At 72.3% G+C, this 56,532-nt stretch carries 50 protein-coding genes, 1 pseudogene and 2 riboswitches (1 of these 53 only partly in view); of the genes and pseudogenes, 23 read left to right on the top strand and 28 right to left on the bottom strand.

What is annotated here, in order from left to right; translation table 11 throughout:
- Positions 1-232, bottom strand: partial view of a nickel-type superoxide dismutase maturation protease gene (gene sodX / locus ACH4J0_RS22425; protein ID WP_396242277.1) — the 5' portion only. The gene continues 209 nt to the left of window position 1, outside the view; the window shows 232 of its 441 coding nt (coding positions 1-232); the start codon lies at positions 230-232; its stop codon lies beyond the left edge, outside the window.
- A gap of 188 nt (positions 233-420) precedes the next feature.
- Between sodX and sodN the strand changes: the two genes are divergently transcribed.
- From sodN to ACH4J0_RS22395, 6 genes and pseudogenes are all read left to right on the top strand, one after another.
- A complete protein-coding gene (gene sodN, locus ACH4J0_RS22420) occupies positions 421-816 on the top strand; it encodes a superoxide dismutase, Ni (RefSeq protein ID WP_030057980.1) in 396 nt (131 codons plus the stop codon).
- 88 nt (positions 817-904) lie between these two features.
- Positions 905-1,042: riboswitch (cobalamin riboswitch) on the top strand.
- Between the two features lie 326 nt (positions 1,043-1,368).
- Positions 1,369-2,045, top strand: a pseudogene (locus ACH4J0_RS22415) (ABC transporter substrate-binding protein); the annotation flags it as partial.
- Positions 2,046-2,123: 78 nt separating this feature from the next.
- Entirely contained in the window at positions 2,124-2,507 is a 384-nt protein-coding gene (locus ACH4J0_RS22410; RefSeq protein WP_396242276.1) for a nuclear transport factor 2 family protein, read from the top strand.
- A 9-nt stretch (positions 2,508-2,516) separates the two neighbouring features.
- Positions 2,517-2,993, top strand: a complete 477-nt coding sequence (locus tag ACH4J0_RS22405) for a GNAT family N-acetyltransferase (protein WP_396242275.1) — start codon at positions 2,517-2,519, stop codon at positions 2,991-2,993.
- A gap of 231 nt (positions 2,994-3,224) precedes the next feature.
- Positions 3,225-3,635, top strand: coding sequence for an anti-sigma regulatory factor (locus tag ACH4J0_RS22400; protein ID WP_396242274.1), 411 nt, complete (start codon positions 3,225-3,227; stop codon positions 3,633-3,635).
- Between the two features lie 154 nt (positions 3,636-3,789).
- Positions 3,790-4,782 carry an RNA polymerase sigma factor SigF gene (locus ACH4J0_RS22395; protein ID WP_396242273.1) on the top strand — a complete coding sequence of 331 codons (993 nt, stop codon included), beginning with the start codon at positions 3,790-3,792 and terminating at the stop codon, positions 4,780-4,782.
- A 93-nt stretch (positions 4,783-4,875) separates the two neighbouring features.
- Here ACH4J0_RS22395 and ACH4J0_RS22390 read toward each other — a convergent pair whose 3' ends face one another.
- Complete coding sequence (locus ACH4J0_RS22390; protein WP_396242272.1) at positions 4,876-5,292, bottom strand: hypothetical protein; 417 nt, start codon at positions 5,290-5,292, stop codon at positions 4,876-4,878.
- A 50-nt stretch (positions 5,293-5,342) separates the two neighbouring features.
- Here ACH4J0_RS22390 and ACH4J0_RS22385 point away from each other — a divergent pair, with 50 nt between their 5' ends.
- Both ACH4J0_RS22385 and ACH4J0_RS22380 read left to right on the top strand, forming a co-directional pair.
- On the top strand, positions 5,343-6,314 hold the full coding sequence (locus tag ACH4J0_RS22385; RefSeq protein WP_396242271.1) for a diacylglycerol/lipid kinase family protein: 972 nt from the start codon (positions 5,343-5,345) through the stop codon (positions 6,312-6,314).
- Between the two features lie 372 nt (positions 6,315-6,686).
- Positions 6,687-6,938, top strand: a complete 252-nt coding sequence (locus ACH4J0_RS22380; RefSeq protein WP_014138019.1) for a WhiB family transcriptional regulator — start codon at positions 6,687-6,689, stop codon at positions 6,936-6,938.
- A gap of 411 nt (positions 6,939-7,349) precedes the next feature.
- On the opposite strand, the gene ACH4J0_RS22375 is transcribed toward ACH4J0_RS22380, so the two are convergent.
- From ACH4J0_RS22375 to ACH4J0_RS22345, 7 genes are all read right to left on the bottom strand, one after another.
- Positions 7,350-8,870, bottom strand: a complete 1,521-nt coding sequence (locus ACH4J0_RS22375) for a sensor histidine kinase (protein ID WP_396242270.1) — start codon at positions 8,868-8,870, stop codon at positions 7,350-7,352.
- A gap of 428 nt (positions 8,871-9,298) precedes the next feature.
- The gene (locus tag ACH4J0_RS22370; protein ID WP_396242269.1) at positions 9,299-10,357 is read right to left on the bottom strand and encodes an SIS domain-containing protein; all 1,059 of its coding nucleotides are present in this window, start codon (positions 10,355-10,357) and stop codon (positions 9,299-9,301) included.
- Between the two features lie 204 nt (positions 10,358-10,561).
- Positions 10,562-11,869: an extracellular solute-binding protein gene (locus ACH4J0_RS22365; protein ID WP_396242376.1), complete on the bottom strand. Its 1,308-nt coding sequence runs from the start codon at positions 11,867-11,869 to the stop codon at positions 10,562-10,564.
- 343 nt (positions 11,870-12,212) lie between these two features.
- Complete coding sequence (locus ACH4J0_RS22360) at positions 12,213-13,766, bottom strand: glycoside hydrolase family 3 protein (RefSeq protein ID WP_396242268.1); 1,554 nt, start codon at positions 13,764-13,766, stop codon at positions 12,213-12,215.
- A 6-nt stretch (positions 13,767-13,772) separates the two neighbouring features.
- Positions 13,773-14,600 carry a carbohydrate ABC transporter permease gene (locus ACH4J0_RS22355; RefSeq protein WP_396242267.1) on the bottom strand — a complete coding sequence of 276 codons (828 nt, stop codon included), beginning with the start codon at positions 14,598-14,600 and terminating at the stop codon, positions 13,773-13,775.
- Positions 14,597-15,625: a carbohydrate ABC transporter permease gene (locus ACH4J0_RS22350; RefSeq protein WP_396242266.1), complete on the bottom strand. Its 1,029-nt coding sequence runs from the start codon at positions 15,623-15,625 to the stop codon at positions 14,597-14,599. The genes ACH4J0_RS22355 and ACH4J0_RS22350 overlap by 4 nt, the downstream gene beginning before the upstream one ends.
- A 90-nt stretch (positions 15,626-15,715) precedes the next feature.
- Entirely contained in the window at positions 15,716-16,999 is a 1,284-nt protein-coding gene (locus ACH4J0_RS22345) for an extracellular solute-binding protein (RefSeq protein ID WP_396242265.1), read from the bottom strand.
- Between the two features lie 336 nt (positions 17,000-17,335).
- Here ACH4J0_RS22345 and ACH4J0_RS22340 point away from each other — a divergent pair, with 336 nt between their 5' ends.
- The 4 genes from ACH4J0_RS22340 to ACH4J0_RS22325 all read left to right on the top strand — a co-directional run bounded on the left by ACH4J0_RS22340 (position 17,336) and on the right by ACH4J0_RS22325 (position 21,380).
- The gene (locus ACH4J0_RS22340) at positions 17,336-18,127 is read left to right on the top strand and encodes a GntR family transcriptional regulator (RefSeq protein ID WP_396242264.1); all 792 of its coding nucleotides are present in this window, start codon (positions 17,336-17,338) and stop codon (positions 18,125-18,127) included.
- A gap of 364 nt (positions 18,128-18,491) precedes the next feature.
- Positions 18,492-18,788 (top strand): DUF3311 domain-containing protein, encoded by a 297-nt coding sequence (locus ACH4J0_RS22335; protein WP_396242263.1) that lies wholly within the window; start codon positions 18,492-18,494, stop codon positions 18,786-18,788.
- Entirely contained in the window at positions 18,785-20,395 is a 1,611-nt protein-coding gene (gene mctP / locus ACH4J0_RS22330; protein WP_396242262.1) for a monocarboxylate uptake permease MctP, read from the top strand. Before ACH4J0_RS22335 ends, mctP begins: the two co-directional genes overlap by 4 nt.
- Positions 20,396-20,549: 154 nt before the next feature.
- Complete coding sequence (locus tag ACH4J0_RS22325) at positions 20,550-21,380, top strand: histidine phosphatase family protein (protein WP_396242261.1); 831 nt, start codon at positions 20,550-20,552, stop codon at positions 21,378-21,380.
- Between the two features lie 7 nt (positions 21,381-21,387).
- Here the strand turns inward: ACH4J0_RS22325 and ACH4J0_RS22320 are convergent, their stop codons facing one another.
- Entirely contained in the window at positions 21,388-22,335 is a 948-nt protein-coding gene (locus ACH4J0_RS22320) for a helix-turn-helix domain-containing protein (RefSeq protein WP_396242260.1), read from the bottom strand.
- Positions 22,336-22,735: 400 nt separating this feature from the next.
- Between ACH4J0_RS22320 and ACH4J0_RS22315 the strand changes: the two genes are divergently transcribed.
- Both ACH4J0_RS22315 and ACH4J0_RS22310 read left to right on the top strand, forming a co-directional pair.
- Positions 22,736-23,230, top strand: coding sequence for a GNAT family N-acetyltransferase (locus tag ACH4J0_RS22315; protein ID WP_396242259.1), 495 nt, complete (start codon positions 22,736-22,738; stop codon positions 23,228-23,230).
- 195 nt (positions 23,231-23,425) lie between these two features.
- Positions 23,426-25,576: an acyltransferase family protein gene (locus ACH4J0_RS22310; protein WP_396242258.1), complete on the top strand. Its 2,151-nt coding sequence runs from the start codon at positions 23,426-23,428 to the stop codon at positions 25,574-25,576.
- A 47-nt stretch (positions 25,577-25,623) separates the two neighbouring features.
- On the opposite strand, the gene ACH4J0_RS22305 is transcribed toward ACH4J0_RS22310, so the two are convergent.
- The 5 genes from ACH4J0_RS22305 to ACH4J0_RS22285 form a co-directional block, all read right to left on the bottom strand.
- A complete protein-coding gene (locus ACH4J0_RS22305) occupies positions 25,624-26,823 on the bottom strand; it encodes a glycoside hydrolase family 113 (protein WP_396242257.1) in 1,200 nt (399 codons plus the stop codon).
- 15 nt (positions 26,824-26,838) lie between these two features.
- On the bottom strand, positions 26,839-28,290 hold the full coding sequence (locus ACH4J0_RS22300; protein WP_396242256.1) for a glycosyltransferase family 2 protein: 1,452 nt from the start codon (positions 28,288-28,290) through the stop codon (positions 26,839-26,841).
- A 67-nt stretch (positions 28,291-28,357) separates the two neighbouring features.
- Positions 28,358-29,200, bottom strand: a complete 843-nt coding sequence (locus ACH4J0_RS22295) for a hypothetical protein (RefSeq protein ID WP_396242255.1) — start codon at positions 29,198-29,200, stop codon at positions 28,358-28,360.
- A 182-nt stretch (positions 29,201-29,382) separates the two neighbouring features.
- Positions 29,383-30,837, bottom strand: coding sequence for a glycoside hydrolase family 26 protein (locus tag ACH4J0_RS22290; RefSeq protein WP_396242254.1), 1,455 nt, complete (start codon positions 30,835-30,837; stop codon positions 29,383-29,385).
- 138 nt (positions 30,838-30,975) lie between these two features.
- Positions 30,976-31,875: a hypothetical protein gene (locus ACH4J0_RS22285; RefSeq protein WP_396242253.1), complete on the bottom strand. Its 900-nt coding sequence runs from the start codon at positions 31,873-31,875 to the stop codon at positions 30,976-30,978.
- Between the two features lie 478 nt (positions 31,876-32,353).
- Positions 32,354-32,497: riboswitch (cobalamin riboswitch) on the top strand.
- A gap of 191 nt (positions 32,498-32,688) precedes the next feature.
- Between ACH4J0_RS22285 and ACH4J0_RS22280 the strand changes: the two genes are divergently transcribed.
- The 3 genes from ACH4J0_RS22280 to ACH4J0_RS22270 all read left to right on the top strand — a co-directional run bounded on the left by ACH4J0_RS22280 (position 32,689) and on the right by ACH4J0_RS22270 (position 36,666).
- Positions 32,689-35,094: a ribonucleoside-diphosphate reductase subunit alpha gene (locus ACH4J0_RS22280; protein ID WP_396242375.1), complete on the top strand. Its 2,406-nt coding sequence runs from the start codon at positions 32,689-32,691 to the stop codon at positions 35,092-35,094.
- Positions 35,094-36,110, top strand: a complete 1,017-nt coding sequence (locus ACH4J0_RS22275; RefSeq protein WP_360421077.1) for a ribonucleotide-diphosphate reductase subunit beta — start codon at positions 35,094-35,096, stop codon at positions 36,108-36,110. Before ACH4J0_RS22280 ends, ACH4J0_RS22275 begins: the two co-directional genes overlap by 1 nt.
- An 82-nt stretch (positions 36,111-36,192) precedes the next feature.
- A complete protein-coding gene (locus ACH4J0_RS22270) occupies positions 36,193-36,666 on the top strand; it encodes a hypothetical protein (RefSeq protein WP_396242252.1) in 474 nt (157 codons plus the stop codon).
- 55 nt (positions 36,667-36,721) lie between these two features.
- Here ACH4J0_RS22270 and ACH4J0_RS22265 read toward each other — a convergent pair whose 3' ends face one another.
- Entirely contained in the window at positions 36,722-37,054 is a 333-nt protein-coding gene (locus ACH4J0_RS22265; RefSeq protein ID WP_396242251.1) for a helix-turn-helix domain-containing protein, read from the bottom strand.
- Between the two features lie 142 nt (positions 37,055-37,196).
- On the opposite strand from ACH4J0_RS22265, the gene ACH4J0_RS22260 reads away from it, so the two are divergent.
- A complete protein-coding gene (locus ACH4J0_RS22260) occupies positions 37,197-37,568 on the top strand; it encodes a hypothetical protein (protein WP_396242250.1) in 372 nt (123 codons plus the stop codon).
- A 450-nt stretch (positions 37,569-38,018) separates the two neighbouring features.
- On the opposite strand, the gene ACH4J0_RS22255 is transcribed toward ACH4J0_RS22260, so the two are convergent.
- From ACH4J0_RS22255 to ACH4J0_RS22200, 12 genes are all read right to left on the bottom strand, one after another.
- A complete protein-coding gene (locus ACH4J0_RS22255) occupies positions 38,019-40,517 on the bottom strand; it encodes an ABC transporter permease (protein WP_396242249.1) in 2,499 nt (832 codons plus the stop codon).
- A 33-nt stretch (positions 40,518-40,550) separates the two neighbouring features.
- A complete protein-coding gene (locus ACH4J0_RS22250; protein WP_396242248.1) occupies positions 40,551-41,339 on the bottom strand; it encodes an ABC transporter ATP-binding protein in 789 nt (262 codons plus the stop codon).
- A 120-nt stretch (positions 41,340-41,459) separates the two neighbouring features.
- Positions 41,460-42,701 carry a sensor histidine kinase gene (locus ACH4J0_RS22245; protein ID WP_396242247.1) on the bottom strand — a complete coding sequence of 414 codons (1,242 nt, stop codon included), beginning with the start codon at positions 42,699-42,701 and terminating at the stop codon, positions 41,460-41,462.
- Positions 42,702-42,703: 2 nt separating this feature from the next.
- Positions 42,704-43,420 (bottom strand): two-component system response regulator CseB, encoded by a 717-nt coding sequence (gene cseB, locus ACH4J0_RS22240; protein ID WP_396242246.1) that lies wholly within the window; start codon positions 43,418-43,420, stop codon positions 42,704-42,706.
- A 178-nt stretch (positions 43,421-43,598) separates the two neighbouring features.
- Positions 43,599-44,237, bottom strand: coding sequence for a peptide deformylase (def, locus tag ACH4J0_RS22235; protein ID WP_396242245.1), 639 nt, complete (start codon positions 44,235-44,237; stop codon positions 43,599-43,601).
- A gap of 42 nt (positions 44,238-44,279) precedes the next feature.
- A complete protein-coding gene (locus ACH4J0_RS22230; RefSeq protein ID WP_396242244.1) occupies positions 44,280-45,266 on the bottom strand; it encodes a tetratricopeptide repeat protein in 987 nt (328 codons plus the stop codon).
- Between the two features lie 345 nt (positions 45,267-45,611).
- A complete protein-coding gene (locus ACH4J0_RS22225) occupies positions 45,612-46,946 on the bottom strand; it encodes an HD-GYP domain-containing protein (protein ID WP_396242243.1) in 1,335 nt (444 codons plus the stop codon).
- Between the two features lie 20 nt (positions 46,947-46,966).
- Positions 46,967-48,388, bottom strand: coding sequence for an HD-GYP domain-containing protein (locus tag ACH4J0_RS22220; RefSeq protein ID WP_396242242.1), 1,422 nt, complete (start codon positions 48,386-48,388; stop codon positions 46,967-46,969).
- A 340-nt stretch (positions 48,389-48,728) separates the two neighbouring features.
- Positions 48,729-49,190 (bottom strand): mycothiol system anti-sigma-R factor, encoded by a 462-nt coding sequence (gene rsrA, locus ACH4J0_RS22215; RefSeq protein ID WP_396242241.1) that lies wholly within the window; start codon positions 49,188-49,190, stop codon positions 48,729-48,731.
- The gene (locus ACH4J0_RS22210) at positions 49,187-50,092 is read right to left on the bottom strand and encodes a sigma-70 family RNA polymerase sigma factor (RefSeq protein WP_396242240.1); all 906 of its coding nucleotides are present in this window, start codon (positions 50,090-50,092) and stop codon (positions 49,187-49,189) included. Before ACH4J0_RS22210 ends, rsrA begins: the two co-directional genes overlap by 4 nt.
- 119 nt (positions 50,093-50,211) lie before the next feature.
- Positions 50,212-50,865 carry an alpha/beta family hydrolase gene (locus ACH4J0_RS22205; protein WP_396242239.1) on the bottom strand — a complete coding sequence of 218 codons (654 nt, stop codon included), beginning with the start codon at positions 50,863-50,865 and terminating at the stop codon, positions 50,212-50,214.
- Positions 50,866-50,886: 21 nt separating this feature from the next.
- Positions 50,887-51,639 carry an SOS response-associated peptidase gene (locus ACH4J0_RS22200; protein ID WP_396242238.1) on the bottom strand — a complete coding sequence of 251 codons (753 nt, stop codon included), beginning with the start codon at positions 51,637-51,639 and terminating at the stop codon, positions 50,887-50,889.
- 138 nt (positions 51,640-51,777) lie between these two features.
- Here ACH4J0_RS22200 and ACH4J0_RS22195 point away from each other — a divergent pair, with 138 nt between their 5' ends.
- The 5 genes from ACH4J0_RS22195 to hisN all read left to right on the top strand — a co-directional run bounded on the left by ACH4J0_RS22195 (position 51,778) and on the right by hisN (position 56,372).
- Positions 51,778-52,500, top strand: a complete 723-nt coding sequence (locus tag ACH4J0_RS22195; RefSeq protein ID WP_396242237.1) for a M50 family metallopeptidase — start codon at positions 51,778-51,780, stop codon at positions 52,498-52,500.
- 57 nt (positions 52,501-52,557) lie between these two features.
- On the top strand, positions 52,558-53,913 hold the full coding sequence (gene aroA, locus ACH4J0_RS22190; protein ID WP_396242236.1) for a 3-phosphoshikimate 1-carboxyvinyltransferase: 1,356 nt from the start codon (positions 52,558-52,560) through the stop codon (positions 53,911-53,913).
- 15 nt (positions 53,914-53,928) lie between these two features.
- The gene (rsgA, locus tag ACH4J0_RS22185) at positions 53,929-54,984 is read left to right on the top strand and encodes a ribosome small subunit-dependent GTPase A (RefSeq protein WP_396242235.1); all 1,056 of its coding nucleotides are present in this window, start codon (positions 53,929-53,931) and stop codon (positions 54,982-54,984) included.
- Positions 54,985-55,103: 119 nt separating this feature from the next.
- Positions 55,104-55,427: a DMT family transporter gene (locus ACH4J0_RS22180; RefSeq protein WP_396242234.1), complete on the top strand. Its 324-nt coding sequence runs from the start codon at positions 55,104-55,106 to the stop codon at positions 55,425-55,427.
- 147 nt (positions 55,428-55,574) lie between these two features.
- Positions 55,575-56,372, top strand: a complete 798-nt coding sequence (hisN, locus tag ACH4J0_RS22175) for a histidinol-phosphatase (protein ID WP_396242233.1) — start codon at positions 55,575-55,577, stop codon at positions 56,370-56,372.
- The last annotated feature ends 160 nt before the right edge of the window (positions 56,373-56,532 follow it).

Raw genomic sequence — 56,532 nt, 5'->3', positions numbered from 1 at the left:
GCAGCCACCAGCCCTCGGGGCGGCGCTCGGCGGCCCGCTTCACCACCAGCAGGTCCTGCTGGAAGGGGTGCCGGAACAGCACCACCGCGCCGGGCCGGATCGGCGCGCCGTAGCGGACCAGCAGCTGGTCGCCCTCGCGCAGGGTCGGGACCATCGACGGGCCCGCCACGTCGACCAGTCCGAACGGCAGCACGCCGCCGCCCGCGCCCCGCGGTTCCGTGCTCCGCGCCACGACTCCTCCTCCCGGACCGGCCCGGCCCGGCCCGGCCCCAGTCTGCCGTACGGACCGCCATCCGTTCGATGTCCGGATTACCCCGGTTCCGGGTCCGCCTTTTGCCCTAGGCCCACCGCCCGGCCGCGAAACCCGGAGGCCGGAAGGGTAGTCTCGGGCGCGGGAAGACGATCTAAGGAAGGACTCCCATGTTCTCTCGTCTGTTTGCACCGCGTGCCACCGCTCACGCCCACTGCGACCTGCCGTGCGGTGTGTACGACCCGGCGCAGGCCAAGCTGGAGGCCGAGTCGGTCAAGGCCACCCAGGAGAAGTACCAGGCCAACGAGGACCCGCACTTCCGCGCCCGCGCCATCATCATCAAGGAGCAGCGCGCCGAGGCCGTCAAGCACCACATCTCGGTGCTGTGGAGCGACTACTTCAAGGCCCCGCACTTCGAGAAGTACCCCCAGCTGCACAAGCTGATCAACGACACCCTGAAGGCCGCCTCGGCCGCCAAGGCGTCCACGGACCCGGCCACCGGCCAGGCCCTGCTGGACCTGATCGCCGAGGTCGACAAGATCTTCTGGGAGACCAAGCAGGCCTGAGCCTGACGCGTCGCCACCCGACCGCCCCCGTCCGCTCCGTCGGACGGGGGCGGTCGTGCGTTCACGTGCGATCCGCTCTCAGTAAGGACTGCTCGGCTTGAGTGACTGCTATGCTGCCGGGCGTCCGAGGGGGAAGTCCGGTGTGAATCCGGCGCTGACCCGCAACGGTGAGCACGGCCCGAAACGTCGTGCCAGCCCGATCGCCCCGGTCGCTGAACTCCCGACAACTCGCCGCGGACTGCGAGGGGAAGGCGCCCGAACACGCCCCCGGACGGCGCCCGCCCCGGCACGCCCTGCGGCCCGAGGCAAGGCGCGACCGCAGTGAAGGACCCCGTTCGCCGAACACCGACCGTCCCGCTCGCCGTCGGCCTCGCCGCGGCCCTGCTGGTCTCGCTGGTCTGCGGGGTCGCGTTCGGCGCCTCCGGGATCCGACTCCCCGACGTCCTGCGCCTGTTGGCAGCCGGCCTGACGGGCGGTCGGCTGGACGCGGACGAGGCCGCCGCGTACGCGATCGTCTGGGAGATCCGACTGCCGCGCACCGTGCGGGCCGGCCGGATCGTCAAGGAGATCGCCCTGGACGCCAGGGCCGACCTGGTGTTCGCCGGCTGGCACTACGGCTTCGACGAGGGCAGCGGCGTCACCCCGCAGGCGTTCGAGGCCCTCGGCATCGACTCGTACGTGCTCAGCGAGTCCTGCCGCAGCGGCACGGGCAGCGAGCGCGGGGTGATGGAGCCGCTGGACGCGCTCTACACCGACCTGGCCAACCTCGGTGAGATCTTCGACGTCAGGGACCGGGCCGACGAGCTGATCGCCGAGTCCAGGGCGAGGATCGCCGCCGTCCCGCAGCCCGGGCGCCGCCCGTCCGTCTTCCTCTACGACAGCGGGCAGGACAAGCCGTACACCGCCGGGAAGTTCGCCGCCGCGAACGAGATCATCGCCAGGGCCGGCGGGACCGACATCATGGGGGACCTCGCGGACACCTGGGTCACCGCCGGCTGGGAGAGCGTGGTGCGGCGCGACCCCGAGTGATCGTGATCAACGACTACGCGACCCCGGGCGCCGAGCAGAAGCGCGGCTTCCTCAAGTCGTTCCCGCCGCTGGCGAACGTCTCCGCGATCAGGAACGACCGGATCGTGGTCATGGACTACGCCGACCTGGTCGAGAGCCCGCGCAACCCGGCCGCGATCAGCACCCTGGCCGACTTCCTGCGCACCGTTGTGGCCGGCTGACCGGTCCCGGCCGAAGCCCACGGTCGGGCGTACGCTCGAAGGTGCGGAGCCGACGGACCCCACCGGAGGAGCGAGAGCATGAGCACCATGGAGGCCCCCGCCGCCTTCGACACCCGAGCGCTGCGCGAGGGCATCGAGCGCTGCGACGCCGAGGCCCTGCTGGCGCTGTACGCCGAGGACGCCGAGCTGCGCGTGGTCGACCGCAAGACCCAGCCCAGTCACCCCCTGGTGATGCACGGGCGGGACGAGATCGGCGCCATGCTGGACGACGTCTACGGCCGCGAGATGACCCACAAGCTGGAGCAGGTGGTGGTCCAGGGCGACCACGTCGCCTTCCTGGAGTCCTGCCGCTACCCCGACGGGGTGCGGGTGCTCATGGCCTCGATGGCCGACCTGCGGGACGGCCGCATCGTCGACCAGACCTCCGTCCAGGCCTGGGACGAGACCGGTCCCGAGCAGTAGGCTCGCGGCATGATCCGCACCGCCGTCGTCACCGACGTCCCCGTCGTCCTGGCCATGATCCGCGAGCTGGCGGAGTACGAGAAGGCCCCGCAGGAGGCGGTGGCCACCGAGGAGCAGTTGCGCGAGGCGCTGTTCGGCGCCAACCCGGCGCTGTTCGGCCTGATCGCCGAGGACGACGCCACCGGCGAGCCGGTCGGCTTCGCGGTCTGGTTCCTCAACTTCTCGACCTGGCGCGGCACCCACGGGATCTACCTGGAGGACCTGTACGTCCGCCCGGAGGCCCGCGGCGGCGGCCACGGCAAGGCGCTGCTGCTGGAGTTGGCGCGGATCGCCGTCGAGCGCGGCTACGCGCGGGTGGAGTGGTCGGTGCTCGACTGGAACCAGCCCTCGATCGACTTCTACAAGTCGATCGGTGCGGTGCCGATGGACGAGTGGACCGTCTTCCGGCTCACCGACGAGGCACTCCGGGCCGCCGGCAGCCGTTGAACGGACGCACGGAGTACGGGCAAAGGCCCTGCCACCCTGCGTCGCAATGCCTTACCATGAGTAACTCCCGCACCTGGTGCGGAGAACGGACCGGACGCCGGCGGAACCGCGGCTTCGGTACCCCCGATCAGGGGTACCGAGGGCACAACCGGTGGCGGTAGAACAGCGGTTGGCAGAGGCCCCCCGACCGGGGGTGCCAAGCAAGCACAGCGCGTCACCCAGGAGGCAAGGGTGTCCCAGATCGACAGCGATCTCGGAGTTCAGGACTTCGTGGAGGTCCGGCTGCCCGCGGCGGGGGCCTATCTCTCCGTGCTGCGAACAGCAACGGCCGGGCTCGCGGCCCGGCTGGACTTCACCCTCGACGAGATCGAGGACCTGCGGATCGCGGTCGACGAGGCCTGCGCCATCCTGCTCCAGCAGGCGGTGCCGGGCTCCGTGTTGTCCTGCGAGTTCCGGCTGGTCGGCGACTCGTTGAAGGTGACGGTCGCCGCTCCGACCACGGACGGCAAGGCGCCCGAGCGCGACACCTTCGCTTGGACGGTGCTCTCCGCGCTGGCCGGCGAGGTGGACTCGTCGGTCGCCGAGGACAACACGGTGTCGATCAGCCTGCACAAGAAGCGCGGCGGGTCCACCGCCCACTGACGGGCACCGAGCAGCACCCTGCAAGGGCCGTCCGCCGTTCCCCCTCCGGGGCCCGGCGGGCGGCTCCCGGTACCGCCCCCGGGGCGGTACGACCAACGAGACGATACCGGGGCCGACGGCCTCGGTGCTCCCGGAACGGAACGGGGGAATGGCCGTGAGTGATCTGGACCGTACCGGCCTCGCGACGGCGGGACCTGCCGTACCGACCCAGGCGAGCGTTTCCGGCCTCGCCGCCAACGACGAAGCGCACCCGAAGGACGCCCACCGGATGAGCCACCCGACCGAGCCGACGTCTGAGCCGACGCCCGCCTCCGCTCCTCCGCCGGAGCCGGCGGAGGAGGCCGCGGACCTGCACGGCGCCGTGCCCGCGCAGGGCTCGCACCGCACCGGCGCGCCGGACCGGGAGGCCGCCCGCGCGCTGTTCGTCCGGCTGTCCGCGCTGCCCGAGGGCTCCCCGGAGCGCGTCGAGCTGCGCAACCAGCTGGTGCGGATGCACATCCCGCTGGTCGAGCACCTCGCCCGGCGGTTCCGCAACCGGGGCGAGCCGCTGGACGACCTGACCCAGGTCGCCACCATCGGACTGATCAAGTCGGTGGACCGCTTCGACCACGAGCGCGGGGTCGAGTTCTCCACCTACGCCACGCCGACCATCGTCGGCGAGATCAAGCGGCACTTCCGCGACAAGGGCTGGGCGGTTCGCGTCCCGCGCCGCCTCCAGGAGCTGCGGCTGTCGCTCACCACGGCGACCAGCGAGCTCTCCCAGCGGCACGGCCGCTCCCCCACGGTGCACGAGCTGGCCGAGCACCTGGGCATCTCCGAGGAGGACGTCCTGGAGGGCCTGGAGTCCGCCAACGCGTACTCCACTCTCTCCCTGGACGTGCCGGACAGCGACGACGAGTCGCCCGCCGTGGCGGACACCCTGGGCGCCACCGACGAGGCGCTGGAGGGCGTCGAGTACCGGGAGTCGCTCAAGCCGCTGCTGGCCCAACTGCCGCCCCGCGAGCAGAAGATCCTGGTGCTGCGGTTCTTCCGGAACATGACCCAGTCACAGATCGCCGCCGAGGTGGGCATCTCCCAGATGCACGTGTCCCGGCTGCTGGCCCGGACCCTGGCCCAGCTGCGGGAGAAGCTCCTCGTGGAGGAGTAGCCACGAGCAGGAACACCGACGGCCGCCCAGCTCCCGCTGTGGCGGCCGTCCGGTCGGGCGGAGCGTCCCGCTGCCTCCGCGGGGCCCGCGCGCTCAGTCCTCCTGCGGGGCGTACAGCGCCGCGGTGGACTTCGGGCTGAGCAGCGCGCCGATGCCCACCAGGCCGAGCAGGCCGACCAGCACGCCGACCGCGATCATCGCGCCGCCGCTCTGGACCATGTAGTAAGCCACCGGCAGGCAGATCGAGTTGGTCAGCACCGCCGGACTGCGGCCCCAGCGGCGCTCCTTGAGCAGCGCGCGGGCGGCCAGCACGGGCAGCACCCCGAGCAGGACGATGACCAGGCCGCCGAACTCGTTCAGGGCGAGCTGCTTGGCCTGCCCGGACAGCGCGGACACCATGTCCGAGACGCCGACGACGGCCAGCGCGGCGCCCTCCAGGGCGGTGATGGCGGCGCCCAGGGTCAGCGGAACCGGGCGGGCGGGTGCGGGGGCGGAGGTTTCTGCGGTCACTCCAGCAGGGTAGCCGCCGGCCGGTCCGTACCGCCCCGTAGGCTTTCCCCATGCGCGCTCTCCTGGTCGTGAACCACAAGGCCACCACCACCAGTGGCCGGACCAGGGACGTACTGATCCACGCGCTGCGCAGCGACCTCAAGCTGGAGGTCGCCGAGACGCAGTACCGGGGCCACGCGCGCGACCTGGCCCGTGAGGCGGCGGCGGAGGGCACGGTGGACCTGGTGGTGGCGCTGGGCGGCGACGGCACCGTCAACGAGGTGGTGAACGGGCTGCTGACGCACGGCCCGGGCGAGAAGGTCCCGCGACTGGCCGTGGTGCCGGGCGGTTCGACCAACGTCTTCGCCCGCGCGCTGGGCCTGCCCAACGACCCGGTGGAGGCCACCGGCGCCCTGCTGAGCGCGCTGGAGCAGGGGCAGGAGCGGCCGATCGGGCTGGGCAAGGCGATGACCGAGGGACTGCCGGACCGCTGGTTCACCTTCACCGCCGGCCTAGGCTTCGACGCCGGGGTGGTCGGCCGGGTCGAGGAGCAGCGCCGGGCCGGTCGCAAGTCCACCCACGCGCTGTACGTCGGGCAGGCCGTCCGGCACTACTTCACCCAGCGTGAGCAGCGTCGCTCGGGCCCGGTCGCCCTCGAACTCCCGGGCCACGCAGCCGTTCCGGGTCTGGTGCTGGCCATAGTCAGCAACACCTCGCCGTGGACCTTCCTCGGCAACCGTCCGGTCTACCCCTCACCCCTCGCCTCCTTCGACACGGATCTGGACGTCTTCGGCGTCACCCGGATGACGGCGTTCGGTACCGCTCGAACGGTCCGTCAGATCCTGCGGTCGCACGCGCCTTCGAGCGACGGCGCGCCGTCGGCCGGGCCCTCCGGAAAGCACGTCGTCTCCTATCACGACGTCAGACACTTCACCTTGGTTTCCCAGGAACCCGTCCCGTTCCAGGTCGACGGGGACCATCTTGGAGACCGGAGTCGCGTCAGTTTCACAGGCGTACGGCGGGCACTGCGTGTGATTGTGTGACCGGAAGCGGGGTTCGCCCTTCTTCTCGAACGCACAAGCCCCCTTCACTCCATAGAAGTACTGGCTGTGAGCTAGGCGACACCGAAGAATCAAAAATTCCTCCCCGAAGGGGGTTGTATCCGAGCCTGAGGTTTGCGAACCTCTACATGGCGATCGGGACACATCGCAGCGACGGCGACTCCGGAACCACAGGAGCACCGACCGCGGAGTGTCCCTCGAATCGCCGAATCCCCTCCCAGCACAGACCACCCGGGCCCGACGGGCCTCTGGTCTCTTTTGCTGTTGTGGGATTCGTGAAAGCGTTCACATTCACAAGCCACATTCGATTATGCCGATCGGGCCACCCCCCGCGGCAGGAGGAGTTGGACGACCATGGACTGGCGCCACCGCGCTGTCTGCCGCGAAGAGGACCCGGAGCTGTTCTTCCCGATCGGGAACACCGGTCCTGCTCTGCTGCAGATCGAGGAAGCCAAGGCCGTGTGCCGCCGCTGCCCGGTGATGGAGCAGTGCCTCCAGTGGGCTCTCGAGACCGGCCAGGACGCCGGCGTCTGGGGCGGTATGAGCGAGGACGAGCGTCGCGCGATGAAGCGCCGTGCCGCCCGCAACCGCGCCCGCACCGCCTGATCAGCAGCGTCTGATCACACGCCGTAGCACCAGCAGTAACCGCCGTACCGATCAACACATGATCAAAGGCTTCCCTGCAGTTCCTGGTGAAGCCTTCCGCACCAAGGGCCTTGCCCGGCGAGGTCCCGCGACACAGGACCGTCCAGCCACTTGATACTGTTCACTTAGAGCAATATCGTGGAGCTGTGACGCTCACCGTGTGCAACGCACATGTCAGGTGTCGCACCACCCAGAGCCCCCGTTCCGGCCGACTCCCCCCGACGGCCGGAACGGGTTGAGAGGCCCTGTCGACCCACCCCCCCCCGGTCGACAGGGCCTCGTTTCTGTTTCCGCACCCAGGGCGCACGGAGTGTGCACCCGGCGCGTTCGCCGAACGCGCGCCCCGGCCGCGCGCCTCAACGCCTCAACGCCTCAACGCACCGGGATCTCCAGGATCACCTTGGTCCCGCCGTCCGGGCCGGCCACCATGTCGAAGGTCCCGCCCAGCTCACCGGTGGCCAGCGTCCGGACGATCTGGAGTCCGAGGTTGCCGGCCGTCTTCGGGTCGAAGCCCTCGGGCATGCCGCGGCCGTCGTCCTGCACGGTGATCAGCAGGTACTCCTCCGGCCGGGCGCCGCCGTTCCAGCTGTCCGACCAGCCCTTGCCGGTCGCCGGGGCCCGTCCGCGCAGGGCACTCACCTCCAGGTTCCCGGAGGCCGTCGGGCCGAAGGCGTGTTCCAGGGCGTTCTGCAGCAGTTCGGTCAGCACCATCGACAGCGGGGTGGCCACCTCGGCGGAGAGGATGCCGAAGCTGCCGGTGCGGCGGGTCGCCACCCGGCCGTCCTGGGACAGCTCCATCGCCATCGCCAGCACCCGGTCGGCGATCTCGTCGAAGGCGACCTGCTCGTCCAGCGCCTGCGAGAGCGTCTCGTGCACGATCGCGATCGACCCGACCCGGCGCACCGCCTCGTCCAGCGCGGCCCGGGCGGGCTCGGACTCCATCCGGCGGGACTGCAGCCGCAGCAGGGCTGCGACGGTCTGGAGGTTGTTCTTCACCCGGTGGTGGATCTCCCGGATGGTGGCGTCCTTGGTCATCAGCTCGCGGTCGCGCCGGCGTAGCTCGGTGACGTCCCGGCAGAGCACCAGCGAACCGGTCAGGGTCCCCTTGGGCTTGAGCGGGATCGCCCGCAGGGTCACCACTCCGCCCTGCGCCTCCACCTCGGTCTGCCGGGGCGCCCAGCCGCTGGCCAGCTTCACCAGTGCCTCGTGGACGGCCGAACGGGAGGGCGGGGCGAGGTCCGCGGTGGCCCGGCCGAGGTGGCTGCCGACCAGGTCGGAGGTCAGGCCGAGCCGGTGGTAGGCGGAGAGGGCGTTGGGGCTGGCGTAGGTGACGATGCCGTCCGCGTCCAGACGGATCAGGCCGTCGCCGACCCGGGGGGCGGCGTCCATGTCGGCCTGCTCCACGCCGGGGAACGGGAAGCTACCGGCCGCGATCATCTGCGCGAGGTCGGAGGCGCTCTGCAGGTAGGTGAGCTCCAGCCGGCTGGGGGTGCGCACGGTCAGCAGGTTGGTGTTGCGGGCGATCACCCCGAGCACCTTGCCCTCGCGCCGGACCGGGATCGACTCGACCCGGACCGGCACCTCCTCGCGCCACTCCGGGTCGCCCTCGCGGACGATCCGGCCCTCGTCGAAGGCGGCGTCCAGCAGCGGGCGGCGCCCGCGCGGGACGAGGTGGCCGACCATGTCGTCCTGGTAGGAGGTGGGGCCGGTGTTGGGCCGCATCTGCGCCACCGAGACGTAGCGGATGCCGTCCCAGGTGGGGATCCACAGCACCAGGTCGGCGAAGGAGAGGTCGGAGAGCAGCTGCCACTCCGAGACCAGCATGTGGAGCCATTCCACGTCGGCCCCGGTCAGGGTGGTGTGGCGGCGGACGAGTTCGTTCAACGAGGGCACATGGCGAGGGTAGCGCCGCCGGTCGGGGTCGGGCTCGGCGGACCGTGCGGTGGCGGCGGATGACTGTCCGGAGTTGTTTAGACCAATTTGCCGGGAGGCCTGGACAACGAAGATTGGTCTAGTCCACAATGGGAGGGCACCAAGGAGAGGCCCACCGCGCAACTGCCCTGACCGCGCGAGGCTTCTCCTCGGTCGGACACCGCCGATCGAGGACCCCGCACAGTCCTCGATCGACTCCGGTGCCCGACGACAGCTCCGGGCTGCGGTGCCGCACGGGTTGAGGGTCCCGTGTCGGCGCCGTGGCCCGTAGTGCTTTCCGGCCCGCGTTCACGGCCCTCCCCGGACCACGTTCCGCCGCTCAGGGAAACCGGCCCCCTGTCCACAGCCTGTGGACAGGGGGCCGGTTCCGCTGCCGGGAGCGAGCGGGCTCAGCGGGTCTCGGTGACCTTGGCCAGGGCGCGCGGGGCGTCCGGGTCCTGGCCGCGGGCGATGGTGACCTCGTAGGCCAGCTGCTGCAGCGGCAGGATCTCCAGGACCGGCTGGACCTCCTCCGGCACGCCGGGCGGCAGCGCGAAGCCCGCCGAGGCGACGTCCACCTGGGCCTGCTGGCCGATCACCACCAGGTCCGCGCCGCGGCCGCGCAGCCGGTCCAGCACCGGCTGGAGGGCCTCGCCGCCCTTGCCGTCCGGGACGATCGCGATCACCGGCGAGACGTTGTCCACCATGGCCAGCGGGCCGTGCAGCAGGTCGGCGCCGGAGAACGGACTGGCCGGGATGTACGTGGTCTCCATCAGCTTGAGCGCCGCCTCCCGGGCGGTCGGGTAGCCGTAGCCGCGCGAGGTGATCACCAGGCGCTGGGCGAAGCGGTAGCGCTCGGCCAGCGCCTTCACCTCGGCCTGGCGGGCCAGCACGCCGGCGGCCAGGCCCGGCAGTTCCTTGGCCGCCGAGCCGTCCCCGCCGCGCAGGCCCTCGACCAGCAGGTAGAGCGCCAGCAGTTCGGCGGTGTAGGTCTTGGTGGCCGGCAGCGCCTTCTCCGGGCCGGCCAGCACGTCGATGTGGAACTCGGAGACCTCGGCGAGCGGGGAGTCGGGGTTGTTGGTGACGGCGAGGGTGATGGCCCCGGCCTCCCGGGCGGCCTTGGTGGAGGCGACCAGGTCCGGCGAGCCGCCGGACTGGCTGACGGTGATCACCAGGACGTCGGTGAGGTCCGGCCTGGCGCCGTACGCGGTGGTGGTGGACATCGAGGTCAGGCCGGCCGGCTTGCCGAGAAGGATCTCGATCAGGTACTTGGCGTAGAGCGCGGCGTTGTCGGACGTGCCGCGCGCGGTGAGCAGGACGAAGCGGGGGCTGCGGGCGGCGATCCCGGCCGCGATCTCGTGGATCCTCGGCGCTCCCTCGTCGAGGATGCGCTGGAGGACGGTCGGCTGCTCGGCCATCTCCGCCGCCATGATCCGGCCGGGGACGGAAGCGGTCTGCGGGTCGGACATCTGGATGCCTCCGATGAGATGGGTCGACCCCGGCCGGGCGGGTTGCCCGACGGGGACCTCTACGGCGGCGAGTCCGCACACTCGCTGCGGTTCTTCGCGGGCAATCCTACGAGCGCGCCCCCGGCGCGGCACCCCCGGACCGCCGCCTCCCGGAGGGCGGGAGGGGCGGCCGGGGAGGGCGCCCGGCGGTACGGCTCCGGCCCGTCAGGACGGGTTGTTGATCAGCTGGTCGATCGCCGCGTCGGCGTCCCGGGTGGCCTGGTCCACCGACTTGCCCTTGAGGATCGCGGTCAGCATGTCGGGGATGATCTTCTGCTTCTCCACCGCGCCCCAGCCGGGCGCCAGCGGGGTGAACCAGGCGTCCGGGACGGCGTTGGCCGCGGCGGCGGTGGTGGGCTTGTTCTTCAGCGGGTTCAGCTGGGAGAGGCTGTTCGGCAGGATGTCCTTGTCGGCGAGCGCCTGTTCGGACTTGGTGCTGGTGAACATCCGGATCCAGTCGGTGGCCGCCGCCACCTGCTGGGACTTGGCGGTGACGGCGAGGTCGGAGCCGCCGATGAAGGTGGGCAGCGGCTTGCCGTCCGGGCCGGGCATCGTGGCCACCTTGACGGCGTCCTTCAGGCCCGGGTCGCCGGTGACCGGCGCGGTGACGCTGGCCGCCTCGAAGCCGTTGCCGTAGAACGACGCGGCGTGCCCCCGGGCCATCGACTCGTACTGGTTCTGCTCGTTCTGCGCCAGGTCGCCCTTGTTGTACTTGCGGACGAGGTCGGCGAAGTGGCTGATGCCCTGCTGGGACTTGGCGTCGTGCAGGGTGCCGTGCCAGTTGCCGGAGCTGTCGAACTTGGCGATGCTGCCGCCGTACGCGGCCACGTAGCTCATCGCGGCGTACCAGTACGGGCCGGGCAGGTAGAGCGGGGAGAAGGTCCTGTCGCTCCTGTTCCTGTCGGAGATCCTGTCCAGGGCGGTCAGCAGGTCGCCCTCGGTCCTGGGGAAGTCGGCGCTGCCGGTGGCCTGTTGGAAGGCGACGGAGTTGTAGATGGCGACCCGGGCGCCGGCGTAGTACGGCACGCACCACAGCTTGTCCTGGTAGGTGCAGGTGTTGGCGAGCGCCTTGATCCAGCTGTCGGAGTTGTCGAAGGTGGTGCGGTCCACCGGGGCGAGCGCGCCGGAGAGCACGTACTTCATCGTCTCGGTGTTGCCGAGTTCGACCACGTCGGGGGCGTTGCCGTCGCCGAGGGCCTTGTCCAGCTTGCCGACCTTGTCGGCCCAGCCCTGGTAGACCAGCTTGAGGCTGACGCCCGGGTACTTGGCCGCGAACTCGTCGTTGACCCGCTGGACCAGGTCGGGCCAGTTCTTCTGGGCGTCGTCCATCAGCCAGACGGTGACGGTGCCGGTGGCGGCCTTCGGGTCCGCGGAGCCGCTCTTGCCGTCGCCCGAGGGTGATCCGGACGAGGAGCAGGCCGTCAGTCCGACCGCCAGGGCCGTGATTGCGAATGCGGATCCGAACTGACGCATCGTCACGTCATTCTCCGAGGTGCTAGAGCCGAGGGTGGTGCCGGGAGGGATTGGAGTGGACTTTGGCCTAGACCAACGGTGGTGTCAACGGCCAACTCCCCCTCCCGCCAGGGCCGTTGCCGTTCCGTTGCACCCCGAAGCATTTCCGTGGCGATCGGTCGCGGACCCGTCACCCTGAGTCGAACCCGGGGCGGATCGAAGGCCCTCTTGAGGGAGCGCGGTCAGGTGGTGAAAGCGCAGGTCAACCCCCGGAGAACGGAACGGGCCCGCCATGCGGCACGCGCACGACGGGCCCGTCGGCCGACGCCTCCCGGACACGGCCGGTGACGTCTCCCCCTACGGTTCAGCCGATCGCTCCCGGCTGCCCGGTGAGCACCTCCACGGCCGCCAGCCCGCAGACCCGGGCGGCGCCGTGGGTGGCGATGTGCAGCGCGCCGACCGGCTCGGACTGGGGCAGCCCCATCTCCACCACGGCGGCGTCCGGGCGGGCCGCCACCAGACGGCTCAGCGCGGCGGCCATCCACGCGTGCCGGTGCGCGTCCCGCACCACCAGCACCAGACGGCGGCCCTCGGCGCCGGCCACCAGCTCGGCGACCAGCGCGTCCAGCAGCTCCGGCGCGGCCTCGGCGGCCGACACCTCGCGGGTACGGGTACCCGGGAAGCGGTCGGCCAGCATCCCGGCCACGCCCCACGGGGTCACGTCTCCGACCGCGATGTTCGGCTCGTCCGAGAACGAGGCCACGTACGGGCGTTCGCTCACCGGCAGCACCTCGCGGCCCGGCGCCCGGACCACCTTCAGCGCTCGCCGGGCGGCCCGCAGGCCCACCGCGAGGTCCGGCTCGGGCTGCTCGCCCTGGGCCGCGATCCGGCCCCAGCTGCCCAGCGCCCGGACCCGGTCGGCGGCGTCCGCCAGCCGCTCCTCGGTGAGCCCGCCGGAGCGCACGCCCGCCACGATGGCGTCGCGCAGCATCAGCACGGTCTCCTCGTCGGCCAGCCCGCCGCCGACGCAGATCGCGTCCGCTCCGGCCGCCAGCGCGAGCACGGTGCCCTCGCCCATGCCGAAGGTGTCGGCGATGGCGCCCATCTCGATCGCGTCGCTGACGATCAGGCCCTGGTAGCCGAGGCCGCCGTCGGCCGGGGCGGCGCGCAGCAGGTCGCGCAGCACGGTCGGGCTCAGGGTGGCCGGCAGCTTCGGGTCCAGTACCGGGACCATGATGTGGGCGGTCATCACGGCCTTGGTGCCGGCCGCGATCGCGGCCTGGAACGGCACCAGGTCGCGGGCCCGCAGCACGTCCAGGTCGACGTCGATGACCGGCATGCCGTGGTGGGAGTCCACCGCGGTGTCGCCGTGGCCGGGGAAGTGCTTGGAGCAGGCGGCCACGCCGGCCGACTGCAGGCCCTCCACCCAGGCGGCGGTGTGCCGGGCGCACAGTTCCGGGTCGGCGCCGAAGGAGCGGACGCCGATCACCGGGTTGCGCGGGTTGGAGTTGACGTCCGCGGTGGGCGCCCAGTTGTAGTTGACACCGGCCGCGGCCAGCGCCCGGCCCAGCTCGCGGGCGACGTCCCGGGTCAGCGCCGGGTCGTCGATCGCGCCGAGGGCGAGGTTGCCGGGCCAGGAGGAACCGGAGCCCGCCTCCAGCCGGGTGACGTCGCCGCTCTCCTCGTCGATGGCGATCAGGAGGTCGGGGTTCTCCGCGCGCAGCGCCCGGGTGAGCGCGGAGAGCTGGTCGAGGTCGACCACGTTGCGGTCGAACAGCGCGACCGAGCCGAGTCCGGCGGCCAGGTGGCGGCGCAGCCAGGCCGGCGGCTCGGTGCCGACGAAGCCGGGCTGCAGGACGGTCAGGGCGTCCCGGTGCAGCTGGTCGCTGGCCGGGGCGGTGGGTACGAGGATGCTCACGGTGGCTCAGCCCTTCACGGCGCCGTCGGTCAGACCACCGACCGCCTTGCGCTGCAGGAAGACGAACAGGATCAGCACGGGGATGGCGAACATCGTGGAGGCCGCCATGGTCGCGCCCCAGTCGTTGCCGAAGGCGGTCTTGAAGGAGGACAGCCACAGCGGGAGGGTCTTGCCCTGCTCCTTGTTCAGCCAAAGGACGAGCGGGAACTCGTTCCACGCCGTGATGAAGCCGAACAGCGAGGTGGACATCAGGCCCGGAGCCAGCAGCGGGAAGATCACCTTCACGAAGGCCTGGGTGCGGGTGCAGCCGTCCACCATGGCCGACTCCTCCAGCTCCTTCGGCACCGCGGCGATGAACCCGCGCAGCGTCCAGATCGTGAAGGGGAGGATCATCATCATGTAGAAGAGCGTCAGCGGCAGCAGGCTGTTCAGCATGTCGTTGTCGCGGGAGATGATGTAGGCGCCGATGGTCATGACCTCCCAGGGGGCCATCTGCGCCATCATGATGACCAGCACGAAGGTCTTGCGGCCACGGAACCTCATCCGGGCGACGGCGAAGGACGCCAGGGTCGCGATCACCAACGAGATCAGCACCGCGCCGACGGTGACGGTGACGCTGTTGGTGACGTACGTCCAGAAGTCCGGCGCGTTGACCGCGGTGCCGAAGTGGTCGAACGTCCCGTCGAAGGGGATGAAGACCGGCGTCTTGCTGATGATGTCGCGGTCCTGCTTGAACGCCGTCGCGATCATCCAGTAGACGGGGAAGATGAAGAAGACGATGAGGACGACCGCGATCACGTTCGGCCAGGTACGTCCGAAGAGAGAGCGCCTCACAGCTCGTCCTCCTGCTTGATCATGATGCGGAAGTAGTAGGCCATCAACACGCCCAGCATCAGGATGGTGAGCACCGCGATCGCGGCACCGACGCCGTAGTGCTGGCTGCCCTGGCCCTCCAGGAAGGCGTGCACGGGCAGGGTGCGGGTCAGCTTCTCGGGGCCGCCGCCGTTGATCGCGTAGATCTGGGTGAAGGACTTGAACACCCAGATGACCTCCAGGAAGGTCGTGGCGAGGAAGAACGGCTTCAGGTTGGGGAAGATCACCGAGCTGAAGATCTTCGAGGAGCCGGCCCCGTCCATCCGGGCGGCCTCGTAGAGCTCCTTCGGGATGGTGGTCAGACCGGCGTACATGTTGAACGCCACGAAGGGGATCGACTGCCAGACGATCAGCAGGACGACGACGAAGAACGTGGAGTACTCGTCACTCATCCAGTTGTAGTTGGCCATCGAGTGCCAACCCAGCTGGTCCAGGAACCAGTTGACGACGCCCCACTGGTCGTCGAACAACCAGGTGTAGACGGTGGTCGCGGCGACGACGGGCATGGCCCAGGCCATCAGCAGCGCGATCGACAGCGCCAGGCGCATCTTCTTGCCGAGGTTGTTGAGCAGCAGACCGATCAGGGTGCCGCCGGCCATGATCAGCACCACGTTGACGGCGGTGAAGGCGACGGTGCGTCCGGTGACCGACCAGAACTCCGGATCGGTCAGCTGCTCCTTGTAGTTGTCGAACCCCGTCCACTCGGTCAGGTGCATCACCAGCTGGCGCCGGTTGAGGTTCTGGAACGACAGCAGGACGGTCTTCAGCAGCGGCCAGCCCAGCAGGACGATGGTCGCCACGATGGCCGGCAACAACAGCAGGTACGGCGCGAAGCGGGCGCCCAGGCCGGGGCCGCCCGCGGATCTGGTGCGCTTCGGCGCGGTGCCCTTGGCCCCGCCGCCGGCGGCACTGGTGTCAATCTCGGCCGCAACGGCCTCCCCTGGCTCCGGGGACCGTGTCTGCACCCGCTCCGAATGCACAGCCATCGTTCTCACTTCCTCACAACCCGGCCACGACGGATGGCGTCGCTCACCGACCCCCCGCCGTGGGCCGGTGAGCGACGCCGCTCACAGTGCTTAGTTCTTCTCGTTGAGCCGCTTGGCGATCTCGTCGTCGTACTTCTTCGCGGTGGCCGCGTAGTCGCCGCCCTGGAGGGCCGCGGTGAGGAAGTCCTTGATCGGGTTCGGCTTGTTCTCGACGCTGGCCCAGTTCGGGGTGTTCGGGGTGATCCCGCCGACCGCGGCGGCCGTCTGGGCGGCCTTCGCGAAGTCACCGGTGAGCTGGCTGTTCAGCGCGGCCTTGTTCGGGATGTTGCCGGCCGCGGCGACCAGGCCCTCGTTCTTGTCGTTGAGGGCGATCTTCAGGAAGTCCTTCGCCATCTCGGTGTTCTTGCTCTGCGCGGCGATCGCGAGGTTCGAGCCGCCGAGGAAGACGCCGGAGGGCTTGTCGGCGGTCTTGCCGGGGAGCGGGAAGAAGCCGATCTTGTCCTTCGGCAGGTCCTTCTCGTCCGGGAGCTCCCAGCCGAGGGCGATCATGGTGCCGACGTTGCCCTTGGCGAAGACGTCCTTCTGCTGCGGGGTGGCCTCGTCCTTGTCCTTCGGACCGGTGGCCGAGTAGCCCTGCAGCTTCTTGTAGGTCTCGAAGGCGCGCTGGGCCTCGGGCGACTCCAGGCCGCCTACCCACTTGTCGCCGTCCTTCTTGGCGATCTTGCCGCCCTCGCCGGTGAGCAGACCGAAGTACGTGTACCACTCCTGACCCGGCAGGTAGATCGGGTCGGCGACGCCCTGGGTGGCCTTCAGCTTGTCCAGGTCGGTGTAGAACTCGTCCAGGGTCTTCGGCGCGTCGGTCAGGCCGGCGGCCTTCCAGAGGTCCTTGTTGTAGGCGACCACGCGGTTGGAGACCCACCACGGGGCGGCGTACTGCTTGCCGTCCAGGATCGCGGCCTCGTTCTGGTTGGCGGCCCAGCCGTCGCCGCCCAGCGCGGACTTGTCCTTGGTGATGTCCAGCAGGCCGCCGGTGGAGGCGTAACCGGCGGTCTGGGTGTTGCCGATCTCCAGGACGTCGACCGAACCCTCGGACAGCGCGGCGGTGACCTTCGGGCCGATGTCGGTCCACTCCTGGGTCTGGAAGTCGACCTTCGAACCCGGGTAGGTGGTCTCGAACTCGTTCTTGACCGCGTCGGTCCAGCCCTTGGGGGCGGAGCCGGTCATGGTCCACACCTTGAGCGTCTTGCCCTTGTACCGGTCGGCGGCCGTGGAGGACGACTTCGAGTCGCCGTCCTTCTTGCCGTCCGAGCCACAAGCCGCGAGACCGACGACCATTGCTGCGACGCCGACCGCCGCGATGAGCTGACGCTTCACGCCATCCTCCTGAGGGATGCCTGGGTTACCCCCGTCGGGCGGCGGCGGCAGATCCACGCAAAGCGGGAGGACTGGTGCCGCGGATCCCTTCGAACGGGTGGGGGATTCATCGATACCGGCCTAGTGGTGTAGACCAGATGCCTGGAGCTTGGCCTAGACCAATGGGCCTGTCAACGGCTGTCCGACCGATCTCGACCACCCGTTATCAAGCCGACACCGCACATCGTTCATCGCGTGATGAGGTATTCGTTCCGCAGCCATACATGCAACGATGTGGTCCGTTAACGATGTGGCGGAGCGGTAGAAGGCTCCGCGAGAAGCGGGAGAACAGGTCCGATGAGCAGCGACGGGGGAACCACCGCCCAGGCCGACGACCCCGAGGTGAAGAACCTCCCGGCGCAGGCCGGCGCCGACCCGACCGCGCGCGTCCCCAAGTACTACGGACTCAAGCGCCACCTCCTCCAGCTCACCGAGACCCAGCCCGCGGGCACCCCGGTCCCGCCCGAGCGCGCGCTGGCCGCCCAGTTCGACACCTCGCGCACCACCGTCCGCCAGGCCTTGCAGGAACTGGTCGTCGAGGGCCGGCTTGAGCGCATCCAGGGCAAGGGCACCTTCGTGGCCAAGCCCAAGGTCGCCCAGGCGCTGCAACTCACCTCCTACACGGAGGACATGCGCGCCCAGGGCCTGGAGCCCACCTCCCGGCTGATCGAGATCGGCTACATCACCGCCGACGACCGGCTCGCCCCGCTGCTGGACATCAAGCCCGGCGGCCGGGTGCTGCGGATCGAGCGGCTGCGCCTGGCCAACGGCGACCCGATGGCCATCGAGGTCGCCCACCTGTCCGCCAAGCGCTTCCCCGCCCTGCGGCGCAACCTCGCCAAGCACAACTCGCTGTACGCGGCACTGCGCGAGGTCTACGGGGTCACCGTGGCCGAGGCCGAGGAGACCATCGAGACCACGCTCGCCAACCCGCGCGAGGCCGGGCTGCTCGGCTCCGACCTCGGCCTGCCGATGCTCCAGCTCTCCCGCCACTCCTTCGACGGAGAGGGCGACCCGGTGGAGTGGGTCCGCTCGATCTACCGCGGCGACCGCTACAAGTTCATCACCCGGCTGAAGCGTCCGGAGTAGCCGCACGCCGTCGTTCCACCACGGGCACCGGCGCGCGCGACCCGCGCGCCGGTGCCCGTGGTGCTCCGAGCCGAAGGGCCGCACCGGTGCCGAATATGAGAGGCGAGGGAGCGACGAAGGAGCGAGGGAGCGCCGACCGTCGGCAGCGGGCCCGAGCGCCCCGGAGGCGAGCGGGGCCAGTGGCAGCGTCCGGATGGCGGGAAGTTGCGTCAATTCCGGTGACATGGATCACCCCATGCTCTAGATTGCGCAGCCGTACTGACTGCCGATCACCGATGGTGCTGCTCGGCGGGCTCGCGGGCGTGCGCGGCGCTTCCGGGGGCTGCGGCGCCGACGGGGAGAACCCTCCGGAGCGGAGCCGAAGATGCCCTCTGATCAAGCCCCCGACCAAGCTGTCACGCCCGGGCCGGCCGGGACGCCCGTCCCGGCCGTGACACCCGAACGGGTGCTGGCCGGCCTCGCCCTGCTCGTGCCGATCGTCGCGATGCTCTGGGTCTCCTCCTACGACAAGCCCGACCCGGTGGTGGCCGGGACGCCCTTCTTCTACTGGTACCAGCTGCTCTGGGTGCCGGTGTCGGCCGTCTTCACGGTCGCCGCCTACCTGCTGATCAACCGGGACGAGAAGGCCCGCAAGGCGGCCCGGAACGGCGGTGCGCGATGAAGGACGTCAACGTGCCGGCCCTCGTGGTCTTCGTGCTGTTCTTCCTGCTGGTCACCGTGATGGGCTTCCTCGCCTCGCGCTGGCGCCGCGCGGGCGACGCGGCGCACCTGGACGAGTGGGGCCTGGGCGGGCGCAGCTTCGGGACCTGGGTGACCTGGTTCCTGCTCGGCGGCGACCTCTACACCGCGTACACCTTCGTGGCCGTCCCGGCGGCGGTCTACGCGACCGGCGCGGCGGGCTTCTTCGCGGTGCCGTACACGATCATCGCCTACCCACTGGTCTTCCTGTTCCTGCCCCGGCTCTGGTCGGTCTCCCGGGTGCACGGCTACGTGACCCCGGCGGACTTCGTCCGCGGCCGCTACGGCTCCCGGCCGCTGTCCCTGGTCGTCGCGCTGACCGGGATCCTGGCCACCATGCCGTACATCGCCCTGCAACTGGTCGGCATCCAGGCGGTGCTGGACGTGCTCGGCGTCGGCGGCGGGGAGAACGCCAACTGGTTCGTCAAGGACCTGCCGCTGTTCCTCGCCTTCGGCGTGCTGGCCGCCTACACGTACTCCTCGGGCCTGCGCGCCCCGGCGCTGATCGCCTTCGTCAAGGACGCCCTGGTCTACATCGTGATCATCGTCGCGGTGATCTACATCCCGATCCGCCTGGGCGGCTACGGGCACATCTTCAGCGCGGCCGCCGACCACTTCAAGCAGACCAAGGCGGGCGGGCTGACCCTCCCGGAGAACAAGCAGTGGACGTACGCCACGCTGGGGCTGGGCTCGGCGATGGCGCTGTTCATGTACCCGCACTCGGTGACCGGCGTGCTGGCCTCCAAGTCCCGCAACACCGTGCGCCGCAACATGGCGATCATGCCCGCGTACTCGCTGATGCTCGGCCTGCTGGCGCTGCTCGGCTTCATGGCCATCGCGGCGGGGGTGGGCAACGGCGTCAAGGGCTACAACTCCCAGCTGTCGGTGCCGCAACTGTTCGCGAACATGTTCCCGGACTGGTTCACCGGCGTGGCCTTCGCCGCGATCGGGATCGGCGCGCTGGTGCCGGCCGCCATCATGTCCATCGCGGCGGCCAACCTGTTCACCCGCAACGTCTACAAGGAGTGGCTCAAGCCCGCCGCCACCCCGGCCGACGAGACCCGGGTCGCCAAGCTGGTCTCGCTGCTGGTCAAGGTCGGCGCGCTGGTCTTCGTCCTCGGCATGGACAAGCAGGCCGCGATCAACCTCCAGCTGCTCGGCGGGCTGTGGATCCTGCAGACCTTCGTGGCGATCGTCGGCGGCCTGTTCACCCGCTGGTTCCACCACTGGGCGCTGTTCGCGGGCTGGGCGGCCGGCATGGTCTACGGCACCTGGAAGGCGTACGGGCTGGCCAGCCCGGCCACCAAGCACTTCGGCGGCAACGCGGCCGAGATCCCCGGAATCGGCGAGATCGGCTACATCGGCCTGACCGCCTTCGCGCTCAACCTGATCGTGGCGGTGGCGCTCACCCTGGTGCTGCGGGCGGTCAAGGCGCCCGAGGGTCCGGACGAGACCAGGCCCTCCGACTACAGCGCCGAGGCCGGCGACGACGAGCTGGAGAACGCGCCGGAGCCCGTAGCGGCGCACTGATTGGCCCTGCGCGCGCCCTGTGATCGCGCCGCCTTCTCCGTGAACACTGGAGGAGGCGGCGCGATCATATGTATGAACAGGCGTGCACGCCGGGCACCACCAGACCGGACCGGCATCCGGCCGGAACCTGATCGACCACGGGGAGCTCGCGGCCATGGCAGAACTCGGCATCACCTTGAACGGCCAGCACAAGTCCACCCAGCACCCGCCCGTCCAGCAGCAGCCCGTCCTGACCGCGGTGAGCGCGGTGGGCGCGAACGGCTCCGCCGCCACCCGGCTGCCGTCCGTGCTGATCGCCACCCGGCACGGCGAGTCCACCGCCAACGTCGAGTTCCAGCTGGCCGAGGCCTCCGGCGCGCTCAGCGTCCCGATCAGCTGCCGCGACGCCGACATCCCGCTGTCGCTGCGCGGCCAGCAGCAGGCCCAGGCACTCGGCCGCTGGTGGGCCGCCCTGCCCAGCGCCGACCGGCCGCGCAGCGTCTGGTGCTCCCCGTACGTGCGCACCGCCGAGACCGCCCGGATCGCGCTCGCCCAGGCCGCCGGCCTCGGCGCCGTCCCCGTCACCCTGGCCGTCCGTTACGACGAACGGCTGCGTGACCGCGAGCTCGGGGTCCTGGAGATGCTGCCGAAGGCCGCCATCGAGGCCGAGCACCCGGAGGAGGCCGTCCGGCGGCGCAAGATGGGCGAGCTGTACTACCGCCCGCCCGGCGGGGAGTCCTGGGCCGATGTCGCCCTGCGGGTGCGCAGCCTGCTGCGGGACCTCTGCGACGAGGACGCCGGACGGCCCGTCCTGCTGGTCGCCCACGACTGCACGGTGCTCATGCTGCGCTACGCGCTGGACCGGCTCACCGAGCAGCAGCTCACCGCGCTCGGGCCGGTGCACAACTGCTCCACCAGCCTCTGGCGCTCCCAAGAGGGGCGGCTGCGGCCGGACCGCTGGAACAGCGTCGACCACCTGGACGCCGGCGGCCGGGCCGCCGTCTGACGGCCCGTCACGCGGCCCCGAAGCAGCGCCGGTAGGCCAGCGGCGTGGTGCCCAGCCGGCGCCCGAAGTGGTGCCGCAGCGCCGCCGCGTTGCCGAAGCCGCAGCGCGCGGCGATCGCGTCCACCGACTCGGTGGTCGACTCCAGCAGCCGCTGGGCCAGCAGCACCCGCTGTCCCACCAGCCAGCGGTGCGGGGTGGTGCCGGTCTCCTGCTGGAAGCGCCGGGCGAAGGTGCGCGGCGACATGTGCACCCGGGCGGCCAGCTGCTCGACGCTCGCCTCCTCGTCCGGGTGGTGGCGCATCCAGTCCAGCAACGGGGCCAGCGAGTCACCGCCGCCCTCCGGCAGCGGGCGGTTCACGAACTGCGCCTGCCCGCCCTCCCGGTGCGGCGCCACCACCATCCGGCGGGCGATCCCCCGGGCCACCTCGGCGCCCTGCACCTTGCGCACCAGGTGCAGGCAGGCGTCGATGCCGGCCGCCGTACCGGCCGAGGTGATCACCGGGTCGTCGTCCACGTACAGCACGTCCGGCTCGACCACCGTCTCGGGGAAGCGCTCGGCCAGCTCGTCGCTGTGCCGCCAGTGGGTGGTGGACCGGCGGCCGTCCAGCAGCCCGGCGGCACCCAGCACGAAGGCGCCGCTGCAGATGGACAGCACCCGGCCGCCGTCCGCCACCACCGCGCGCAGCGCCTCCAGCAGCGGCTCCGGGTAGTGTCCGCGGATCGCAGAGGCGGTGACCACCGCCAGGTCCGCCCCGGCGAGGCGCTCCGGGCCGTACGGGACGTCCACCGCGAAGCCCGAGTGGGTCGCGTGCGGCCCGGGCCGGGCGCCGGCCAGCGCGAAGTCGTACCCGGGCAGCCCGTCGGCGGTGCGATCCAGTCCGAAGACCTCGCAGGCCACCCCCAGTTCGAAGGGGTGGACCTCCTCCAGCACCACCGCGACCACGTTCTTCAGCATGCCGTCCAGGATGCCCCGACCGGTCCAGCCCGGGGAAGGGCCCGAGTGGCAGCATTTCGAGGCAACACGGCATTCCTGCCACTCGTGGGCACCGGGGCCGCCCGGCCACAGTGGTGGCCATGGACAGCGACACCCTCGCCAGTGCACTCGGCCTGGTCGGCGCGGTCGGCGGCTTCGGCCTGCTCGGCACCCTGATCGGCCGCGAACTCTCCAACGGCCCCGCCGCCGGCCGCGACAACCACCACCGCGCCGGCGGCTACCCGGCCGACCCCGACCGCGCCGACCGGCTGTACGGCACCATGCCCGCCGCCTCACAGCGCCCCTCCGCCGACCCGGCCACCCTCCCGGTGCGCTCGACCCCCGAGATCAGGACCCCGCACGGCTCCGGCACACTGGCCCGATGGACTACCTCATCCGCCACGCCCTCCCCCGGGACCTCGAAGAGGCCGGCCGGATCACCGTCGACTCCTTCGTCGGCGACGGCTTCACCGACCCGACCAGCACCTACGTCGACCTGCTGCGCGACGCCGGGCGCCGCGCCCGGGAGGCCGAACTCCTGGTCGCCGTCGAGGCGGCGGACGAACGGGTCCTCGGCTGCGTGACCTTCGCCGTCGGCGGCACCGAGTGGGCCGACATCGCCACCCCGCGCGAGGGCGAGATACGGATGCTCGCCACCGCCGCCGCCTCCCGCGGCCGCGGCGTCGGCGAGGCCCTGGTCCGCGCCTCCGTCACCCGCAGCCGCGAACTCGGCCTGGCCGGCATGGCCTTCTCCACCCGCCCGGAGATGACCACCGCCCACCGCGTCTACGAGCGGGTGGGCTTCCGCCGCACCCCGGAACGCGACTGGGCGCCGTTCCCGGGGATGGATCTGATGGTCTACACCATGGCGTTCTGACGCCCCCACGGCCACTCACCGGCCGCCCCCGGCCCGGTGACCGGCAGACGATCAACAGACGTCTTTTGATATAAACCACAGATCAAGACACGTCTCATTGACACGTCGCGACAGTCGATCGACCCCGGGGGGACGCACCACATGGACGACGGGCCCGGCCTCGGCGCGCCCGGAAGCGGCCCCACGCTCCAGGACATGCGCGAAGCACGGGGCCGCCAAGCCCCGACCGCCAGCCGTTACGCGATCCCCGCGCCGGTACCCGCGCCGCGCGGCCCCCTGCCGCCCTCGGTGCGCTTCAAGGCGGTCGACGGGCTGCGCGGCCTCGCCATCGCCTCCGTGCTGCTCTACCACACCGACTGGTTCCAGAACGGCCTGTTCGGCGTGGACGTCTTCTTCGTGCTCTCCGGCTTCCTGGTCAGCCTGGTGCTGATCCGCGAGCTGGACCGCACCGACGGCATCCGGCTCGGCGTCTTCTACCGTCGCCGCGCCAAGCGGTTGCTGCCCGGCCTGTTCGCCACCATCGTCCTGGTCGTCGGACTGTCCGCCCTGGTCAGCCCGCTACGGGACGTCAAGGACCTGCGTCCGCAGGCGCTCGCCACGCTCGCCCAGATCGCCAACTGGGCCCAGCTGGCCCGCGGCGACGCCTACTGGCAGCACTTCGCCTCGATCGACCCGCTCGCGGCCATGTGGTCGCTCAGCATCACCGAGCAGTTCTACGCGCTCTGGCCGCTGCTGCTGCTCATGGTCTTCGGTCTGTGCCGCCGCTCGCTGCGCGCCACCGGCATCGTCACCGCCGTCCTGTTCGCCGCCTCCGCCGCCGCCGCCCCGCTGCTGTGGAACGGCGACAACAGCGACCGCCTCTACCTCGGCACCGAGACCCGCGCCGTCGGCTTCGCGGCCGGCGCCACCGCCGCCTTCGGGGTCTACCTGTGGCTGCGCGGCCGGGTCCGCGCGGAGGCCGTCGGCGGCGCGGGCGGCGCCCGCACCCGGCGCGGACTCCCGGGTGGTGCCGCCCTGCCCACCCTGGTCGGCACCGCGGCCCTCGGCGGCCTGGTCTGGGCCAGCCTGTCCGTCAGCTCGTACCACGACCCCTGGCTCTACCAGGGCGGACTGGCCGTGGTCGCGGCGCTCGCCGCCGTCCTGACCGCATCCCTCTGCTTCGACCGCGGCCCCCTGGTGTGGCTGCTGTCGCTGCCCCCGGTCCGGCTCACCGGCACCATCTCGTACAGCCTCTACCTGCTCCACCTGCCGGTGTACTGGCTGTTGCAGCACTACGTCGACGACATCTCGCCGCAGAAGCTGCTGCTGATCGGCGGACCGGTCTCCTGGGTGCTGGCCTGGCTGCTGCACACCGCCACCGAGAAGCTGCGGGTGCTGCGCTGGCGGGCCTTCCCGGCCGTCCCGCTGCTGGCCGTCACGACCGCGGTGGCCACCGCCGGCGCCTGGTACCTGCCGGCCTGGGTCACCCACGACATGAAGTCCGGGCCGAGCGACAAGCCGATGGTCCTCGTCCTCGGCGACTCCTTCGCCCAGGACCTCGCCACCGGCCTGTACCGGCACGGCGACCGCTACCGGGTGATCGACGGCGGCATCAGCGGCTGCGGCGTGTTCGACCCGGACAAGGTGCGCACCACCTCCGGGACGGAGTTCGAGACCACCCCGGACTGCCGCGACCGGGTGGCCGAGTGGGACCGGAGCCTCACCTCCGCCGCGCCGAAGGCCGTCGTGGTCCACCTCGGCTGGGACGCCGCCGAGCAGTACCTGGACGGCACCTGGCTCAACCCCTGCGACGACGACTACCGCAGCCGGTACCGCACCCAGCTCACCCAGGCCGTGGAGCAGGTCCGCCGCCGCGCGCCCGGCGCCCAGGTGCTGCTGATGAACGAGCGCGTCGAGAACGGCGCCATCAGCAAGACCTGGGGCGGCTGCTACGACCAGCAGGTCGGCGACTTCGTGAAGTCCGCGGGCGGCACCGTCCGACTGGTCGACCTGGACGCCTTCTACTGCCCGTTCGACACCTGCGTCTGGAAGGACAAGGACGGCCACTGGGTCACCCCCGCCAACGACGGGGTGCACCTCACCCCGGCGGGCATGCGGTTCGTGACGCCGTGGCTGGAGAAGGAGATCGCGGGCGCGCTGAACGGGGCCCAGCCTGACCACCCGGCCGACCCGGCGCCCACGCCGAGCCCCACCCCGACCCCGGCGCCCACCCCGACGCCCATGGCCACTCCGACGCCCACGGCGACCACCAAACCGACGGGCCGTCCGACCTCGGCCAAGCCGAACCGGACGCCGGCCGGCAGGGCGACCTCCGGCGCGGGCGAGCACCCGGCCGCCCAGCCGTAGCCGGACCTCCGGCCCCCGCCGGGGACCGGGCCACCGCTGCGGGACGGCTACTGCTGGGGGACCTCGTAGGTCTGCGCGAAGCAGTCGCGGATCGCCTTCTCCGAGTTCGGGCGCCCGGCGTAGTCCATCCGCGGGGTGTCAGGAGTGGTCGGCAGGGTCGGGTCGATGCCGAAGTACAGGGACCAGAAGTACACCCCGCGCAGCTTGCGCTCCTGCGCCACCTGGCAGACCGCGGTGAACCAGGTCGCCTGGACCGTCTCGTTCAGCTCGGTCTTCTTGTAGTACTCACCGGGGGTCTTGTACGCCCCGTTCTGCGCCGGGATGCCCACCTCGGTGAGCTTGGTGGTCGGCTGGGGGCCCTTGCCGCGCTTGTCGAGCCAGGCGTTCCAGCTGGCCTTCAGGTCGGCGATCGGCGCGTCGTCGTCGGCGTTCTTGGCCGGGGGGTAGGCGTCCGCGCCCGTCCCGTCGGCCGGTACCGCTATCGCGCCCTTGGCCCAGTTGTCGAAGTTCGCGTCGTACTCCAGCTCGCCGCGGAAGGTCTTCCGGGCCTCGTCGACCAGACCCTGCCAGTGCGGGTCGCCCTCCAGCGAGTTGAACTCGGTGCCGATGGTGAACTCGGCCGCCGAGTGGTCCTGGGCGGTCTTCAGGTACGGCGCCAGGAAGGCGGCGTAGCTGGCGAACCAGGCGTCCCGGTCGGTCGGCGTGATGTTGCCGCGCCACTTCTGGGTGTGGACGTAGTCGAACACCTCCTCGTCCATGATCGGGCGCACGGTGGTGCGCAGCCCGGCCCGGTGGGCGGCGTCCAGCAGCAGCGCGAGGCGCTCCGGACTGGGCGAGGTCGGCCGGGCGGCGACGGCGTTCGACTTGGTCCCCGTGGTGTAGTAAGGGAACGACACCGAAAGGGAGTTGGCGTTCAGCCCGACCACGTACTTGACGATGCGGTCGACCTTGCCCTGGACGTAGCCGTCCGGGTCCGCCGGGTCGTCCAGCCAGTACACCTGCACGCCCCACTCGGGGCTGCCCTTGGTCCACGGACGGGCCACCTTGGGACCGGTGTCCGCGGGGGTCGGCGGCGCGTCCTTGCCGAAGCCCCAGACCCGGCCCTGCTCGGTCGGGGCACCGGCCCAGTGCACCTCGGTGGGGCGGCGGTGATCGAACCGGATCGGGTGGTCACCCCAGACCATCGGGACGACGACGGTGATGCCGAGCACCAGGGTGGGCAGGACGAAGATCGCGGGGCGTTTCACAGGCGTGGTTTCCGATCAGGCCGGCTTGGCGATGACGACGAACTTGTTCTCCTCGCGCTTGAGGAACTTGATCAGTCCCCGCAGGCCGCCCCAGCCCTCCAGGAAGGAGAACACCGGTATGCAGGCCACCACGACGATCGGCTCCCACCACTTGCGCCGGTGGTTGACCGAGGAGACCACGTTCAGCCGCAGCCCCTCCCAGTAGGTCCAGATCACGTAGGCGAAGTTGATCGCCCACAGCAGCACCACGGACTGGGTGACCGGCGAGGTGTTCCAGGTACCGGTGAACCACGCGACCATCAGCACCAGGCCGACGTGCTGGAGCGGGCCGAGCACCCAACTGACCATGCCCATCCCGATGAAGAGCCGGTACCGCAGCGGGATCGTCTTGTTGAAGCAGAGCGCGACCAGGCCCCAGGCCCAGCGCTCGCGCTGCTTGAGGAAGTCCTTGACACCGGCCGGCGAGGCGCCGTAGCAGCGCCCGTTGAACCAGTCGCTGCGCCCCGGGTAGCGCTGGCAGAAGTTCAGCGCCATCTGGGCGTCCTCGACGATGGTCTTCGGCCCGAAGTCCCAGCCGATGGTGGCCTCCACCGAGGAACGCACGATCAGCAACTCGCCGTGCACGCCGGCGATCGGGGTACCGGTGCCGGTCATCGCGCGGAAGCGGGCGATGTCGTCCGCCGGGCGGATCGCGTCGGCGAGCCAGGTGAAGGTCGAGACGGCGTTCTCCCGCGGGTACGTCAGGATGCCCTGCGCCATGTGCTTGGCGTCGTCCCCGGCCCGGCGCTGCCGGTTGACGAACTGGGCGACGGCGGCGGCGGTGTCCGGCCCGACGCCGGTGTCGTCGTCCATGTGCAGCACCCAGACGTCGTCCTCGGCCTCGCCCTCCTCGATCCGCAGCTCGTGCGAGTAGTGGTTGGCGCGGGCCTTGAACTTGGTGCCGTTGGCCGTCTCGTACGCCTTCGGCACGGTCACCACCCGGATCAGCGGGTGGCGCTCGGCCAGTTCGTCGATCTTCTCGGCGGCGGCGCAGCCCTCCTCGGTGAGGATGTCCACCCGCATCCACGGGAAGTACGGGGGCAGGTGTTCGACGTACGAGAGCACCGAGCGCTCCAGCGCCGGGTAGGTGTCGTGACGGCCGATGGTCGGCACCAGCACGATCAGGAAGTCGTCGTCGACCGGCGCCGGCGGGGTCATCCTGCTCACGTGGCGCAGCCGCCGGCGGACCATCAGCACGCCCTGGAAGCCGATCAGCACGCCGAACACGGGCATGCCCCACAGGATGGTGATCGCCCAGCCGAGCGGGGTCGGGTTGGGCACGTACGCCCAGATCGAGAAGGCGAAGATGATCAGGAAGGCGACGTAGAACGGCAGCACCCGGGGCTTCCACGACATCTGTCGCTCGGCGAGCCGGGCGGCCTCGCGGGACGTGGTCAGCACCGTCCGCACAGGGGCTGTCGATGTCATGGCGGAAGTCGTTCCTCGTCTGGTAGCGGTCCGGCCCCGGGGCGGGGCGCGGCTCCTCGGTGAGCGGTCAGGCCTGCGGCGGGCGGTCCGCCGGCGGGGCGGCGGGCGGCGGCACCACCGGACCGGGGGCGACCGGCCCCGGGGCCACCGGGCCGGGCGCGGCCGGGGCGGCGGGCCACGGCTGCTGGGCCGGGGCCGGAGCGGGGGCCGGTTGGTACGACGTCGCGATCTGGGTCGGCTGCTGGGCGTACGGGAGCGGCTGGGCCTGCGGCGGTTGGGCCTGCGCCGGCTGTGGTTGGGCCGGAGGCCAGGCGGCGGGCTGGGGCTGGGGCTGGGGCTGGGGCGCGACCGGCTGCTGCTGCCACCCCGGCTGGGCCGGCGGCTGCTGCGGCCAGGCGGGCTGGGGCTGCGGCTGGGCGTACGGCACGGGCGTCGGCGCGGCCGGCACGGTCTGCAGGATCGACCAGTGCGGCTCCCCGGTCTGCGCGCCCTCCGACGGCTCCCGCCACTTGGAGCGGGCCAGCAGCAGGATCAGCGCCGCGGTGACGACCACGCCGAGCGCGAAGGTCGCGAGCTTCAGCCCGCCCTCGGTGGTCCCGGTGAACCACTCACGCTGCGGCTTGTCCAGCAGCGCTCCGGTCAGGCTGCGCACCCGGTTGTAGCCCTCGACCAGCGCCACGCCCGCCGCCACCCCGAGCGCCCAGTTGCGCCCGCGCAGCAGCAGGATGCCCGCGATCAGGTACAGCAGGCCGTAGTTGAGGCTCCCGGTCTCGGCGTCGACCGAGGTCCCGCCGTAGTAGAAGATGCCCTTGAGGTACGTGGCGAAGCCGACCTGGCCGAAGCAGTTGTAGGCCGCCCAGCCGAGTAGCACCACGCCCCAGCCGATCGCCAGGCCACCGGCCCCACGCATCGGACGTGTCTGTGTCATCCCCTACCCCCGCCCCTTCGGCCCTCTCCCGACCGTCCACCCAGCCCTCGGTTTCGCCGCCACAGGATGCCACACGGCGCAACGGACCCGGAATTCAGCCCGTTCAACGGATCCCGGACCGATCACCGTGGATCTCGCCGGACCTCGCCGGGCCCCGGCAGGCCTCAGCGGACGTGCAACCCGCCCCAGTCGATGCTCCCGCCGGACGGGCCGGAGCCGCCGGTGATCGCCAACGGGCTGTGGTAGGTGGCGTTGACGTCCGCGACGGAGTTGCGCGGCTGGTCCGGGGCCAGGTTGTCGGCGGTGAGCGACTGGCCCCAGACCGTCCAGATCGTCCAGGGCGTGCGCCGGAGGGTGTCCGGCTGGCGGGAGTTGACGGGCACGGCGAAGGACTCGGCCAGCATCCGCGGCTTGTCGTAGGCGGCGAGCCCGTCGTAGTAGCGCTTGGTCCACACCTCACCGGTGCCGATCGGGTGCGCCGGGCTGCCGCTGTAGTCGTCCACCCCGACCACGTCGACGTACTGGGTGCCCGGGTAGTAGTCCCACGGGTCCACGCCAGGGGCGCCGTCCCAGGACACCGGCGTCCAGACGAACAGCAGGTTGTGCAGGCCCCTGGTCTCCACCAGGTACTTGTAGGTGATCTTCCACAGCGCCTGGTAGTCGGCCGGCTTCTGGCCCGCCCACCAGAACCGGCTGGAGCAGTCCTTGACGTTCATCTCGTGGTACGGGCGCAGCAGCACCGGCACGTCGTGGGCGGCCAGGTAGTCCAGGTGGTCGGCCAGGTAGGACAGGTCGGTGATCAGCGCGCGGTACTCGGGGGTGTCGTCCGCGGCGTCCACGACCCGGCCGAACCAGCCCGGGTCCTTGGCCGCCGGAGAGTTCGAACAGAGCACCCGGTCGAAGGACTTGACGTCCGATCCGGGGTAGGGCTCGTGGAAGGACATGCCGACGATCCCGGCCGGGGCGCCGCCGTTGTCGGGCAGGTCGGTGCTGCTGCCGTCGCAGTTCTGCTGGACGCCGGAGCTGTCGTAGGTGCCGTCGTCGGCACGCGGGTGGCCGGACCAGACGGCCGTCATCAGGTCGACGGCGTCGTCGGTGTACTGCCAGCCCGTCCGGCAGGTGGGCCAGCGGCCGGCCGAGTAGGAGCGCGGGTTGCCGACGCCCCAGGCGTTCTGGCCGTAGCCGGGGCCGAGGTCGGTCTCCAGGAAGCCGGGCAGCCGGCCGGTGATGTCGGCGGCCTTCTTGTAGTAGTAGCCGACCTGCTTGGTGCCCCGGTAGTCGCCGTACTCGGGGTTGTTGCGCTCGTTGTGCGCCTCGACGTGCTGGCCGATCACCGTGCCGCCGCTCTGCCCGGTGCGGGCCTGGGTCTCCAGGTCGGTGAGGAACTGGTCGACGGCGCGGGCGTTCGGCGAGGCCTTCGGGTCCCGGGCGAGCAGGTCGCGGCCCACGTCCGGCGGCAGGGTGCGCCCGGGGGCGCCGACCGAGACCGGCACCCGCACGGGCTCGCCGACATCGGCCCGGCCGTCCCGGTCCAGCAGCGCGAAGGTGCCCGCGACGACCACGATCCCGGCCGCCGCCAGGACGGCCGACTTGCCGCGCAGGGCACTGGGCAGGGGCACGACCGCTCCTCCGGTTGCTCGCCGGTACCGACCCCCACGGACGCAACCGGAACACGCGTACGAATGACTCCGACGAGAGCCTGCCACACTCCCCCGGTCCCGGCGAACGATCCGCCGGCACCGGGGTGTCACGACCGGTCAGCCGGTCGGCGTGCCCTGCGAGCCGGGCGTGGCGGAGCCCGCCGCCTTGGCCCGCTGGAGCAGCTGGCCCTTCACGTGGTCGGCGAACCCGGAGGCCGCCGCAGTCGCGGTGGCGTCGGGGGCGTTGCCGCCCTTCGCCGACCCCTCGACGGTGAAGTAGTCGTACCGGCCCAGGCTGCTGTGCGTGCTGGTGCAGCCGGGGTTGGCGCAGAACGCCGGGGCACCGGGCGCGGGAAGGCCCTTGAGCTGGCCGGAGTAGTTCTTCATCGCGGTCTCGGCCTGGATCTTGTGGTCGAAGACCGCGACGCCGACGGTCACCGCGCTGTCGCCGGAGACGTACGTCGCCCGGAGCACCTTCTGACAGCCCTGGTCGCCGAGCACCTTGCCGAGCCCGCCGGTGGTGGAGTTGCCGTCCCAGCAGGGCTGGTCGAGCGAGACCACGGTGCGGTTCCAGGTCGCGCCGTTCACCGTCACCTGCATCGCGGAGAACAGCGCCCCCGCGTCCTGCGGCGCCGGGTCGGTCGCGGCCTCCCAGATCGGCTTCGACGGGTCGTCCGTCTGCCCGCCCGGGGACGAACTCGCGCTCGACGGACCGGGGGTCGGCTTGTTGGAAGCGGTCGAGGTGGTGACCGGACCGCTCTTCTTGGGATCGTCCTTCTTGCCGAGCAGCAGTACGCCGCCCGCGACCCCGCCGCCCACCAGGACGACGGCGGCCACGATGCCGATGACCTTCATCCGCCGCTTGCGCTTGCCGTCGGCCTCGTTGCGGTCCGCCAGCGCCGCCCAGTCCGGCTCGACGCGCTGCGGCGGCACGGCCTGCTGGGGCGGCTGCTGCTGCCACTGCGGCTGAGGGGCCATCGGCTGCACCGGCTGCGGGCCCGGCTGAGGCTGGGGCACCGGCTGAGGCTGGGGCACCGGCGGGACGGGCTGCGGGACCGGCTGCGCGGACGGCGCCACCGGCCCGTACGAGGCCGGCGGCGGGCCGAAACCGCCGCTCGGCGGCGGCACCGGCCCTGGCACCGCCGGCTGCTGATTCTGTGCGCCCCCCGGCCCGGCGGGAGGCGTTCCCTGCGGCCCGTGCCCAGGTACGCCGGTTCCGTCGCTCATGCGCCCAGATCGTAGGGCATCCCCCGGACCATCGATCCGCCCGGTGACCATTCCGTATCGAAACCAGGACGACCGGCGCGCGGATCCGGCCCGCCCGGCGCGTCGGCGCGGCCCGTCCGAGGCACCGTTCCGACCCGTCCGAGGCACGGTTCCGACTCGTCCGAGGCGCGGCTCCCGGCCCCGGACGGGCACGAACCACCCCCCGCCCCGGTACCACCGGTCATCGCGCCGACACACCACGGCGCACTACATGTGGTGTCGCATCACTGAGACACCACTACATGTATGCTCACTCCTGCTGTCGATGCAGGGGAACCCGGTGGGAGTCCGGGACTGCCCCGCAGCGGTGTGCGGGCGGCTCCAGCAGCCGTGCCCGCGAGTCCGAGTACCTGCCGACAGCGTGCGCCACGGCCCTCCCGCAGAGGCCGCGCCGGCACCCAGCACCACCCCTCCGGGCCTCGCGGGCGGGCCGGGGAGACACCTCGCGCGGCGCTTTCCTGCGTTCGCGCCGTGCTCCCCTGCCCAGATCGGTCCGGGTGACCCCGATCACGCCGCCGATCGCCGCCAGGAGAGAGCGCCTTGACCACCGCTGCCTCAGCCACCCTGCCCGCCCAGGGCACCGGCTCCGCCTTCACCGACCCGACGGTCTCCGACCCCGGGGGCGCGCTGCTGCGGCTGCTCACCGACCGCAGCGCCGACCTCACCGAGGTCGACCCCGGTCATGTCGCCGCCGCCGCGCTGCGCGGCCGCCACGCCGGCTCGGACTTCGCAGAGCTGCGCGGGCTGGCCGTGGACGCCGCCGCGTCGATGATCGCCGAGGACCCCCAGTACTCGAAGCTCGCGGCCCGCCTGCTCGCCCTGGAGATCGTCGACGAGGCGAACAGCCAGGGCTCGGTCTCCTTCTCCGCCTCGATCGCCGTCGGCCACGCCGAGGGCCTGATCGGCGACACCACCGCGGCCTTCGTCGCCAAGCACGCCGCCGCCCTCGACGCCCTGATCGACGCCCAGGGCGACGACCGCTTCGAGTACTTCGGCCTGCGCACCGTGCAGTCCCGCTACCTGCTGCGCCACCCGATCACCCGCAAGGTGATCGAGACCCCGCAGCACTTCCTGCTCCGCGTCGCCTGCGGCCTGGCGGTCGGCGACTCCGAGCAGTCGGTGCGCGAGGTGGCCGAGCTGTACGGCCTGATGAGCCGCCTGGAGTACCTGACCTCCTCCCCGACGCTCTTCAACTCCGGCACCCGGCACCCGCAGATGTCCAGCTGCTACCTGCTGGACTCACCGCTGGACAACCTGGACTCGATCTACAGCCGCTACGCGCAGATCGCCCGCCTCTCCAAGCACGCCGGCGGCATCGGCCTGTCCTACTCGCGCATCCGCTCGCGCGGCAGCCTGATCCGCGGCACCAACGGCAAGTCCAACGGCATCGTCCCGTTCCTGCGCACCCTCGACTCCTCGGTCGCCGCCGTCAACCAGGGCGGCCGCCGCAAGGGCGCGGCCTGCGTCTACCTGGAGACCTGGCACGCGGACATCGAGGAGTTCCTGGAGCTGCGCGACAACACCGGTGAGGAGGCGCGCCGCACCCACAACCTGAACCTGGCCCACTGGATCCCGGACGAGTTCATGCGCCGGGTCAACGCCAACGCCGACTGGTCGCTGTTCTCCCCGGCCGACGTGCCCGAGCTGGTCGACCTGTGGGGCGCCGACTTCGACGAGGCCTACCGCAAGGCCGAGCTGGCCGGCAAGGCCGTCCGCACCATCCCGGCACAGACCCTCTACGCCCGCATGATGCGCACCCTGGCGCAGACCGGCAACGGCTGGATGACCTTCAAGGACGCCTCCAACCGCGCCGCCAACCAGACCGCGCTGCCGGGCCGCACGGTGCACTCCTCCAACCTGTGCACCGAGATCCTGGAGGTCACGGACGACTCCGAGACCGCCGTCTGCAACCTCGGCTCGGTCAACCTCGGCGCCCACGTGGCTCTCGGTGCTCGCGCCGACGACCTGATCAACGCCATGGACTGGGAGCGCCTCGACGCCACCGTCCGTACGGCCGTGACCTTCCTCGACCGCGTGGTGGACATCAACTTCTACCCGACCACCGAGGCCGGCACGTCCAACTCCCGCTGGCGCCCGGTCGGCCTCGGCGTGATGGGCCTCCAGGACGTCTTCTTCAAGCTGCGGATCGACTTCGACTCGACCGAGGCCAAGCAGCTGTCGACGATGATCTCCGAGCGCATCATGCTCACCGCCTACGAGCGCTCCGCCGACCTGGCCGAGCAGCTGGGCCGCCACGAGGCCTACGGCGAGACCCGCGCCGCCCGCGGCGAGCTGCACATCGACCACTTCCCGACGGCCGCCCCCCAGTGGGCCGACCGCTGGACTGCCCTGCGCGCCCGCATCGCCGAGACCGGCCTGCGCAACTCGCTGCTGCTGGCCATCGCGCCGACCGCGACCATCGCGTCCATCGCCGGCGTGTACGAGTGCATCGAGCCGCAGGTGTCCAACCTGTTCAAGCGCGAGACCCTCTCCGGCGAGTTCCTCCAGGTCAACCCGTACCTGGTGCGCGAACTCAAGGAACTCGGTGTCTGGGACCAGCAGACCCGCGACTCGCTGCGCGACGCCAACGGCTCGGTGCAGGAGCTGAACTGGCTCCCGGCCGAGGTCCGGTCGCTCTACCGCACCGCCTGGGAGCTGCCCCAGCGCGCGCTGATCGACCTGGCCGCGGCCCGCATGCCGTACCTGGACCAGAGCCAGTCGCTGAACCTGTTCATGGCGGCGCCGACCATCGGCAAGCTCAGCTCGATGTACGCCTACGCGTGGAAGGTCGGTCTCAAGACCACCTACTACCTGCGTTCGCGCCCGGCGACCCGCATCGCCCAGGCCGCCTCCGGTGCCGCCCGCACCGCCGCGCCCGTGCCCGTGAACACCCCCGCCCTCACCCCGGAGCAGGAAGCCGCCATCGCCTGCTCCCTGGAGAACCCCGAGTCCTGCGAGGCCTGCCAGTAATGACTGCCGACGACCGCAAGATGCTGCTCGACCCCGGCTTCGAGCTGACTCTGCGCCCGATGCGCTACCCGTCGTTCTACGACCGGTACCGTGACGCGATCAAGAACACCTGGACCGTCGAGGAGGTGGACCTGCACTCCGACGTCGCCGACCTCGCCAAGCTGAGCGAGGGCGAGCGGCACATGATCGGCCGCCTGGTCGCCTTCTTCGCGACCGGTGACTCGATCGTCGCCAACAACGTCGTGCTGAGCCTCTACAAGCACATCAACTCCCCGGAGGCGCGGCTCTACCTGAGCCGTCAGCTGTTCGAGGAGGCCGTGCACGTCCAGTTCTACCTGACGCTGCTCGACACCTACCTCCCGGACCCGGAGGACCGCGCGGCCGCGTTCGCGGCGGTGGAGAACATCCCCTCCATCGCCCAGAAGGCCAAGTTCTGCTTCAAGTACATGAACGCGGTCGACCACATCGACTCGCTGCAGACCAAGGAGGACCGGCGGGCCTTCCTGCTGAACCTGATCTGCTTCGCGGCGTGTGTGGAAGGCCTGTTCTTCTACGGCGCGTTCGCGTACGTGTACTGGTTCCGGTCGCGCGGCCTGCTGCACGGCCTGGCCACCGGCACCAACTGGGTGTTCCGCGACGAGTCCATGCACATGGACTTCGCGTTCTCCGTGGTGGACACCGTCCGCGAGGAGGAGCCCGACCTCTTCGACGACGAGATGGCCAAGCAGGTCACGGAGATGCTGGAGGAGGCTGTCGAGGCTGAGCTCCAGTTCGCCCAGGACCTGTGCGGCGACGGCCTGCCCGGCATGAACACCGCGTCGATGCGGGAGTACCTCCAGGCCGTGGCCGACCAGCGCCTGGCGCGCCTGGGCCTGCCGATCCGGTACGGGTCGACCAACCCGTTCGGGTTCATGGAGCTCCAGAACGTCCAGGAGCTGACCAACTTCTTCGAGCGTCGCGTGTCGGCGTACCAGGTCGCGGTCGAGGGCTCGGTGTCCTTCGACGACGACTTCTAAGTCGATATCGTCCAGCGAACAGCGGAGCCGCCGGCATGGTGGCTCCGCTGTTCGCTACCCGGTGTTCAGGAGTGGCCCAGGTATGCCCAAGCTCCAACAGCGTGTGATCGACGGCCCGTTCGGGCCGATACGGATCAGTCACGACCGCTGGCCGTCCGTCGTGGCGCGGGTGCAGGGGTCGGGGATGCCCACCGTCACGGTGGTGCCCGACCGCGACCACGGCGCGATGAACATCAACGGCCACACCGTGCCGACGAGTCGGAAGTCCCGCACCCGCACCGCAGTTCTGGGCGACCGCACCTACGAGCTCCGGTCGCCCAGCCTGCGCAGGGCTGAGCTACGGCGCAACGGGGTGCTCATCGCCCACGCCCGGGGATCGTTCCGCTCGTATTTCCCCGGCCGCACCATCCCCGGCCTGGATGCCCGGATCACGTGGTCCCAGGGCATCGACCCCACCGATGTCGCGGTCGGACAAGCCATGGTCCTCGCCTTCGGAGCCGGCGCCCCGGGTGCGATCCTGCGGACCCTCTTCTTCTGGGTCGACAACTTCAGCTGAAGCAAGGGACAGCAGTGGTGCCCCGCCCGGCCACAGCCCGCGCGGGGCACCACTGTTACATCAGTCGGTCGAAAGCTTCCCGGTCTTGACCCCCGCGAGGAATCCGGACAGAGTACCGATCCCACCATCCACGCAGCCGGCCTTCTCGGGACAAAGCCTCCAGCCGGCCCCGCGTCCCTGGATCCTTCACCCCGTACAGATCGAGCAGCAGTCGGAGATCCACCAGTCGAATGCCGGACCGAGCCGCCTCGATCCGGTTGATCTTGCTCTCCGCGCAGTCGGGTTGCCTCGCCGACTGGGCGATCGTCAGATCTGCCCCTGCGCGCAGCTCCTTGAGCGTTCGGGCCAGCCGCCGCTGCCGAACCGTCGGGTTCTTGTTCACCGGCACCGTCGTGACCTCCCCACTTCTGTGAGTTGTCAGTCTGCCTCCCCTCAGCACCGACAAGAATCTGTGATCACTTCCAGGCAAGCTCGTCCCGTTCGTCGGCGGCACCTCCTGCAACAAGGTGGCCTGCTTCGGCGTCGGCCTGATGTCCATCCCGCTGCCGAACGGCACCCTGCTCCGGGGCAAGACCGGCCACGACGACGGCTACGCCAACGGCATGTTCGCCACCCGCGACCTGCCCCTGCACGCCGTGTACTCGATCTCCAGCCTCGGCCTCGACTTCGGCGCCCCGCCCCCTCTCCAACCGCCTGCTGATGGCGGTCCTGGCCCCCTCCGTCTCGCAGCACCGAGGCCCCCGCACCGTGCGCGGGAAGTCGACCCCGCCGACTTCCCGCGCAGCACGTCAGCCGTGGTCCTCTCACTCCGGCGCGCAGGAGCGGGCCCCGCTGAGCCGTGGTGCGCGGTCATGCCGGTGACGTCGAAGCGCTCCTCGCGCAGGGACCACTGTCCCGCTTGATGCCAGGGCCGGTGGTCTCGCCGGCCACCCCGGTCACTCCCGCTGGCAACGAGACTGATCGCCCAGGGTGTCGGGAGCCCGCCTCAGACGGCGAACCGGACGCCGGTCAGCCGCTCCGACAGCTCCCAGAGCCGCCGCCCGGTCTCCGCGTCGACGGTCGCCATCGCCCCGGCCCTGGACGCACCCCCGAGCCAGGGCCCGCCCGGCGCGCTCCGCCCGTCCGACTGAACTCCCGGGCCACACCGGCCTCACACGCATACGCACGACCGCCCCCCGGCTACCGTCCGGCGCACAGCCGAACGAAAGGGGCGGCGACCTGGGCGCCACCGCGCGCCAGTTGAACGGCGTCAAGCTGCCCGCCGACCCCGCTTCAGCTACGGCCCGGAGTGGCTGTTCGTCGCCCGCTGACCAGCCGCCTGCCCCACGCCGGGCGTGGGGCAGGCGGGTCGATCACGCCTCGGCGACGGCCTCCAGCGGACTCAGCGCGGCCGCCCTCCGGGCCGGGACCGCCGCCGCGACCGCGCCGATCGCCAGGGAGGCCAGGCAGACCAGGGCGAGCGTCCCCCACGGCAGTACCAGCGTGTACTGCTCCATCGCACCACCGGCCAACGCCCCGACCGCCCAGGCACCGAACAGGCCGCCCGCCAGGCCCAGCAGGGTGCCGAACCCGGCGACCGTCACCGCCTCCAGGCGGATCATCCGACGGACGGCGGCCCGCTCCATACCGAGGGCCCGCAGTGCGCCGATCTCCCGCGTCCGCTCGGTGACCGACATCGCCAGGGTGTTCACGATGCCGAGCGCGGAGATCACCACGCCGATCGCGAGCAGCCCGTACATCAGCGTCAGCAGGTCGGCCATCGTCCCGGCGGCCTCGCGCACCAGCTCTGCCCGGTCCCGCACCTCCAACAGCGGGTTGTCGCCCACCGCCGTCCGCAGCGCGTTCTCCGAGGCGCCGTCGCCGCGCACCAGGATCCGCTGGACGGAGCCGGGCTTGTAGCCGTTGCGCTGCACCTCCTCCCGGGCGCCGAGCACGTCGCGGGCGGTGGGGTTGTCCCGGTAGACGCCGACCACGGTGTACCGGCCGAGACCCTCGCCCCGGCCCATCCGGACGTTGACCTGCCCGCCGGCGCCCACCCCGGTCTCCTGCGCGACGGAGCGGGAGACGGCGATCCGGCCGGGCCCGAGGTCCTTGAGCGAGCCGCTCACGAGGTCGAGCTTCATGACCCGGTCGACCGAGGCCGGATCGACGCCGGAAACCTCCCGGACACGCCCGCCGATGACCGCCGTCGAATCCGCGACCGCGCTCGCCGTCCGCACCCCGGGAGCACCGGCCACCCGCTGGACGGCCGCCGGGTCGATGCCGGTCATGGTGCTGCCGGTGCTGATCACGTAGTCGGCGACCAGCCCGTCCGCCGCCTGCCGGTCCAGCGCCTGCCCGGTGGAGGTACCGACGGTGGCCAGCCCGCTGACCAGCGCCGTGCTGATCAGCAGCGTCGCGGCGGTCGCCGCCGTACGCCGGGGGTCGCGCAGCGCGTTGCGCCGGGCCAGGCGGCCGGTGATCCCGAAGCGACGGGTGAGGCGCGCGGTCAGCCGGATCACCGGCACGGCGAGCGCGGGCGCCAGCAGGATCAGGGCGACCACCAGCACCCCGCAGCCGAGCATCGCTGTGCGCAGGTTCCCCTCCGAGGCGTCCTTCGCCGAACCCGCGAGCGAGACCAGCAGCCCGACGCCGAGCACCAGCAGGAACGTCCCGGCGACGGCACGCGGCCGCGAGCGCCCAGCGGGCTGAGCCGCCGAACGCAGCGCCTCGACCGGCGCGATCCGCGCCGCCCGGCGGGACGGCAGCCAGGCGGCCGTCACCGTCACCCCCACCCCGACGAACAGCGCCGCCGCCACCGGCCGGGCCCCGATCACCAGCGGGCCCCGCGGCAGCCGGTCACCGTCGCCGCTCAGCAGGTCCGGCAGCACGGAGGCGATGCCGAGCCCGAGCACCAACCCCGCCACCGAGGCGACCAGTCCGACCAGCACCGCTTCTGCCAGCAGCGAGCGCACCACCTGGCGCCGGGTCGCGCCGACCGCCCGCAGCAGCGCGATCTCCCGGCTCCGCCTCGCCACCAGCATGGTGAAGGTGTTGACCACCAGGAACGAGCCGATGAACAGCGCCACCCCGGCGAAGACCATCGGCATCTTCTGGTAGCCGCGGGTCAACGTGCCGACGTACATCGCCTGTTGGGCGGCCTGCGCCTGCCCGGTGGCGACCTCCGCCCGGTCGGCCGGGAGCATCCCCTCGATCCGCCGCGCCAGCTCGTACTCGCTGGTCCCCGCCTTGGCGGAGACGTCAATGCCGGTGTAGTGCCCGGTAGTTGCGAACAGCTTCTGCGCCGTCGCCCGGTCGAGGAGGGTGAGCGTGCCGCCGGCGGTGACCCGGGTGTCCCGGGTGGTCACGATGCCGACCAGGCGTGCGGTGAGCGCCGGACCGTCGGTGGCCAGCGTGACCGTGTCGCCCAGGTGGAAGCGGCCCGCGGCCGCCGTGCCCCGGTCGACGGCGACCTCGCCCTCGGCGGCCGGGGCGCGCCCCTCGGCCACCGGGTACCGCCCCGGGTCGTAGCCGGCCGCGAGGTTCGTCCCCTGCCTGACCCGCAGCGGCGTGCCGTCGGCCGCGTCCAACACGGCGCTGCCGTCGACCGAGGGGCGCACCGCCGCGACGCCGGGCAGCTCCGCCAGCCGGTGCGCGAGCACATCGGTCAGCACCTCCGGATCCTTGGCGGCGGTGACGGTGACCGCGACGTCGGCGAAGTCCCGCGACGCCGAGGCCCGGTAGGCGGCGGCGGTCGAGTCCGCGAAGACGAGGGTGCCGGAGACGAACGCGACACCGAGGCAGACCGCGAGGACGGTCATGAGCAGACGCGCCTTGTGCGCCAGCACGTTGCGCAGGGCTGTGGTCAGCATGAGCAGCTTTCGGAAGTGGGGGAGGACACGGACTCAGCCGGCGAAGGCGGCGGTCTCGGGGTTCCCCCCGGAAAAGCGCCGCATGACGTCCAGCACCCGCTCCGGCGTCGGGTGCGCCATCTCGTCGACCAGCCGCCCGTCGGCCAGGAACACCACTCGGTCCGCGTACCCGGCGGCCACCGGGTCGTGCGTCACCATGACCACCGTCTGCCCCAACTCCCGCACGGAGTCCCGCAGGAAGCCGAGCACCCCGGCGCCGGCCCGGGAGTCGAGGTTGCCGGTCGGCTCGTCGGCGAACACGATCGCGGGCCGCGCGACCAGCGCCCGGGCGACCGCGACCCGCTGCTGCTGCCCGCCGGACAGCTCGGCCGGGCGGTGGCCGAGGCGCTGGGAGAGCCCGACCATCGACACCACCCGGTCCAGCCACTGCGGATCGGGCCTGCGCCCGGCCAGCGACAGCGGGAGCGTGATGTTCTCCAGGGCGGTCAGCGTCGGCAGCAGGTTGAACGCCTGGAAGACGAAGCCGACCCGGTCCCGCCGCAGCTGCGTGAGCTGCCGGTCGCCGAGGGCGCCGAGTTCGGTGGTGCCGATCCGTACGGACCCCGAGGTGGGGGTGTCCAGCCCGGCGGCGCAGTGCATCAGGGTGGACTTCCCGCAGCCGGACGGGCCCATGATCGCGGTGAACTCGCCCTCCCGGAAGGCGATGCTGACCCGGTCCAGCGCGGTGATCTGCGTGTCGCCGTTGCCGTAGACCTTCGTCAGGTCCGCGGTGGCGGCGGCGGTCCCGGGCGTCGTCAGCGGGGCGAGAGGGGTGGCGGTCACGTTGGGACTCCTGTCCGAAGTACGAATCACTGCACTTCGGATGGTGTCCGGGGCACGTATCAGCGCCCCGGCCCGCCGTGTATCGACGCGCGCTCCACTCGGGGGCGGTTCGGTATCGGCTCAGCCGCTGGACGGCAGCCGCAGCGTGGCCACCGCCCCGCCGTCCGCCGCGTTGGCGAAGCCCAACTCCGCGCCCAGCACCCGCGCCTGCCCCACCGCGATGGTCAGCCCCAGCCCGTGCCCGGCGCCCCGTTCGGCGGCGCCGGTCCGGAACCGGCGCGGGCCGTGCCGCAGCAGCTCCGCCGGGAAGCCGGGGCCGTGGTCGCGCACCACGACCGTACGGCCCTCGACTCCGACCAGCACCGGAGCGGCGCCGTGCCGGTGGGCGTTCACCACCAGGTTCCCGACGATCCGCTCCAGCCGCCGGGGATCCGTCTCCACCGACGCCGCCGCCCCCACCACGACCTCGGCCTCGAACCCGGTCCGCGCCACCGCCTCCCGGACCACCTCGTCCAGCGGCACCCGGGCCCGCACCGGCTGCTCCGCCCCGGCGTCCAGCCGCGAGATCTCCAGCAGGTCCTCGACCAGCCCGCGCAGGTCCCGCACCCGGGCCCGGATCCGGTCCTCCGTCTCCCCCTCCGGCAGCAGGTCGACGGCGGCCAGCAGCCCGCCCACCGGGGTGCGCAGCTCGTGCGCCACGTCCGCTGTGAACTGCCGTTCGGCGCGCAGTCGTCGGCCGAGGCTGTCGGCCATCGCATCCACCGTCGCCGCGATCTCCGCCACCTCGTCACGCCCCTCGGTCGGCCCCGTACGGGCGTCGAGGTCGCCTGCGGAGATCCGCCCGGCCGTCTCGGCGACCCGCCGCAGCCGGCGGGCGAGCAGCGAGGCCCCGTACCCGGCCAGCGGCACGGCCGCCGCGAGGGCGAGCAGCGAGGCTACCGCCATGGCCGCGTCCAGCCGGGGCAGGTCGGACAGCTCCGGGCCCAGGTTGGCCCGGACGGCCAGCACCGGACTCCCCGGCCCGCCGGTGCGCTGGGCGGCCCAGTAGCTCGGCCCGACGTTTCCCTCCACCCGCCCGTCGTAGGCGGTGTGACGGTCGCCGTCGGCCGGGTGCCGCAGTCCGGTGGGAAGGTCCGCCGGGTCCAGCTCGGCGCCGTCCGCCAGGGCGCCGGTGCGCCGGTAGACGTCCATCGCCGAGTACACCGCGTTGAAGGCCCGCGCCTCGGCCCGGCCCCGGATGTCCTGCGCGGTCCACAGGTGCACCAGGACGCCCACCGCCGCCGCGACCAGGCACGCGGTGGCGGCGGCCAGCGCGGCGATCTTCCAGCGCAGCGAGGCCCGGCGCCGCCAGAAGCCGCGCACGCTCAGCGCCTGAGCTTGTAGCCGAAACCGCGCACGGTCTCGATCCGGTCCCGCCCGACCTTGCGGCGCAACCGCTGCACGCACAGGTCGACGACCCGGCTGTCACCGTCCCAGCCGTACTCCCAGACGTTGCGCAGCAGGGTGTGCCGCTCCAGCACCACGCCCGGGTGGGCGGCGAACTCCAGCAGCAGCTTGAGTTCGGTCGGGGTCAGCGCCACCGGCTGCCCGCCGACGGACACCTCCATGCCCGCGGTGTCGACGGCCAGGTCCCCGAAGACCAGGACGTCCCCCTCCGGTGCCTCGGACGAGGGCGCCGGAGGGGGCGCGTACGTCGCCCGCCGCAGCAGCGAGCGGATCCGTGCCACCAGCACGTACGTGTCCACCGGTTTGACCACGTAGTCGTCCGCCCCGGCCTCCAGCCCGGCCACGACGTCGAGCCCGTCGCCTCGCGCGGACATCATCAGCACCGGCACCAGGCTGGTCTCCCTCACCCTGCGGCACAGGCCGATCCCGTCCAGGCCGGGCAGCATCACGTCCAGGATCAACAGGTCGAACGGCTCGTCGCGGAACAACTCCAGCCCGGTGAGGCCGTCCGGTGCGGCCCGCAGCTCGTAGCCGTAGCGCTCCAGCGCGACGGTGAAGGAGCGGCGCATCAGGTCGTCGTCCTCCACCAGCAGCACGCGGACGGGGCGCGGGGAGGCCGGGGCGGGCGAGGACACGGGCGGCGGGCTCCACTTCGGGCGGCGACGGACAAGGGAACGATACGGCAGGAACCGGACGCGGCGGCCGGGCTGAACACCTCGACGCACGGCCGAGCGCCGCCCGACACCAGGCCGACACAAAAGCTCGGGGCCGGCCCGGGAATCCCCGGACCGGCCCCCAAGCAGCCTTCGGGCCTTACTCGTTGGGCACGGTCGCGTACTTCGCGGTGCCCTCGGCCATCTGCTTCAGGGCGTCCTTGCGGTCCCGCTTCGACAGCTTGTCGATGTAGAGGGTGCCGTACAGGTGGTCGGTCTCGTGCTGGAGGCAGCGGGCGAAGAAGCCGGTGCCCTCGACGCGGATCGGGGTGCCGTCCTTGTCGACGCCGGTCACGGCCGCGTAGTCCGGGCGCGGCAGCTCGGCGTAGGCGGTCGGGACGGACAGGCAGCCCTCGTTGCCGTCGTCGAGCACCCGGCGGCGGTCGGCCGGGTACTCCTCCAGCTTCGGGTTGATCACGTGGCCGATGTGGCGCACGCCCTCGTCGTCCGGGCAGTCGTAGACGAAGACCTTGAGGTCGACGCCGATCTGGTTGGCGGCCAGGCCCACGCCCTCGGCGGCGTACATCGACTGGAACATGTCGTCGATCAGCGCGGACAGTTCGCCGTCGAACACGGTGACGTCCTTGACCTCGCGGTGCAGGACGGGGTTGCCGACCACGGTGATCGGGCGCGCGGTGCCCTTGCTGAGGTCGGGCTCCTCACCGATCACCTTCGCGGGGGCCTCGGACGCCGCCCCCTCCACCTCGTGCTCGTGCTCGTGGTCGTGCTGCTCCGCCATGTCTTCCGCTTCCATAGGTCTACGCGTACCGCACCAGGGTACTCAGCAGACTTCTTCGAGATCCCGGTAAGCCCGGGTTCCGGGGGAGGCCGCGACCCAGCGGTCCAGCAGCACCCGGACCAGGTGCGCCGGGGCCGCGATCCCGCACTCGCGCTCGACCAGCCAGGACATCCCGGCCGCGCCGCCCTGGCTGAGGTGGCTGAGGTGCCCGGGGTGGGCGGCGTCGCCGTCGTCGTGCGGGTCGTGGTGGGCGACGACGCCGTCGTCCGAGGCCATCCGGCTCTCCGAGCAGGCGCGGCACAGCAGCCGCACCGAGGACGTCCAGTCCTCGGCCGCGTACCCGGCCTCGGCGACCAGCCGCTCCAGGGCGTCCCGGTCGCCGGCCGTGGAGGCCTGCAACAGCACCACGTACGTCGGCACCGGGGACGGCGCCCACAGCTCGATCTCGTCGAAGACGGGGTAGGCGACGCCGTCGGTGACCCGCTCGCCGTGCGGGGCGCCGTCGTGCAGCACCACCTCGCCCCAGCGGCGGCCGGAGGAGGGCAGCGGGATGGACAGCACCTCGATCCGGGCCGGGTCGAGCCGGCGGCCCCACACCACCTCGGACTCGCCGTCCGGGGACAGCCGCACCGGGGTGGTGCCGAGGTCCAGGCTCACCGGACCGTCCCCGCCGGGGCCGCCGGGCAGCTTCAGCCCGTACGCCTGCCAGGCGCGGCGGGCCAGCGGCCAGTCCTGGAGGGCGGTGGCGGTGATGCCGAGGTTCCACCAGTCGGGGGCGCCGTGCTCGCGGTCCAGCAGGGCGACGGCACGCAGGCCGGCCGAGCGGGCCTGCTCCCAGTCGCGGCGGAACTTGTGCAGCAGGGCGAGGTTGAACCAGGAGTCGGACAGCCAGGGCTCCAGGTCGGCGGCCATCACCAGCAGGGCGCCGGCGTCCTCGTAGCGCCCGTCGCCGATCAGCGTGAAGGCCCGGTCGGTCGTCTGCCGCCAGGTGGCGGACGGCCGGTGCCGTGCCCGGTGGAAGATCCTCACGTTCGTCCCTGCCGTCGTCGTCCGCTCAAGTCCCGTACCGCCGGGCCCGTCCCGTCCTCGACGGGGGCCGGGTCCCGGTGTTCCGGGTCGGTGTTCCACGCTACGACCGCATCCAACCACGCCCGCCCCCACCCGCGCTCCCCACCGCCGAGGTTGGGGCCCGCCCCTCCCCAGCCTGCCCGCCGCGGCGCGCCTCCTCAACCCCGGGCCGGGTGCCGCTCGGCCGCGCCCCGCGCGTCAGCCCCCGCGGCGCACCACTCCGGCCCCCTGGCGCGCACCGCCTCAGCCCGGGCGCGCACCGCCCCGACCACGGCGCACCACCTCGGCTCCCGGCGCGCACCCGCTTCAGCCCCGGGCCTGTCCGCCCACCCGGGCGAGCGCGTCCACCACCCGGGCGTCGTACACCCTCCCGCGCCCCAGCCGCAGCACCTCCAGGGCCTCCAGACGCCCCACCGCCTCGCCGAGGCCCCGGCCGCGGGCGGCGGTCAGCAGGTCGTCGTGGGCGTTGGCGACCCGGATGATCCGGGCCGCGAGCGGCACCGACCCCTCGCCGCCGGCCGGTCCCGCACAGGGGTCGGCCAGCCGGGCGACCTGCTCGGCGACCTGCCGGGGCACCCCGGTACGGCTGATCACCTCACTGCCCAGGCGGGCGATGCGCTGCTGTTCGGCGAAGGACAGCAGCGCGGTGGCACCATCCGGCACCGGCTCGACCAGGGACAGCTGGCCGACGTCGTGCATCAGCGCCGCGTACTCCAGCAGGGCGAGCTCGCGGGTGCCCAGCCCCAGCTCGCGGCCGAGCGCGCACGCCGTGTCCGCGACCCGGCGCGCGTGCCCGTGCGGGGTGTAGCCGGCGACTTCGGTGGCCCGGGCCAGGCTGGCGATGGTCTGGCCGGTGGTGGCCCGCACCGCCGCGGCCCGCCGGAAGGAGACCTGGGCGAGCAGCAGCGGGGTGCAGAACAGCGGAAGCGCCCACAGCCCGACCTCGCCGGCCGCGAGACTGACCAGCATCCCGGTGGCGACGATCGCCGAGCCGATGCCGAACAGCGAGCGCAGCTCGTCCTCCAGCGCGGCCGGGAACCGCAGCCCCTTGGCGCAGGCGCGCAGCAGCGCGGCCAGGGTCGCGTCGCAGAGCGCGGCCAGCGCGGCGACGGTGGTCAGGAACGCCCCGTAGGCGGGACCCTCCGGCGAGAAGCGCTCGACCAGGCCGCCGTTGTAGAGCGGCTGGAAGACGGCGGCGGCGAAGCCGGCCGCGATCAGCCGCCGGGCGGCGCTGTCGCGCCGGGCGGGGTCGGCCCAGGGCGGGCGCCGGTGGGGTCGCCCGGGGCGGTGCGGCAGGGCCAGGCCGGGCAGCCAGCCCAGCAGCAGGCCGATCCCGGTGACGGCGACCACCTGGAGGGTGCCGTGCGCGGTCGGCACCCCGCGCAGCGGTCCGAGCAGGGCGTACGCCAGCGCGCCGGCCGCTCCGATGGGCGCCTGCTCGCGGTCACCCGGAAGGGTGATACGGACGCACTCGCCGAGCGCGATCAGAGCGGTGAACGCCAGCGCGACCCGCGGTTCGGCGACCCCGCGCACCGCGACCGCGCCGAGTGCGAGCACCAGCAGCGCGGCGGCCGCCGCGTGGATCGCGCGGGCGGTGCTCCCGCGCGCCGCACGGGCCCGGACGGTGCGACCGACGGCCACGGCCGCGCGCCCGGGGCCGGTCACGACTGCCCGGCCGCGGGGACGCTCCCGCCCCGGGCGGGCACCCGGCCGGGCGCGGCCCGCACCGGCTCGGGCACCCCGAGCGGGATGTCCGGCACGGCCCGTACGCAGTCCTCGGGGTGCACCACGGGCTGCCAGTCGTGCCCGGCCAGCGCGTCGATCAGCGCCCGCACCATCACCGGGTCGAACTGGCTGCCGGAGCAGCGCTCCAGCTCGGCCACCGCCTCGGTGACGGGGCGGCCGCGCCGGTAGGAGCGGGTGGAGGTCATCGAGTCGAAGGCGTCGGCGACGGAGATGATCCGGGCGAACTCGGGGATCTGCTCGCCGGCCAGCCCGCTGGGGTAGCCGCGTCCGTCCATCCGTTCGTGGTGGTGCAGGATCCCGGCGTGCGCCTCGCCGAGGAAGTCGATCCCGCGCACCAGCTCGTACCCGTACACCGGGTGGATCTCCACCGCCCGGCGTTCGTCCTCGCTGAGGGGACCGTTTCTGCGCAGCAGTTCGGTGGCCACCCCGAGTTTGCCGACGTCGTGCAGGATCCCGGCGAAGCGCAGGGTGCGCAGCCGCTCGGGCTCCATGCCGAGCTGAGTGGCGATCAGCACCGAGGCCCGGCCGACCCGTTCGCTGTGCCCGCGGGTGTACGCGTCCTTGATCTCCACCGCCTGCACCAGCGACTGCACGGTGGCCTGGTGGGCGTCCCGCTCGCGCTGGCCCTGGGCGAAGACCCAGGCCGAGATGGACAGCGGCAGCAGCGCCAGCAGCGCGGCGAACGCGCCGTACGGGCCCTGCCAGAGCACCGCGACCATCAGCCCGCCGGCCGCGTGCACCAGCACCGGCAGCCCGCACACCGCGCAGGCGCCGCGCAGCACCTCACCGGCCCGACGGCCCTCGTCGAGCACCACCATGACGCCCACCACCAGCCCGTTGACCAGGCAGAACGCGGCGACGGCGGCGAAGCCGGGCAGCAGTGCCGCCGGGAAGCGGGAGCCGAGCAGCAGCTGCGGGCCGCGCAGCAGGTGGAAGGCGACGGAGGAGGCGAAGGCGCACAGCGCGAGCTGGGAGCCGTTGAACAGCTGGCGCCCGCGGCAGCCGGGGCCGGTCGGACCGCCGAGCAGCGCGGCCGGGGCGGCAACCAGGGCGGCGGCGGCCGGCGGGAGCATCAGCACCCCGGCGAAGAGCACCGGGAAGAAGGCGTTCACCCCGGGGCGGGCGGGCGCCCGCTCGACGGGCGCGGGGCGGCCCAGCAGCCGGCGCAGCAGGAGCGAGCAGGGGGTCGGCAGGCCCTGGGCGAGCGACTCCCAGCAGCCGTGCAGGAAGCCCAGCAGCCCGGCCTTGGGCCAGTCCGTCGGGTGGCCGAGCCAGTGCGGCACCCCGGGTGTGGCGGCCTGGGGCAGCAGCGGCAGCAGGCAGCACAGCGCCGCCACCGGAACGGCCGTCAGGTAGCGGGCCGCGCCCCGCGGCAGGGTCGCGCCTCCACTGTCGGTAGCGATCTCGACCTCCCCGCGTCCGGGCCCCGTGTTGCCTCAGCACGCCGGGGCGACCGGCGGTGAGCGTCCGTCAGGAGGATAGGCCGCTGTCCGGGCGCGGGGACGCATGATCGCGCGATGACGCAGTTGGCGCACCGCCAACTCACTCGAACGAGTGATGGCGCATGCGAGCAGGACGGGAGCGGCCCCGGGAGCACGCGCTCCCGGGGCCGCCGAATTCCCTGCCCGAACCGTTTCGCCCGCGCTCACCGGCGGACCGGACGGGCCGCCCGCCGGACTACTCCGCCGGGGCTCCGGCCTCGACCGGCGCACCGGGGCGCGTGGCCGGCTCCTCGGACGCGCCGCCCTGCGCCTGGGGTGCGCCGCCGTCCTGCGCCCGGTCCTGACCCTGGTCCTGCCCCGGCCTGGGCGCCGGGCGGGCCGAATCGACGTGCAGCTCGACCGAGGTCTCGACGGCGACCACCACCTGCTCGCCCGAACGCTGCCCGGCCCGGATCGAGTCGATCCTCGCCAGGACCTTGCCGCGCAGGTCCGCCGGGGTGTCGTCGCAGCCGCAGGAACGCTTGATCAGCGCCTTGATCGCCTGCTCCAGCCCGTACTGCTTCAGGCACGGCGAGCACTCCTCGAAGTGCACGCGCAGCTTGGCGCAGTCCCCCTCGGCCATCTCGTTGTCGAGGAATTCATAGAGGTGGTCGAGGACCTCGCCACACTCGGTTTCGTGCGGATCGCCGCAGCTCATGAGCCCGAGCCCTTCGCTTCCTGCCCTGCCCCGCTGCCGGCCGGGACCAGCCCGCGCTCACGGGCGTAATCCTCCAGCATGCCGCGCAGCTGCCGGCGGCCGCGGTGCAGCCGGGACATCACCGTACCGATGGGAGTACCCATGATGTCCGCGATCTCCTTGTACGCAAAGCCTTCTACGTCCGCGAGATAGACGGCGATCCGGAACTCCTCCGGGATCGCCTGGAGCGCGTCCTTCACGTCGCTGTCGGGCAGGTGGTCGAGCGCCTGGGTCTCGGCCGAGCGCAGACCGGTCGACATGTGCGACTCGGCCCGGGCCAGCTGCCAGTCCTCGATCTCCTCCGCCGCGGTGCGCTGGGGCTCGCGCTGCTTCTTGCGGTACGAGTTGATGAACGTGTTGGTGAGGATGCGGTACAGCCAGGCCTTGAGGTTCGTCCCCTCACGGAACTGGTGGAAGGACGCGTACGCCTTGGCGAAAGCCTCCTGGAGCAGGTCCTCCGCGTCCGCGGGGTTGCGCGTCATGCGCAGCGCCGCGGAGTACATCGGATCGAGGTACCCCAGGGCGTCGCGCTCGAAGCGCTCCCGCCGGGCCTCCTCGGACTCCTCCGCCGACACCCGGAAGGTGTCCTCACCGATCGCCTCGGCCAGCTCCTCACCGGTGAGCGCCTCGCCCGCAGGCAGGGCCTCGTCCGGGCCACGGCCCGGATCGGCCTCGTGCTCGGTCCCGACGACCGGACCCACCTCCTCGGCATGACGGGCACGGCCCACGGCGGGCCGCCCAGAAATGGAGGATATCGGGCTGACGGGCTTCTCGCCCGCGTCGATCCAGTCCGACCAGGAAGGGGCGAACGCCACGGTGGCCTCGCGCTCCTCAGGCCGTTCGGGGCACGCGATCGAACCCATCTGCCCTGCCTCTCACCGGTGACTCGTGCTGACGGACACGACAACCAGCCCGGCCCCGCCCGCATTCCCGCCCCGGCCCCCCGTTCACTCGCACGAGTGAGCGGGCGGAAACGCCCTGCTCACGGCGCCGGAATTCGGACCAGACCCAGCACCCAGTCCCCCACCGCCGAGCAGATCAGCCCCAGCACCTCCTCCTGCCCCACCGGCGCCCGCTTGGGCACCTCGAACCCGTGGTTCCCGTACGGCAGTCCCACCAGCTCGTGCCCCCGCGGCAGCACCGGGAACTCCTCCGGCCCGCCGAACGGATCGGCCGCCCCCTGCACCACCAGCGTCGGCAGCCCCGTCTCCAGCAGCTCCTCCGCCCGGCTCCGCTCCGGCCTGCCCGGCGGGTGCAGCGGGAACGCCAGCGCCACCACCCCCACCGCGCCGCTCGCCGCCCCCGTCCGACAGGCCACCCGCGCCCCGGCGCTGCGCCCGCCGACCACCAGCGGCAGCCCCTTCCCGGCCAGCCGCTCCGCGACCGGCCGCCAGCCGAGGTCCAGGGTCCTCGGCGCCGGGCCCAGCTTCTTGCCCGCCACCCGCCAGGGCTGCTCGACCAGCGCCACGGTGATCCCGCGCGCGGGCAGCCGCTGCGCCAGCGCCACCAGGTCCCGCGCCCCGATCCCGCCGCCGGCGCCGTGCCCCAGCGCCAGCACCGCCTTCGCGGCGGCCGCCCGGTGGTACGTGATCCGGGCGTCCCCGGCCTCCGTGGCGACGAGTTCGGAGGTGGTCATCTCAGCGGCTCCCGACGACGTTCAGAACAGTGTGGTCTCGTACTCGGCCTCGGCCCACGGCTCCTTGAGCTCCGGGCCGTTGTTGCGGATGTTCCCGACCGCCGGCGACACCGGCGTGGCCAGCAGCGCTCCCGGCGGCGGGGGTATCAGCAGCCGGCGCAGCTCGTCCGGGTCGTCCCGCCCCGGATCCAGCCACTCGCCCCAGGAGTCCCGGTCCAGGAACAGCGGCATCCGCTCGTGGATCGGGGCCAGCGCCTCCTCGGCGTCCGTGGTGACGATCGTGAACGTCACCAGCCAGGCCTGCGGGTGCCCCGGCGGCACCGCCCGGTTGCGCCAGAACTCGTACAGCCCGGCCAGCGCCAGCGGGCCGCCGTCCGCCCGGGAGACGAAGAACGGCTTCTTGCGCGCCTTCCCCCGCTCGCCCGGCACCGTCTGCCACTCGTAGTAGCCGTCCACCGGCAGGATGCACCGACGCGAGGAGAAGGCCTGCCGGTAGGCGGGCTTCTCGTGCACCGTGTCCGCCCGCGCGTTGATCATCTTCACCGCCGTCTCGGCGGAGTTCGACCACTGCGGCACCAGCCCCCAGCGCAGCGCCCTCAGCTGCCGCACCGGCCGCGCCACCCCCTTCGACAGCCGCTCCAGCACCACGAAGGCGCTGTTGGTCGGCGCCACGTTCCAGTTCGGGTCCAGGGACTCCTCCGGGTCCCAGAACTCCACGTCGAACAGCTCGACGAGGTCCTCGGGCCTGCTGCTGGCTGCGAAGCGACCGCACATGCGGGCCAGCTTGCCATGCCGCCCGCCCTCACCACTTCCTCATCCACGGACCAGAACCGCCGGCTCCCGCCCGCCCGTCCCCGCATGGGAGGCTGCCCCGAACGGCCCAACGCAGCGAACGGAGGCGCAGACCCGCCGATGAACCCGAACAACCAGAACCTCGGCGAACTGTGGGACCGGGTCACCGGCACCCAGGCCGCCCCGCCCGGCTGGCTCGTCCTCGCCACCGGCTGCGCCGCGCTGCTCGCCGTCCTCGCCCGCCCGGTCTGGCACTTCGCCCGCAACGCCGTCACCATCGCCCACGAAGGCGGCCACGGCCTCGCCGCACTGGCCACCGGCCGCAAGCTCGCCGGCATCCGGCTGCACTCCGACACCTCCGGCCTCACCCTCTCCTACGGCCGCCCCACCGGTCCCGGCATGGTCCTCACGGCCGCCGCCGGCTACACCGCCCCCGCGCTGCTCGGCCTCGGCTGCGCCGCGCTGCTCGCCGCCGACCGGATCACCCTGCTGCTGTGGCTGGCCGTGGCCCTGCTCCTGGCCCTGCTCATCCGCATCCGCAACGCCTACGGCCTGTTCACCGTCCTGGTCGCCGGCGGCGCCTTCTTCCTGGTGTCCTGGTTCGGCAGCGCCCAGGTCCAGGCCGGCTTCGCCTACCTCGGCTGCTGGTTCCTGCTGTTCGGGGCGGTGCGCCCGGTCCTGGAACTCCAGCACCAGCGCCGCACCGGCTGGGCCCGCGACTCCGACGCCGACCAGCTCGCCCGGCTCACCCACGTCCCCGCCCTGGCCTGGGTCACCGTCTTCCTGCTGATCGCCCTCGCCTGCCTCGCCCTGGGCGCCAGCTGGCTGCTCCAGCCGCTCTGACTCTCACCATGCGGCCGTCGCAGGGTCCGTTCCGGTACGGCCCCTAGACTGGCCCCCATGACCGAGACCCCGTGGCCCGCCCCCGTCGCCATCGCCCCCGTCGACGCCACCGTCACCATCCCCGGCTCCAAGTCGGTCACCAACCGGGCCCTGGTGCTGGCGGCACTCGCCGACGGGCCCGGCTGGGTGCGCCGGCCGCTGCGCAGCCGCGACTCCCAGCTGATGGCCGACGGCCTGCGCGCCCTCGGGGTCACCATCGAGGAGAAGGTCAACAACGACTCCGGCGGCACCGGCGGCGGCGAGGCCTGGCGGGTCATCCCGGCCCCCGTGCTGCGCGGTCCCGCCAACGTCGACGTCGGCAACGCCGGCACCGTGATGCGCTTCCTGCCCCCGCTCGCCGCCCTCGCCGACGGCCCGGTCCACTTCGACGGCGACCCGCGCAGCCACGAGCGCCCCCAGCACGGCGTGATCAACGCCCTGCGCGCGCTCGGCGCCCGGATCGAGGACGGCGGCCGCGGCAGCTTCCCGCTCACCGTCCACGGCACCGGCGGCCTCGACGGCGGCCCGGTCGAGCTGGACGCCTCCTCCTCGTCCCAGTTCGTCTCCGCCCTGCTGCTCTCCGGCGCCCGCTACAACCACGGCGTCGAGGTCCGGCACGTCGGCGGCCCCGTCCCGTCGCTGCCGCACATCCGGATGACCGTCGAGATGCTGCGCCTGGCCGGCGCCCAGGTCGACGCCCCCGAGGACGGCGGTGAGAAGGACGTCTGGCGGGTCACCCCCGGCGCGCTGCTCGGCCGCGACATGGTCGTCGAGCCCGACCTGTCCAACGCCGCCCCGTTCTTCGCCGCCGCCCTGGTCACCGGCGGCCGGGTGACCGTGCGCGACTGGCCCAAGCACACCACCCAGCCCGGCGACCAGCTGCGCGACCTCTACACCCGGATGGGCGGCGTCTGCGACTTCACCGACGAGGGCCTGCAGTTCACCGGCACCGGCCGGATCCACGGCATCGAGGCCGACCTGCACGACGTCGGCGAGCTCACCCCGGTGATCGCCGCCGTCGCCGCCCTCGCCGACTCCGAGTCCCATCTGTACGGCATCGCCCACCTGCGCCTGCACGAGACCGACCGGCTAGCCGCCCTCGCCAAGGAGATCAACGACCTCGGCGGCGACGTCAGCGAGACCGAGGACGGCCTGCGGATCCGCCCGCGCCCCCTGCGCGGCGGCGTCTTCCACACCTACGAGGACCACCGCCTGGCCACCGCCGCCGCGGTGCTCGGCCTCGCCGTGCCCGGCGTCGGGGTGGAGAACGTGGCCACCACCGCCAAGACCCTGCCCGACTTCCCGAAGATGTGGGCGGACCTGCTCGGCGAAGGCGACGGCGAAGGCGCCGGCGGAGCGGCGACGGACGCCTGAGCGGAGACTGGAGCCATGCGCCGCTACGGCAAGGACGCCGACGAGGACGACATCCGCAACCGCCCCGCCCGCCGGGGCTCCCGGCCGCGGACCCGGATCCGGCCCAAGCACGAGGACGCCGCCGGGGCGATGGTGCTGACCGTCGACCGCGGCCGGATCACCTGCCTGGTCGACCCGGGGACCAGGCAGGAGCGCCAGGTCGTCGCCATGAAGGCCCGAGAGCTGGGCCGCAAGGGCGTCGTCGTCGGCGACGTCGTCAACCTGGTCGGTGACCTCTCCGGGGGCACCGACACCCTCGCCCGGATCGTCCGGGTCGAGGAGCGCAGCTCGGTGCTGCGGCGCACCGCGGACGACGACGACCCCTACGAGCGCATCGTCGTCGCCAACGCCGAACAGCTGGCCATCGTCACCGCGCTGGCCGACCCGGAGCCCCGCCCCCGGCTGATCGACCGCTGCCTGGTCGCCGCCTACGACGCGGGGATGGAACCGCTGCTGGTGCTCACCAAGTCCGACCTCGCCCCGGCCGGACCGCTGCTGGAGTCGTACGCCCCGCTCGGCATCGACTACGTCGTCACCCGCCGGGACGAACTGGAGACCACCGGCGCCGAAGCCGTCCGCGAGCACCTGCGCGGGCTCTCCACGGTGTTCATCGGCCACTCCGGCGTCGGCAAGACCACCCTGGTCAACGCCCTCGTCCCGGACCGCCGGCGGCAGACCGGCCACGTCAACGCCGTCACCGGCCGCGGCCGGCACACCACCGTCTCCGCCCTCGCCCTGCGGCTGCCCCCGCCGCCCGGCGCCAAGCCCGGCTCCCGGAAGGCCCTGGACACCGGCTGGGTGATCGACACGCCCGGCTTCCGCTCCTTCGGCCTCTCCCACATCGACCCGTCCCGGGTCATCCACGCCTTCCCCGACCTGGAACCGGGCACCGTCGACTGCCCGCGCGCGTGCAGCCACGACGAGCCGGACTGCGCCCTGGACGCCTGGGTCGCCGACGGCCACGCCGAGGCCGCCCGGCTGTACTCGCTGCGCCGCCTGCTGTCCAGCAAGGAGGCCCGCGAGGGCGACTGACGGCTCCGCCGTCCCTTGGGTCCATGGCCCGTTCGAGGTGTCGGACGGGTTCTCCCTGGTGATCATAGGAAGGTCGGGCCGGGCGCGGCCCGACCGTCGATCGACAGGGAGGGCACGCGATGGCATGGGCCCTGGTGGTCCTGGCCGGCCTGCTGGAGACCGGCTTCGCGATCAACCTCAAGCTCAGCGAGGGCTTCACCAAGCTCTGGCCCACCATCAGTTTCTGCGTGTTCGCGCTCGGCAGCTTCGGGCTGCTCACCCTCTCGCTGAAGAGCCTGCCGGTCGGCCCCGCCTACGCGGTGTGGACCGGCATCGGCGCGGCCGGCACCGCCGTCTACGGCATGGTGTTCCTGGGCGAGACCAGCTCGGTGCTCAAACTGGTCTCCATCTCCCTGGTGATCACCGGCGTGATCGGCCTCCAGCTCAGCGGCACGGCCCACTGAGCCGCGACTCGCCCACACTCGCCTCCGGGGCGCTCGGACCCGGTGCCGACGGTCGGCGCTCCGGCGCCCGTGCCTCGCTCGTCGCTCCCCCCTTTCGGCACCGGCGCGCCCCTTCGGCTCGGGGCGGCCTGAGCTAGGGTTTCCGACATGGCCGACTACCACGACGATCTCCGACTCGCCCACGTCCTCGCCGACTCGGCCGACTCGGTCACCCTGGAGCGTTTCCGCGCCCTCGACCTGAAGGTCGAGACCAAGCCGGACCTGACCCCGGTCAGCGACGCCGACAAGGCCGCCGAGGAACTCGTGCGCAGCGTGCTCCAGCGCGCCCGCCCGCGCGACGCCGTCCTGGGCGAGGAGTTCGGCCTCCAGGGCTCGGGCCCGCGCCGCTGGGTGATCGACCCGATCGACGGCACCAAGAACTACATCCGCGGCGTCCCGGTCTGGGCCACCCTGATCGCCCTGCTGGAGGACGGCCCGGACGGCGTCGAGCGCCCGGTGGTCGGCATCGTCTCCGCCCCGGCGCTGCAGCGCCGCTGGTGGGCGGCCAAGGACCTGGGCGCCTACGCGGGCCGCAGCCTCGCCAAGGCCTCCCGGATCCACGTCTCCGGCGTCTCCCGGATCGAGGACGCCTCCTTCTCGTACTCCTCCCTCACCGGCTGGGAGGACCGCGGCCGTCTCGACCCGTTCCTGGACCTGACCCGCGCCTGCTGGCGCACCCGCGCCTACGGCGACTTCTGGTCCTACATGATGGTCGCCGAGGGCGCGGTGGACGTCGCGGCCGAGCCGGAGCTGTCGCTGTGGGACATGGCCGCGCCCTGCATCGTGGTGGAGGAGGCCGGCGGCCGCTTCACCGGTCTGGACGGCATCCCCGGCCCCGGCGGCGCGGACGCGGTGGCCAGCAACGGCCTGCTGCACGAGGAGACCCTGCGGCGTCTGTCCGTCTGACTTTCCCGGCCGGATGGTCGCGGGGCCCCCCCCCCGGGGGGGGGGGGGGGGGGGCCCCCCCCCCCCCCCGCCCCCCCCCCGGGGGGGGGCCGCCCCGCCCCCCCCCCCCCCGGGCGGCCCCCCGCGCCCCGCGGGCGCCCGCACCCCCCGGGGCGGCGCA

Source organism: Kitasatospora sp. NPDC017646 (assembly GCF_044329365.1).
Taxonomy (GTDB): Bacteria; Actinomycetota; Actinomycetes; order Streptomycetales; family Streptomycetaceae; genus Kitasatospora.
This window is presented reverse-complemented; position numbering and strand designations above follow the sequence as displayed.

Excerpts from the sequence above, each read along its gene's own strand:
- aroA (WP_396242236.1), top strand. The coding sequence starts at position 52,558 with ATGACCGAGACCCCGTGGCCCGCCCCCGTCGCCATCGCCCCCGTCGAC.
- ACH4J0_RS22385 (WP_396242271.1), top strand. The coding sequence starts at position 5,343 with ATGCGCGCTCTCCTGGTCGTGAACCACAAGGCCACCACCACCAGTGGC.
- sodN (WP_030057980.1), top strand. The coding sequence starts at position 421 with ATGTTCTCTCGTCTGTTTGCACCGCGTGCCACCGCTCACGCCCACTGC.
- ACH4J0_RS22310 (WP_396242258.1), top strand. The coding sequence starts at position 23,426 with ATGCGCGAAGCACGGGGCCGCCAAGCCCCGACCGCCAGCCGTTACGCG.
- ACH4J0_RS22370 (WP_396242269.1), bottom strand. The coding sequence starts at position 10,357 with ATGTCCGACCCGCAGACCGCTTCCGTCCCCGGCCGGATCATGGCGGCG.
- ACH4J0_RS22405 (WP_396242275.1), top strand. The coding sequence starts at position 2,517 with ATGATCCGCACCGCCGTCGTCACCGACGTCCCCGTCGTCCTGGCCATG.
- mctP (WP_396242262.1), top strand. The coding sequence starts at position 18,785 with ATGAAGGACGTCAACGTGCCGGCCCTCGTGGTCTTCGTGCTGTTCTTC.
- ACH4J0_RS22380 (WP_014138019.1), top strand. The coding sequence starts at position 6,687 with ATGGACTGGCGCCACCGCGCTGTCTGCCGCGAAGAGGACCCGGAGCTG.
- def (WP_396242245.1), bottom strand. The coding sequence starts at position 44,237 with ATGGCGGAGCAGCACGACCACGAGCACGAGCACGAGGTGGAGGGGGCG.
- ACH4J0_RS22325 (WP_396242261.1), top strand. The coding sequence starts at position 20,550 with ATGGCAGAACTCGGCATCACCTTGAACGGCCAGCACAAGTCCACCCAG.
- hisN (WP_396242233.1), top strand. The coding sequence starts at position 55,575 with ATGGCCGACTACCACGACGATCTCCGACTCGCCCACGTCCTCGCCGAC.
- ACH4J0_RS22300 (WP_396242256.1), bottom strand. The coding sequence starts at position 28,290 with ATGACATCGACAGCCCCTGTGCGGACGGTGCTGACCACGTCCCGCGAG.
- ACH4J0_RS22350 (WP_396242266.1), bottom strand. The coding sequence starts at position 15,625 with ATGGCTGTGCATTCGGAGCGGGTGCAGACACGGTCCCCGGAGCCAGGG.
- ACH4J0_RS22270 (WP_396242252.1), top strand. The coding sequence starts at position 36,193 with ATGCCCAAGCTCCAACAGCGTGTGATCGACGGCCCGTTCGGGCCGATA.
- ACH4J0_RS22340 (WP_396242264.1), top strand. The coding sequence starts at position 17,336 with ATGAGCAGCGACGGGGGAACCACCGCCCAGGCCGACGACCCCGAGGTG.
- rsgA (WP_396242235.1), top strand. The coding sequence starts at position 53,929 with ATGCGCCGCTACGGCAAGGACGCCGACGAGGACGACATCCGCAACCGC.
- ACH4J0_RS22255 (WP_396242249.1), bottom strand. The coding sequence starts at position 40,517 with ATGCTGACCACAGCCCTGCGCAACGTGCTGGCGCACAAGGCGCGTCTG.
- rsrA (WP_396242241.1), bottom strand. The coding sequence starts at position 49,190 with ATGAGCTGCGGCGATCCGCACGAAACCGAGTGTGGCGAGGTCCTCGAC.
- ACH4J0_RS22320 (WP_396242260.1), bottom strand. The coding sequence starts at position 22,335 with ATGCTGAAGAACGTGGTCGCGGTGGTGCTGGAGGAGGTCCACCCCTTC.
- ACH4J0_RS22200 (WP_396242238.1), bottom strand. The coding sequence starts at position 51,639 with ATGTGCGGTCGCTTCGCAGCCAGCAGCAGGCCCGAGGACCTCGTCGAG.
- ACH4J0_RS22210 (WP_396242240.1), bottom strand. The coding sequence starts at position 50,092 with ATGGGTTCGATCGCGTGCCCCGAACGGCCTGAGGAGCGCGAGGCCACC.
- ACH4J0_RS22275 (WP_360421077.1), top strand. The coding sequence starts at position 35,094 with ATGACTGCCGACGACCGCAAGATGCTGCTCGACCCCGGCTTCGAGCTG.
- ACH4J0_RS22295 (WP_396242255.1), bottom strand. The coding sequence starts at position 29,200 with ATGCGTGGGGCCGGTGGCCTGGCGATCGGCTGGGGCGTGGTGCTACTC.
- ACH4J0_RS22180 (WP_396242234.1), top strand. The coding sequence starts at position 55,104 with ATGGCATGGGCCCTGGTGGTCCTGGCCGGCCTGCTGGAGACCGGCTTC.
- ACH4J0_RS22260 (WP_396242250.1), top strand. The coding sequence starts at position 37,197 with ATGTCCATCCCGCTGCCGAACGGCACCCTGCTCCGGGGCAAGACCGGC.
- ACH4J0_RS22315 (WP_396242259.1), top strand. The coding sequence starts at position 22,736 with ATGGACTACCTCATCCGCCACGCCCTCCCCCGGGACCTCGAAGAGGCC.
- ACH4J0_RS22205 (WP_396242239.1), bottom strand. The coding sequence starts at position 50,865 with ATGACCACCTCCGAACTCGTCGCCACGGAGGCCGGGGACGCCCGGATC.
- ACH4J0_RS22365 (WP_396242376.1), bottom strand. The coding sequence starts at position 11,869 with ATGCGTCAGTTCGGATCCGCATTCGCAATCACGGCCCTGGCGGTCGGA.
- ACH4J0_RS22410 (WP_396242276.1), top strand. The coding sequence starts at position 2,124 with ATGAGCACCATGGAGGCCCCCGCCGCCTTCGACACCCGAGCGCTGCGC.
- ACH4J0_RS22195 (WP_396242237.1), top strand. The coding sequence starts at position 51,778 with ATGAACCCGAACAACCAGAACCTCGGCGAACTGTGGGACCGGGTCACC.
- ACH4J0_RS22335 (WP_396242263.1), top strand. The coding sequence starts at position 18,492 with ATGCCCTCTGATCAAGCCCCCGACCAAGCTGTCACGCCCGGGCCGGCC.